The sequence below is a fragment of the Pseudomonas sp. NBRC 100443 genome (assembly GCF_030268185.1).
Lineage (GTDB): Bacteria > Pseudomonadota > Gammaproteobacteria > Pseudomonadales > Pseudomonadaceae > Pseudomonas > Pseudomonas citronellolis.
Genome location: NZ_BSQE01000002.1, coordinates 57,672 through 114,356, shown reverse-complemented (window position 1 = coordinate 114,356; position 56,685 = coordinate 57,672). Strand labels below are relative to the sequence as shown.

Here is a 56,685-nt window from a genome sequence, read left to right as displayed (position 1 = left end):
CCGTGCTGCCGGCCGGCTCGCCCCTGGCCGGGCAGCGCCGGCTGACCTGGGCGCAATTGCTGCAGCAGCCCTTCATCACCCTGCAGCGGCCCTCGGCGGTGCGCCTGCTGCTGGAAGACAGCGTGGCGGCCAGCCACGGCAAGCTGGCGGTGGCCTTCGAGAGCCACCAGTTGGTCACAGTGGGGCGCATGGTCGCCCAGGGGCTGGGAGTGAGCGCGGTGCCGCGCCTGTGCGTGAAGCAGATGGAAGAGCTGGGCGCGCGCTGCGTGGACCTCTACGAACCCACGGTGGAACGCCGCGTGGGCCTGTTCAGCCTGGCCGAGCACAAGCTCTCCAGCGCCGCCCAGGCGCTGAGCGACGTGCTCTTGCAGATAGCCGACTGGCCACGGTTGCAGAAGGAGGGTTGCGAGGAAGGTCGAGCAGAGTGAGGCAGAGTCGCGCGGCGCGGGCGGCGGAAGAACGCCGCCCGTTGCGCTGGGAGGGTCAGATGTCGCTGCACATCTCGGTCTGGCGCAGGTACTCGAGCACGTGGACCTGGCCCTTGGAGTCGGCGTAGGTCATTTTCGCCGGGGCAACTTCGCAACGGTCGTTGGCTTGCTCGATGCTGATCACCTTGGCCACGTCGAGCTGCATGCCGTAGTGGTAGACCACGGGCGCGGCGTCGGCGGCATTGGCGGCCAGGGCGGCGCCCATCAGGGGGATGGCGAACAGGCTGAACAGGGTGCGTTTCATGGTGGGATTCTCCGGTTTCCGGCGTGCTGGCCATTTGGCCTTGCCGTGTATACAAATTTAGTTGAACGGCCGTTCCGGACACAGAGGCAATACGACAAGGGATTACTGCGCAACACGTAACAATAAGGGCTTGCCAACCTGGCTGAATGGATTGACCGCCCTTTCACCTGCGGTAAAAAGCCCCTGGACTGGCAGGATTCGATTCATTTTCCGCTTTGCTGCCAGCCAATCACCGCGCCACAATGGCAAGCCCATTCGTCGCCAGGACTCCGCCATGAAACGCGTGGCCATGCTGCTGTTCCCCGGCGTGCAGGCGCTGGACGTCGCCGGCCCGCTGGACGTCTTCGCCGAAGCCAATGCCTTCGTCGCGGCGGGCAGCGGCTACCAGGTGCTGACGCTGGCCGAACGCAGCTTTCCCATCCCCGCCTCCAACGGCCAGTTGCTGGGCGCGCAGCACGAGCTGGACGGCGCCGTCGGCGGCTTCGACATCCTGCTGGTGCCCGGCGGCCCGCAACTGCCCGCCGAGACACCTTCCACCGCCCTCCTCGCCTGGCTGCGCCGGGCCTGCACCGAGACGCCGCGCTACGGCTCGATCTGCACCGGCGCCTTCCTCCTCGGCCATGCCGGGCTGCTGGACGGCAAGCGCGTCACCACCCACTGGAGCGACGCCGCGCGCCTGGCGCAGCTGTTCCCGCGGGCAAGGGTGGAGCCCGACAGCATCCACGTGCGCGACGGCGCGCTGGTGACCTCCGCAGGGGTGACCGCCGGCATCGACCTGGCCCTGGCGCTGCTGGCCGAGGACCACGGCCCGGCGGTGGCCTTGAGCGTGGCCAAGCGCCTGCTGGTGGTAGCCCAGCGCCAGGGCGGGCAATCGCAGTTCAGCCCTTATCTGCAGGCGCCAGCGGATGGCGACTCGCCCATCGCCCGGGTGCAGCGCCACGTGCAGGCCCATCTCACCGACGCGCTGTCGGTGGCGGAACTGGCGGCGGTGGCGACCATGAGCGAACGCACCTTCGCCCGGGTGTTCGTCCGCGAGGCGGGCATCACCCCGGCGGAGTTCGTCCAGCGCGCCCGGCTGGACGCGGCGCGGGGGTTGCTGGAGGGCAGCGGGCTGCCGCTGAAGGTGGTGGCCTGGCGCTGCGGCTTCGGCAGCGCGGCGCGGATGCGGCTGGTGTTCGTGCAGAGGTTGGGGGTGACGCCGACGGAGTATCGGGGGCGGTTCCGGGGGATGGGTAACGGGCTTGAGAGAATGGTGATAACCCCGAAGAGCTCCCTCTCCCTAACCCTCTCCCTGAAGGGAGAGGGGACCGTTCGGTGTGCTTGGATGTTCTGGAGTCAGCCGGCAACACCGGAGGCTTCCGACTGAACCATTCCTCCTCTCGGCACGGACTAGCCCCCTCTCCCTTCAGGGAGAGGGCTGGGGAGAGGGAAAGGAACCCACCTCCGCGCCGAGGGAACCGGCAAGCGCTCCTCACAAACTCCGAGCAATCACCAACCGCTGCACATCACTGGTGCCCTCATAGATCTGGCACACCCGCACATCCCGATAGATACGCTCCACCGGATAATCCTGCAGGTAACCATACCCCCCCAGCGTCTGGATCGCCGCCGAACACACCCGCTCGGCCATCTCCGAGGCGAACAGCTTGGCCATGGAGGCTTCCGTCAGGCACGGCAGGCCCGCTTCGCGCAGGCTCGCCGCGTGGTGGACCATCTGCCGGGCCACGGCTATCTCGGTGGCCATGTCGCTGAGGCGGAAGGCCACCGCCTGGTGCTGGATGATCGGCTTGCCGAAGGTTTCCCTTTCGTGGGCGTAGTCGCGGGCGTATTCGAAGGCGGCGCGGGCCATGCCCACCGCCTGGGAGGCGATGCCGATGCGCCCGCCTTCCAGGTTGGCCAGGGCGATGGCGTAGCCCTGGCCCTCCTCGCCCAGGCGGTAGCCAGCCGGGATGCGCAGGTCGTCGAAGGCGATCTGGCAGGTGTCCGAGGCGTGCTGGCCGAGCTTGTCTTCCACCCGCACCACACGGTAGCCGGGGGTGTCGGTGGGCACGATGAAGGCGCTGATGCCCTTCTTGCCGGCCGCCGCGTCGGTGACGGCGAAGACGATCACCAGTCCGGCGTGGCTGCCGGAGGTGATGAACTGCTTGCTGCCGTTCAGCACGTAGTGGTCGCCGTCGCGGCGCGCGCGGGTCTTCAGGAAGCTGGCGTCGGAGCCGGCCTGGGGCTCGGTGAGGGCGAAGGCGCCGATCATTTCGCCGCGGGCCAGGGGCACCAGGAACTGGCGCTTCTGTTCTTCGCTGCCGAACTTGGCGATGGGCATGCAGCCCACCGAGTTGTGCACGCTCATGATGGTGGAGCAGGCGCCGTCGCCGGCGGCGATCTCTTCCAGGGCCATGGCGTAGGCCAGGTGCCCGGTCTGCGCGCCGCCCCACTCCTCGGCCACCAGCATGCCGAGGAAGCCGAGATCGGCCATTTCCTTCAGCGCCTCGGCCGGGAAGCGGTGCTCGCGGTCCCACTCGGCGGCGAAGGGTTTCAGCCGCTCCTGGGCGAACTGGCGGGCGACGTCGCGGATCTGCAGGTCTTCTTCGCTGGGAATCATGCTTCGCTCCTCACAGGCGCTCGACGGCGATGGCCGTGGCTTCGCCGCCGCCGATGCACACCGAGGCGATGCCGCGTTTCAGGTCGTACTGCTGCAGCGCCGAGAGCAGAGTCACCAGGATGCGCGCCGCCGAGGCGCCGATCGGGTGGCCCAGGGCGCAGGCGCCGCCATGGACGTTGAGCTTGGCATGGGGGATGTCCAGTTCGCGCATGGCGGCCATGGCCACCACGGCGAAGGCTTCGTTGACCTCGAACAGGTCCACCTCGCCCAGGCCCCAGCCGCTGCGCTGCAGCAGGCGCTGGATGGCGCCCACCGGCGCGGTGGGGAACAGGTTCGGCGCGGCGGCGTAGGACGAATGCGCGCGGATCGCCGCCAGCGGCGCCAGGCCGCGTTTCTCGGCCTCGGACAGGCGCATCAGCACCAGCGCGGCGGCGCCGTCGGAGATGGAGCTGGAGTTGGCCGCGGTGACGGTGCCGCCCTCGCGGAACGCCGGTTTCAGCGTCGGGATCTTGTCCAGCCTGGCCTTCGGCGGCTGCTCGTCCTGAGCGATCTCGCGGGTTTCCTTGCCGGCCTTGACCGTCACCGGGACGATCTCGGCGGCGAAGCGGCCGTCGCGCATGGCCTGCTGGGCGCGGGTCAGCGAGGCGATGGCGTAGTCGTCCTGCTGCTGGCGGGTGAAGCCGTAGCCCTGCGCGCAGTCCTCGGCGAAGGTGCCCATCAGCCGGCCCCTGTCGTAGGCGTCTTCGAGGCCGTCGAGGAACATGTGGTCGAGCACCTTGCCGTGGCCCATGCGGTAGCCCGTGCGGGCGCGCTCCAGCAGGTAGGGCGCGTTGGACATGCTCTCCATGCCGCCGGCCAGCACCACGCCGGCGCTGCCGGCCAGTAGCGCGTCGTGGCCCTGCATCACGGCCTTCATGCCCGAGCCGCACATCTTGTTGATGGTGGTGCAGGGCGTGCCGCGGTCCAGCCCGGCGCCGAGCACCGCCTGGCGCGCCGGGGCCTGGCCCTGGCCGGCGGAAAGCACGCAGCCGAGGATGGCTTCGTCGATCTGGTCGGCGCCCAGCTGCGCGCGCTCGATGGCCGCGCGCACGGCGGCGGCGCCGAGGGTGGCGGCGCTGGCGTCCTTGAAGTCGCCGAGGAAGCCGCCCATGGGGGTGCGGACGGCGCTGACGATGACTACGGGATCGTTCATTTTCGTTACTCCTGTCACTTGGCGGCCATGCGGATGGCGCCGTCGAGGCGGATCACCTCGCCGTTGAGCATGCTGTTCTCGACGATGTGGCGGACCAGCGCGGCGAATTCGTCGGGGCGGCCCAGGCGCGGCGGGAAGGGCACGCTGGCGCCGAGGGAATCGCGGACTTCCTGGGGCATGCCGGCCATCATCGGCGTTTCGAAGATGCCGGGGGCGATGGTCATCACGCGGATGCCGTGGCGCGCCAGTTCGCGGGCGATGGGCAGGGTCATGCCGACCACCCCGGCCTTGGACGCCGAATACGCGGCCTGGCCGATCTGCCCGTCGAAGGCCGCCACCGAGGCGGTGTTGACGATGACGCCGCGCTCGCCGCCGGCATCCGGCGCGTTGCGGGCCATGGCCTCGGCGGCCAGGCGCAGCATGTTGAAGCTGCCCACCAGGTTGATGTTGATGGCCCGGGCGAAGCTGTCCAGGCCATGCGGGCCGTTGCGCCCGAGGACTTTTTCGGCCGGCGCCACGCCGGCGCAGTTGGCCAGCCCGTGCAGCGCGCCGAAGCTTTCCAGCGCGGCTTCCACCGCGGCGCGGCCGTCGGCCTCGCTGGTCACGTCGGTGCGCACGAAGCGCGCCCTGCCCTCGCCCAGCTCGGCCACGCGGGCGGCGCCGGCCTCGGCGTTGACGTCGGCCAGCAGCACGCGGGCGCCGGCCTCCACCAGAGTCTTCGCGGTGGCCGCGCCGAGCCCGGAGCCGCCGCCGGTGATGAGGAATACCTTGTCCTGGATGTGCATGGAATCTCTCCGAATCAGTGCTGCGCGGCCGCGCGTTCGGCCGCCTCTTGTTGCCGGGCTATCTCCTGGTTGCGCAGGAGGAAGCGCTGGATCTTGCCGCTGGGGGTCTTCGGCAGTTCGGCGATGAACTCCACTTCCCGCGGGTAGCTGTGGGCCGACAGGCGCTTGCGCACGTACTGTTGCAGCTCCTCGGCCAGCTCCGGGCTGGGCTGGTGCTGCGGGCAGAGCACCACGTAGGCCTTGACCAGTTCGGTGCGCTCCGGGTCGGGCTTGCCGATCACCGCCGCTTCCATCACCGTCGGGTGCTCGATCAGCGCGCTCTCCACGTCGAAGGGGCCGACGCGGTAGCCGGAGGTGGTGATGAGGTCGTCGGAGCGGCCGACGAAGCTGATGCTGCCGTCGGCGTTCAGCTCCACAGTGTCGCCACTGAGATAGTAGTCGCCGACGAAGGCCTTGGTTTCCATGCCCTGGTAGCCGACGAACCACATCAGCGGCGAGCGCTTGCGGTCCATGGCCAGGATGCCCGGCTGGCCAGCGGGCAGTTCCTCGCCGTTCTCGCCCAGCACCACCACGCGGTGGCCGGGGATGGAGTAGCCGGCCGCGCCCAGGTGCACCGGGTGCTGCAGCCCATGGTGGTTGGCCAGGACCATGCCCAGCTCGGTCTGCCCGTAGTGGTCGTGGATGGTCGCCCCCAGGCCCTCGGCGAACCAGCGGATCACCTCCGGGGTCAGCGCCTCGCCAGCGCTGCTCACCGCGCGCAGGCGGCCCTTGAGCTCGCGTTCCACCTCGGCGGCCGAAGCCTTGAGCATGCGGTAGGCGGTGGGCGAGCCGGCCAGGTTGGTGATGCCGTACTGGCGGATGATCCGGCAGGTGCTCTCCACCGTGAAGGCGCCTTCGTAGAAGGTGGTGGCGTGGCCCAGGGCCAGCGGGCCGGTGACGGCGTAGTAGAGGCCGTAGGCCCAGCCCGGGTCGGCCAGGTTCCAGAAACGGTCCTCGGGGCGCAGGTCGACGGCGTCGCGCAGGTAGCCGGTGAACGCCAGGATGGCCTTGAGCGGCACGGCCAGCGGCTTGGCCAGGCCGGTGGTGCCGGAGGTGAACATCAGCAGGAAGGGGTCTTCGCCCGTGCGCAGGACCGGTTCGAATTGCTCGGAGCGGCTTTCCAGGGCCTGCCGGAAGTCGAGGTCTCCGGCCGGGATCGCCTGGCCGCCGCTGACGGTGATGATCTGCGGGGCGTTGGGCACTTCGTCGAGCTTGGCGCGGTTGCCGGCGTCGGTGACCAGCACGCGGCTGCCGGCGATGCCCAGGCGGTGCTCGATGGCCTTGGGCCCGAAGGCGGTGAACAGCGGCTGGTAGACCGCGCCGAGGCGCCAGGTGCCGAGGATGGTGACCAGCAGTTCCGGGGTACGTGGCAGCATGCCGGAAACCCGGTCGCCGGGGCGCACGCCCAGGTCGTGGAGCAGGTTGGCGAACTGCGCGGACAGGGCCTGCAGCTGGGCGAAGCTGTATTCGGCGCGCTCGCCGTTGCGGCCTTCCCAGTACAGGGCGACGCACCCGGACGGGGCATGGCGGTCGCAGCATTCGACGCAGGCGTTGAGGGCGTCGAGGCTGCCGGCGAGGGTGTCTCGGGCGGTGGCCGCGTAATCGAATTCGGCAGCGGCGGCGGCATAGGGGCGCATCGCGGAACTCCTGGCTTGTTCTTGTAGGGAGTAGCGAGATGTTCGCGCCGGGCGGTTGCCGCGGCAATGTCGAAAGGGACTTATGTGGATGAGCGGATTGGACAGCGGGGAGTGGCTGGGGGTGGGGGTGCTTCGGGTTGGCGCTGGTCCCCTCACCCCAGCCCTCTCCCAGAGGGAGAGGGGGCCCGTTCGGCGCAAGCTGGGAGTTCCATGCTCGCCGACCACTCCGGTGCTGCCGGCGAACACCATTCTCTCCACAGGCACGGACGGCCCGTGTACACGAGCCTCGATACGGGGGCGCCGGTCCCATTCTCTCCACAGGCACGGACGGCCCCCTCTCCCTCTGGGAGAGGGCTGGGGTGAGGGAAAGGAATTCCCCCCGGCGCCGACGTAACCGACAAACACCAAAGCGTCGATGACCTCAACGCAACCCGGCAACAATCTCCAACGAACGCAAGCGCAGTGCATGGTCGTAGATATCACTGGTAAAGATGATCTCATCCGCCCCGGTCTGCTCGACAAGGATCTCCAGGCGGCTGCGCACCTTCTCCGGGCCGCCGATCACCGCCAGGCCGAAGAAGTTGCCCACCGCCTCCTGCTCGTGGGGCAGCCACAGGCCCGCCATGCGCTCCACCGGCGGCTTCTGCTTGAGGCTTTCGCCGCGGATCAGCGCCAGCACGCGCTGGAACGCGGTGGTCGCCAGGTACTCGGCCTCTTCGTCGGTGGGCGCGGCGATCAGCGGCACGCCGATCATCGCGTAGGGCTGTTCGAGAATGGCCGAAGGCTTGAAGTTCTGCCGGTAGATGCGCAGCGCGTCGTGCAGGTAGCGCGGCGCGAAGTGCGAGGCGAAGGCATAGGGCAGGCCCTTCTCCGCCGCCAGGCGGGCGCTGAACAGGCTGGAGCCGAGCAGCCAGATCGGCACCCGCGTGCCCTCGCCGGGGATGGCCAGCAGGCTCTGCTGCGGGCGGCGCGGGCCGAGCAGCATTTCCAGCTCGGCGACCTGCTCGGGGAAGTCTTCGCCGTCGCCGAGCATGCGGTCGCGGCGCAGGGCGCGCATGGTCGCCTGGTCGGCGCCGGGGGCGCGGCCCAGGCCCAGGTCGATGCGCCCCGGGTAAAGGCTGGCGAGGGTGCCGAACTGCTCGGCGATCACCAGCGGCGGGTGGTTGGGCAGCATCACCCCACCGGAGCCGACGCGGATGCGCGCGGTCTTGCCGGCGATGTGGCCGATCAGCACGGAAGTCGCCGAGCTGGCGATGCCGTCCATGTTGTGGTGCTCGGCCAGCCAGTAGCGGGTGAAACCAAGGCGCTCGACGTGGCGGGCCACCTCGACGGCGTTGTTCAGCGCCTCGCTGACGGTGCCCTGGTCGCGGATGGGCACCAGGTCGAGCATGGAAAAGGCGGTTTCGGACAGGGACTTCATGGAGGCTCCGGTCAGGGCCCGCGCGGCAGGCGCGCGGGCGTGGCTTTGAGTCGGACTCTAACCACATGCCTGGCGCATGACCACGCGTCGGCGTCGATAGTCATCATGCCGCGCAGTGATGAAAGCCCCCTGCCCCGCCCTTCAGGCCGCCGCCGACACGCCGTCCAGGCGGTGGAACAGGCGGTTGAAGTACACCAGGCTGTCGCCCTGCTCGCGCACCGCTGCGCGCTCCAGTTCGACGAACAGCACCGAGTGCGAGCCGACTTCCTTGCACTCGCTGATGCGCCCTTCCAGGGTGACCAGGGCGTCGCGCAGCACCGGCACGCCGGCGCAGCCCTCTTCCCACAGGGCCGAGGCGAAGCGTTCCGCCATCGGCACCTGTGTCATGCCGGCGAAGTGCCGGGCCAGTTCCTCCTGCTCGCCGCGCAGCACGTTGATGCACAGGTGGCCGTTGGTACGGAAGGGTTCGTGGCTGGCGCTGCCGCGGTTGATGCACACCAGCACCGTGGGCGGCGAGTCGGTGACCGAGCAGACCGCGCTGGCGGTGATGCCGCAGCGCCCGCCGGGGCCGTCGCTGGTGATGATGTTCACCGCGGCGGGCAGCCGCGCCATGGCGTTGCGGAAGTCGATCTGGGTCTGGCTCAGGTTGTTCATGGCGCGCCCTTGTGGCCGGTTGTCGATGCTTGCCAATCTACGGCCCCGCGGCCAGGCGCGGTATCCAGGCGAATCCCATGGCGGCGGTGGCTGGCCTTTAGTCGACTAGGGGGTTTCTTTATCGCCAGCCCGGCGCCGCCTGGGTATGCTGGTCCCTGGGCGCAAGCGCGCCCGCCGTGCGTGCCGCAGCGAAGACTGCGAGCCAGACCTAATAAGAAGAACCGTGGCAGTGCCCTGATGGATACCCGCAAACCCGTTGTTTACATCGTCGACGACGACAAGGACCTGCGCACCTCGCTGGCCTGGCTCCTGGAGTCGGTCAGCATCCAGGCGCAGTGCTTCGCCGGCGCCGAGGAATTCCTCGCCCACTACGACCCCGGCAGCCCCGCCTGCCTCGTGCTCGACGTGCGCATGCCGGAAACCAGCGGCTTCCAGCTGCAGGCCATGCTCAACGAGCGCGGCGCGGCGCTGCCGATCCTCTTCGTCTCGGCCCACGGCGACATCCCCATGTCGGTGCAGGCGATGAAGAACGGCGCGCTGGATTTCGTCGAGAAGCCCTACAACCCGCAGCAGATGCTGGAGCGCATCCAGGCCGCGCTGAAAGCCGCGGTGCAGGTGCACGCCGGCGCCGAGCAGAAGCGCCAGCTGCAGCAGCGCCTGGACCTGCTCACCGGGCGCGAGCGCGAGGTGCTGGGCATGGTGATCGACGGCAAGGCCAGCAAGGTGATCGCCCGCGAGCTGAACATCAGCGTGAAGACGGTGGATGTGCACCGCACCAAGATCAAGGAGAAGATGGGGGTTTCGAGCATTGCGCTGTTGGTGCGGGAGGTTTTGGACCTGGGGGTGCCGTAGGGGGCTTAGGGGCTTTTCCTGTAGGAGCGAGCTTGCTCGCGAACCGTATCTCCCTGGAACAACGGTGCTTTCGGCCTGCCTCGCTCCCTCTCCCTAACCCTCTCCCTGAAGGGAGAGGGGACCGTTGGGCAGGGTTTGATGTTTTGGCGTTAGCCGGCGACCTCGGCGGTTTCCGGCGGAAACCATCAGCTTTCTCGGCACGGACAAGCCCCCTCTCCCTTCAGGGAGAGGGCTGGGGAGAGGGGGCGGAGTCAACCCAAGGCACCAATGCCGCCGGCAGACTCCCGTTCGCGAGCAAGCTCGCTCCTACGAAGAGAAGAGCAGGTGTCAGAGGTCGAGCACCAACCGCGCCGACCTGGCCCGCGAAACACAGGCGCAAATCTGCCTGTTCGAGGCCTTCTCCTTGCTCGACAGGCAATTGTCCCGATGCTCCGGCTCGCCTTCCAGCACTTCCACTATGCAGGTGCCGCAGATGCCTTCGCGGCATTCGGTGTCGATGTCGCAGCCATGGGCCTGGAGCACGTCCACCAGGCTGGCGTCGGCCGGCACTTGCAGCACCACGCCGCTGCTGGCCAGTTCCACTTCGAAGCTGCCGGCCGGGGCGGCGTTGGCGGCCGGGTCGGCCTGGAAGTGTTCCAGGTGGATGGCGTCTTCGCTGCGGCTGCGCCTGGCGACGTCCACCACCTTGTTCATGAACGGCGCCGGGCCGCAGGTGTAGACGTGGGCCGCCGCCGGGGCGCGCGCCAGGCTGGCGGCTAGCTCGGCTTCGAGGTCGGCCGGCTCCACACCGTAGTGGAACTCCACCTTGCCGGCGAACACCGGGCCGGACAGCAGTTCGACGAAGGCCGCGTGCTCCGGCGAGCGGGCGAAATAGTGCAGCACGTAGGGCTCGCCCCGGGCGTTGAGCTTGTAGGCCATGCTCAGCAGCGGCGTCACGCCGATGCCGGCGGCGAACATCACGTGCTCGCGGGCTTCCGCGGCCAGGCGGAACAGGTTGCGCGGGGCGCCCATTTCCAGCTCCATGCCCTCTTCCACCTGCTCGTGCAGGGCCGCGGAGCCGCCGCGGGAGGCGGCTTCCTTCTTCACCGCCACCAGGTAGGCGGCGCGGTCTTCCGGCGGGCTGCACAGGGAATACTGGCGGGTCACCCCGGTGGGGCCGGTGACGTCGACGTGGGCGCCCGGCTCGTAGGCATCGAACAGCTGGCCGTCGCTGCGCACGAGGCGGAAGGAACGGATGTCCAGGGCTTCGTCGACGATCCTTTGGATTCTTACCTTCATCATTGTTGTTACCTGCAAGGCGTAGTGTATTGATGGGCTCGGTAACCCTCTCCCCGGCCCTCGCCTACGCGGCCCGCCCTGAAGGGAGAGGGGGTTGTACGGTGTCCTGCGTAAACCTCAGCGCATGAACAGGCCGCCGTTGATGTCCCAGCAGGCTCCGGTCACCGAACTGGCGTTGTCGGCGACCAGCAGCAGCACGCTGTCGGCCACGTAGTCCGGGTCGCCCAGGCGGCCCACCGGGATGGTCTTGAGGATCTGTTCCAGGCGCTCCGGGGCCACGGTCTCGCGCACCACCGGCAGGTCCAGCGGGCCCGGGGAGATGCTGTTGACGGTGACGCCGGCCGGTGCCAGTTCGCGGGCGAAGACCTTGGTCAGCGTCGCCACGCCGCCCTTGGCCGCGGCGTAGTGGCCGCCGGTGGCGGTGCCGCCGTTCTGCCCCGCCAGGGAGGCGATGTTGACGATGCGGCCGAAGCCGCGGCTGGCGAAGTGCGCGCCGAACACCTGGCAGGCGACGAAGGTGCCGCGCAGGTTCACCGCCAGCGAGGCGTCGAACTCCTCCGGGGTGATGTCCATCAGCGCGGCGACCCTGGACACCCCGGCGTTGTTCACCAGGATGTCGCAGCCTCCCCACCTGGCCTGCAGCAGGTCGCGGGCGCGCTCGAAGTCGGCCTTCTCGCGCACGTCCAGCTCCACCGCCAGCACGCTGGCGCCGCTGGGGTCGAGTTCATCGGCCAGGCGCTGGGCGTCGCCCAGGCGCACGTCGGCCAGGGCCACGCGGTAGCCGGCGCCCTGCAGGCGCCGGGCGATGCATTCGCCAAGGCCGCGCGAGGCCCCGGTGACGAGTGCGGTACGGGTCATGGCTGCATCCTCAGAGCAGGAAGCCGATGGCGCCCAGGGCGTCCTGGGCGTTGATCAGGCGCACCACCTTGCGCTCCAGGCGCGGGCCTTCGGCGGCGAAGCGGATACGGTGCTCCAGGTCGGCGACGAAGGGCGTGTGCACGCCGCGCTTGTAGGCGTAGAGGATCTGCGCCGAATGCACTTCGACGAGATCGCCGGCGGCTTCCACCAGGCGGAAGCGCGACACCGTGCGCACGGTCTTGGCCGAATCCACCGCCGAGGGCGAGAAGCCGGCGCTCAGGCGCTCGATGCGCAGGGCGCGCATGCGCGCGTCGTCGAAGGCGTAGTTGAGGCTGGCGGCGAAGTCGTCGCCCTCGGCGTCGATGGGCACCACGTAGATGCCCTCCTCGCTCCACAGTCCGCTCCACTGCGCGTAGTCCTTGCGGTCGAGCAGCTCGGCCTCGCGCCAGATGAATTCGATGGCCTTGGCCAGCGGGCCGGAGAAGCCGTTCAGGGTGTCGTTGCTCATTGGCTCATCATCCTCTTCCACATTTGGTAGGCCTCGCGCATGCCGCCTTCGTCGGTGGCATGGGAAACCTTGTCGCCGTTCTCGGCCACGACTTCGCGGTTCAGCCCGCGGTTGACCAGGATCGGCGCGTCGGGGCCGGCATAGGAGCCGCGCTGCACGCGGTCCCAGGCCTCGGCGTCGTCCGGGCTGCCGAAGCCGAACGGGCCCTGGAAGTGCTCGTGGATGCGCAGGCGCTCGCGGTTGGCGATCTCCGGGCCGCCGTCCATGCCCAGGGCCACGTGGCGGATTTCCGTCTCGGTGACCGACACCGGGCGCAACACGCGGAAGAACGACATGGACATGGCCACGTTGGGGAACAGGTTGAGGTTGAAGCCGGCGCCGTGCAGCGAGCGGACGATACGGCGCACCTGTGCAGGCTCCATGGTTTTCGACAGTTCCTCGGTGACGTGGGCGAAGCGCTCCTGCAGCTGCTCGGTGCCGTCGTCGTGGTCGAGGTCGACGTGCTCGGGCACCATCACCATCACGCTGTGGCCGTTGCCCAGGGCGTGGGTCACCGCCTGCGGGTCGGTCATGAACGAGAGCATCTCGCTGGTCTCGTCATCCACCGAGGACATCCACGACTTGTGCACGATGGGGAAGTGGTAGCCGTCGGTGGTGTTCTCCAGCTGGATCTTCCAGTTGCCCTTGAAGGTGAACTTGTGTTCGCCCTGGACCTTGATCGGGAAGCCGGCGCCCTGCTTCATGAACAGGTCCATCCAGTGCTTCGCCCCGCCGAGGAAGTCTTCCAGCGGTTCGATGTCGGCGTCGTAGCTGGCGAAGATCATGCCGGCGTAGCTTTCCACCCGCAGGCTGGTCAGCGGCAGCTCGGCCTTGTCGAGGATGTCCTCGTAGCCGTCCGGGTACGGCAGCGCGCGCAGCTTGCCGTCCAGCCCGTAGGACCAGCTGTGGTACGGGCAGGTGAAGCCGGTGGCGTTGCCCTTGTGCTTCTCGCAGACGGTGGCGCCGCGATGGCGGCAGCGGTTTTCCAGGACGTTGACCTGGCCCTTCTTGTCGCGCACCACGATGACCGGGCGGCGGCCGATCATCGTGGTCTTGAAGTCGCCGGGGTTGCGCACTTCGCTGTCGTGGGCGACCCACACCCAGGTGCGGTAGAAGATTTTCTCCAGCTCGGCCTCGAACAGCGCCGGGTCGTGGTACAGCGAAACGTCGACGCGGTCGCTCTGGACCAGTTGCTCGGGGCTGCCCGTCTTGGCGATCAGCCGGTACTCGGGGGCGCTCATGGGTGTCTCCTCATGCCATTTTCTTGTTCGTCGGCCGCTCGGCGGCCAGTGCCTGTTCCAGCTGCGCGCCAAAGGCGCAGACGCGTTCGTCGTCGCCCTTGCGACCGACGATCTGCAGGCCGACCTTGAGGCCGCCGTGCTCCAGCTCCACCGGCACGCTCAGCGCCGGGTGGCCGCTGAGGTTGAAGGGGCGGACCAGGGAGGTCAGCGCGGCCACGCTCTTGCCGCTGCGCGCATCGCTGAGCAGCGGCGGCAGGCTGGCCAGGGTCGGCAGCAGCAGGATTTCGTAATCGTCCAGGGCGGCGTCGATGGCGCGCGTGAAACTCGCGCGCACGCCTTCGGCCTCCGCCAGCTGGGCGGCGCTGGTGCGCCCGGCGGCAAGCAGGCGCTGCTCGACGTCGGCGCCCAGCAGGCCCTTGCCAGTGAATTGCCCCAGCGCCGCCCAGTTCTCGTGGTTGATGACCACCAGGCCGGCCTCGAAGGCCGCCTCGAACTCGCCCAGGTAGAGGCTCGCCCGGCGCCAGCCGGCGCGGTCGGCGGCGGCGCCCAGGCAGGCCTGGATGTGCGGGTCGGCGGGCACTTCGAGGAAGGCCACGCGGGCGTTGGCGCCCGGCGGGTTCACGGCGCCGAAGCCGGGGCAGAGCACCTGCATGGCGGCGACGAGGTCGGCCATGTTCGCGGCGAACGGGCCGACGCAATCCAGGCTGCTGTGTTCCGGATGTACGCCCATGCGGCTGACGCGGCCGAAGCTCGGCTTCAGCCCGGCCACGCCGCAGCAGGCCGCCGGCACCCGCACCGAGCCGCCGGTGTCGGTGCCCAGGGCGATATCCGCCAGGCCCGCGCCGACCGCCGCGGCGGAGCCGCTGGACGAGCCGCCGGGCACGCGCTCCGGCGCCTGCGGATTGCGCGGCGTGCCGCTCCAGTCGTTGATGCCGGTGACGCCGAAGGCCAGCTCGTGCAGGTTGGTCTTGCCGACGATGCGCCAGCCGGCGTCGAGCACCCGCTGCACCACTTCGGCGTGGTGTTGCGCGGGCGCGCTGTCGGCCAATGCGCGGCTGCCGCAGCGCGTCGGATGGCCGGCGATGTCGATGGTGTCCTTGACGGCGACGCGCTTGCCGGCGCCGCCAGGTTCCAATTCAATGACGAATTCGCTGACGAAGATGCTCATGCCTCGCCCTCCGCGAGTGCGCCCAGCGGCATGGCCAGCAGCCGCCGGGTACGGAAATGGGTGATCTGCCAGGCCCCGCCGACACGGCGGAAGTCCAGGTTCAGGCGGGTGCCGAACAGTTCGCTGCGGCCGTCGACGTAAGTCGACAGCTGCTGCATCAGCCACTGGCCGCGCGCGGTGTCGCCGCCCTCCCCGACCTCGATCGACTCGCTGCCGAGGAAGTGCAGGTTGAGCGCGAAGTGCTCGGCCGGCGGCAGGTAGCCGGCGACGAACGCCGCCACCGCCGCGCGCCCTTCATGGCGGCCGAAGCTCTGCCCGGCGCGGGAGCCCAGGCCTTCCCAGACGGCGTCCTCGGCGAACAGCCCGGCCAGCTCGGCTTGCAGCGCCAGGCTGTCGCGCGGGACGTCGCAGAGGTCCATGTAGCGGGCCATCAGGCGACGCACGGCGGCCTCGCCTTCAAGGCGCTCCAAGCGTGCTTGCAACTGCTCCAGGGCCTGGCCCATGGCTCAGCTCCGCGCCGCTTCGGGGATGGTCAGCGGGCGGCCGACGCGGGCCTCGATCCGGGCGTACTTCCACAGGCTGTACTGGCCGACCTGCACGGTGCGGAACAGGTTGCAGGCGTCGACCACGGTCTGGTGGCAGTCGACGTCGGCCATGATGTAGACGGTCCAGGGCGCGGTGTTGGAGGCGCCGACCATCAGGCGGTCGTCGTCGAGCACGCCGAGCACGTTCATGCCGGGCAGCGCGCCCAGTTCGCCCATCATCTGGCTGAAGCCCTTCCAGACGCTGATGCCTTCGCCGGTGGGCAGGTCGAAGAAGTTCTGCGTGATGCCGATGCAGAACAGCACGCGCATGGGTTCGGCGGTGGGTCGGGTCATGGTTTGTTGTCCTTGTGGTCGATCAGAGGTAGCCGGGGAACGGCGGCACATCGAGCAGCACGGAGCCTGCGCCGTCGTACATGCCGTCGCTGAGGAAGGCGTGCTGGGTCACCACCATGGCGTCGCGCAGGTAGCGCTGCAGCGGGTGGCGCAGGTAGATGGCGGTGGTGCCGGCCAGGGCGTAGGCGCGCTGCACCACCTCGGCGCCGGCGCGGGACACGTGCACGGCGGACAGGCGCAGCAGGCTGACCTGCTCGGGCGTCACGGCATTGCCGGCGAGGATGGATTCCCAGACCTGCCCGGTGGCGTCGTAGAAGAAGCCGCGCGCGGCGTGCAGCTGCGCCTCGGCCTTGCCCAGCTCGATGCGCACGTAGGCGCGGTCGGCCAGTCTGGGCGCGCCGGTCACGCCGCTGCCCGAGGCCATGCGGGCGATCTCGTCGAGGGCGGCGCGGGCCAGGCCGAGGTTGACCACCGCCAGCACCTGGGCGGCGTAGGCGATGGTCGGGTAGCGGTACAGCGGCTCGTCGATGCTGCTCTGGCCGCCTCGGATGAAGGTCCAGGCGTCGGGCACGAAGACCTTGTCCAGGCGCAGGTCGTGGCTGCCGGTGCCCTTCAGGCCGACCACTTCCCAGTTCTCGACGATCTCCACGTCGCGGGCCCGCAGCAGCGCGGTGCGCGGCTTGCCGCCGGGGCCGCCGAGGCCGATGCCGACGCCGAGCACGTCGGCGCCCTTGCAGCCGCTGGCGAACTTCCAGGTGCCGCTGACACGCCAGCCGCCTTCCACCTGCTCGGCCGGCTGAATGGGGAACAGGCCGCCGGCGAACACCAGGTCCGGGCCCTCGGCGTACAGCTCGGCCAGGGTCTCGCGCGGCAGCGCGGTGAGGTAGGTGCTGGCGCTGCCGAAGCTGGCCACCCAGCCGGCGGAGCCGTCGGCCTCGGCGATGCGCTCGACCAGGCGCAGGAACTCGGCCGGCGGCAGCGCGTCGCCGCCGAAGCAGCGCGGGGTGGCGGAGCGGTAGATGCCGGCCTCGATGAAGCGCTCGATCATGTCGCGCGGCACGTGGGAGCGGACATCGAACTCGTCGCGGCGCTGGCGGACCTCGTCGAGCACCTGCTCGAACAGGCTGGCACGGCTGGCGAGGGGCGAATCTGTGGCGGCGGCTGAACGCGGCATGGGCGTCTCCCTGTGTTCTTGTGGGCCGGCCGTCCGGTGGGAGCCGGCGGCCGTCGATGGGGCCCAGTGTAGGGAGCGTGCCGAGCGGGCCTCTATTGGGGCGTGCCGCCCGCGCGCTAAAGGAATCCCCTAGTGCCCGCCGGGTTGTTTCCTAGCGCCGACGCGCTAGGCTGCGCGCTATAAAAGCCGTGCCCCGCGTCCGGGAACGCGCATCGCCAAGAGTTGCCCGCCATGTTCCAGCCTGCCGAAACCGACTTCCACGCGCTCATCGAGGCCATGCCGCTGTGCATCCTGCTGCACGACGCGCAGACCAAGGAGATCCTCTGGGCCAACAGCGCCGCGCTGCAGGCCCTGGGCTTCAGCCTGGAGGAACTGGTGCCGCTGAAGGCCCCGGACATGACCAACCCGGCGCCCAAGTACCGCCGCTCCATCGGCCTGCGCTGGCTGGAGGGCGCGGCGCGCACCGGGCAGCGCGCCATCGAGTGGTGCTACCGCTCCAAGCAGGGCGTGGACATCCTTTCCGAGGCGACCGCCACCCTGGTCCACCTGGCCGAGCGCGACGTGCTGATGGTGCAGTTCCGCGACATTTCCAAGGAAGACAAGGTCAAGCGCGAGCTGAAGCGCACCGAGAGCCGCCTCAAGGCCTTCATGCAGGACCTGGCCGAAGGCGTGGCGGTGCTCGGCCCCGACGGCGACATCCGCTTCATCAGCGATTCCGCCCTGGCCCTGTTGGGCGCCGCGGACCGCCGTCACCTGGGGCGCAACTTCCTCGACGCCTGCGACGAGAAATCCCGCCAGCGCCTGCTCCAGCACCTCTCGCGCACGCCGCCGAGCCGCGAGCCCTACAGCGTCGGCTACCACCTGCGCCGTTGCGACGGCGACTGGCGCTGGCACCACGCCACCTGCCGCTACATCGAGATCGAGGACGACCTCAAGGGCCACCTGCTGCTGTTCCGCGACGTCAGCGAGCAGGTGCGCGCCGAGGAGGCCCGCCGGCAGAGCGAGCAGAAGCTGGAATACCTGGCGCGCTACAACGCCATGGGCGAGATGGCCGTGGCCATCGCCCACGAGCTGAGCCAGCCGCTGGCGGCCACGCGCAACTTCATCGAGGGCTCGGTGATCCGCCTCGGCCAGCAGGGCGCGGTCGAGCCGAACGTGGCCTGGGGCCTGGACAGCGCGGTGCGCCAGATCGAGCACGCCTCGGAGATCATCAAGAGCGTGCGCGAGTACGTGGTGCGCCTGGAGCAGGCCGAGCAGTGCGTCGACCTCAACGAGCTGCTGGCCGACGCCCGCTATTTCATCGACCTCAAGGGCCAGCCGGCCGGCGTGCGCCTGGAGCTGGCGCCCTGCGCCGAGGCGCTGCCGGTGAGCTGCGAGAAGGTGCTGATCGGCCAGGTGATCCTCAACCTGGCCTTCAACGCCATCGAGGAGATGGCCGAGCTGCCCGCCGAGCGCCGCCGGCTGCGCATCCACACCCGCCGCGAAGGCGACAGCGCCCTGCTCTGCGTCGAGGATCGCGGCCGCGGCATCGACGCCGGCGCGCGGGAGCGGCTGTTCGACGGCTTCTTCAGTTCCAAGGTCAGCGGCAACGGCATTGGCCTTGCGCTGTGCCGCAACATCGTCTCGCGCCACCGCGGCGACATCTGGGCGCAGAACGTCGAGCCCCATGGCGCCATGTTCTGCATCGCCCTGCCCTGCGTGAGGCCCGCCGACCAACGGTAGGGCACGCCGCGCAAACCCCGCCGATGCTTGCCCTGGCACGCCGGCACAAGCCCTGTCAGGGACAGACAAGGGCTTGGCACGCAGAACAAGGCAGCACCGGGCAACGCCGGGCAGACTAGGGCTGCAGTCTTCTGTCCACACCGGTCCGCGGTCCGACCATCCAATAAAATCGAGGGAGCCACCCCCCATGCGAATAACCAGGATCCTTGCTCGTACCACGCTGGCGCTAGGCGTCTCGCTGGCCGCCGTCGGCGGCGCATTCGCCGACCTGCCGCCGGAGACCGTCGGCCAGACCACCCTGCCGTTCCCGCCGGACCCGCACCGCGCCTACGTCGTCGACGTGGAGTTCGACAGCTTCGTGACCGGCCGCGTGACCGTGGTGGACCCGGCGCAGAAGAAGATGCTCGGCATGGTCAGCACCGGCTTCGCCGCGCCCTCGACCCTCAGCCACGACCAGCACACCCTGTACACCGCCGACCTGTACTACTCGCGCGGCACCCGCGGCACCCGCACCGACGTGCTGACCGCCTGGGACACCTCCACCCTGTCGCCGTCCTGGGAAGTGGTGATCCCCAGCAAGCGTTCCGAGTCCCTGACCCAGCGCTACGGCCTGGCGGTCAGCGGCGACGACCGCTTCGCCTACGTCTACAACTTCACCCCGTCCACCTCGGTGACCGTGGTCGACACCCAGGCCAAGGCGGTGACCGCCGAGATCGCCATCCCCGGCTGCGTGCTCAACTACCCGGTGGGCAAGCGCGCCTTCGCCTCGCTGTGCGGCGACGGCAGCGTGCAGCTGGTGACCCTCGGCGAGGACGGCAAGGAAACCGCCCGCAGCCGCACGCCGTTCTTCGACCCGAACAAGGAGAAGCTGGTGGAGCGCGCCATCAACAATGGCGAGACCTACTACTTCACCACCACCGAAGGCGTCATCCACGCCATCGACTTTTCCGGCAAGCAGCCCAAGGTGCTGCCGAGCTGGTCGCTGGTCACCGACGCCGAGCGCAAGGCCGGCTGGGCCCCGGGCGGCTGGCAGGAACTGGCCCTGGCGCCGAAGCTGAACCGCCTGTACGTGCTGATGCACGACAAGCACGAGCCGATGAAGTGGGAAGACCCGAGCACCGACATCTGGGTCTACGATCTGAAGACGCAGAAGAAGATCGGCACCCTCAGCGCCCCGGCCCCGGTCTGGAGCATGACCGCCACCAGCGACGACGCCCCGCTGCTGTACGGCGCCAACGTCGAGGGCGGCCTGGAGATCTTCGACCTGAAGGCCGGCAAGCACACCGGCACCGTGGAAAAGATCGCCAAGACCGCCACCCAGGTCCTGACCCACTGACAGAGGCACGACCATGCAAGCCGATCCCATCTACGTGATCGCCGGCGCCGTCTCGGTGGCGGTGATCCTGGCCAGCGCCGCCAGCCACAAGTGGCGCGCGCCGGGGCGCTTCGCGCGGCAGCTGGAGGACTACCAGCTGCTGCCGCAGGCCCTGCTCAAGCCCACCGCCCGCGTGTTGCCGCTGGTGGAGGGCGCCGTCGCCTTCGCCCTGCTGGTGCCGGCCAGCCGCTCGCTGGCGGCCCTGGCCGCCGCCGCGCTGCTGGCGCTGTACGCCGCGGCCATCGGCGTCAACCTGTGGCGCGGCCGCCGCGACATCGACTGCGGCTGCGCCGGGCCCGACCAGGCCCAGCCGCTGCGCCCGGTGCTGCTGGCGCGCAACGCCGTGCTCATCGCCCTGGCCCTGCTCGCCAGCCTGCCGCCGCAGGTCCGCGAGCTGGGCCTGTTCGACGGCTTCGTGACGCTGGCCGCCAGCGCCGTCGCCCTGCTCCTCTACGTCTCCGCCGACGGCCTGCTGGCCAACGGCCCCCGTCTGCTCAAACTCATTGGAAGGTGAACCATGGAAGCCATGATCGTTTCCAACATCCTGCTCTGGTGCCTGCTGCTGGCACTGGCATTCGTCGTCATGGGCCTGGTGCGCCAGATCGGCGTGCTGCACGGGCGCATCGCCCCGGCCGGCGCGCTGATGGTCGACAAGGGCGTCGCCGTGAATGAACCGGCCCCGCAGGTCACCGCCGCCGACCGCCATGGCCGCCCGGTGAACTTCGGCTACGCCGGCGAGAAGGCCCAGTTGCTGTTCTTCCTCTCGCCCACCTGCCCGATCTGCAAGTCGCTGCTGCCGGCGATCAAGTCCATCGCCAAGGAACAGGCGCAGCGCCTGGACGTGGTCTTCGTCAGCGACGGCGAGCCGGCCGCGCAGCAGGCGCTGATCGCCGAGCACAAGCTCGAAGGCGCCACCTACGTGGTCGGCCCGGAAGTGGGCATGACCTACCAGATCGGCAAGCTGCCCTACGCGGCGCTGATCGACCAGAACGGCATCCTCCGCGCCAAGGGCCTGGTCAACTCCCGCGAGCACCTGGACAGCCTGTTCGAGGCCGAGCACCTGGGCAGCGCCACCCTGCAGCAGTACCTGCAGGCCCAGCAGCCTCAGGTTCACAGCCACGAGCCCGGCCACGCGCACTCGCACAGCGCCCACTGAACAATAAAAAGGGATAACCGATGAAATTCCTCGACCAGCTCTTCGAGCGCTCCTCCCGTCGCATCGCCGACACCACTTCGCGGCGCAAGCTGCTCTCGCGCATGGGCTCGCTGCTGGTGGCCGGCGCCGCCCTGCCGGTGCTGCTGCCCATCGACCGCACCGGCAAGGCCCTGGCCGCCGACAAGCCGATGGCCGGCGACCCGGGCGACCCCAACAGCTGTGACTACTGGCGCTACTGCTCCATCGACGGCTTCCTCTGCTCCTGCTGCGGCGGCAGCGTGTCCAGCTGCCCGCCGGGCACCGAGGTGTCGCAAGTGGCCTGGGTCGGCACCTGCCACAACCCGGCCGACGGCAAGAACTACATCATTTCCTATAACGACTGCTGCGGTAAGCACAGCTGCAACCAGTGCGCCTGCACCCGCAACGACAGCGAGGAGCCGGCCTACCGTCCGTTCAACAACAACGACGTGAACTGGTGCCTGGCGGCCAAGTCGCACATCTACCACTGCACCGTCTCGGTCATCCGCGGCGTCGCGGTGTAGGGCAGATGAAGCGCTCGCTGCCGACCCTCGCGCTGCTGTGCCTGCTGGCCGCCTCGGCGGCCCAGGCCCGCAGCATCCCCGACCCGCACCAGAAACACGCGCCGGGCAACGAGGCGCCGCAGACGCCGATCGCCGAGGCCGGCTACAGCAACGCCACCAACTACCAGCTGCAGTGCGCGGGCTGCCACCTGTCCAACGGCGCCGGCTCCAAGGCCAACGACGTGCCGAGGATGCTCGGCTTCGTCGGCAACTTCCTCAAGGTCGAGGGCGGCCGCCAGTTCCTGGTGCGGGTGCCGGGCATGTCGATGTCGGCGCTCAACGATGCGCAACTGGCGGACATGCTCAACTGGCTGCTGCGCAAGGACGGCATGGCCGGCAACAGCATGCCGGCCAGCTACCAGCCGTACACCGCGGAGGAAGTGGCGGGGATTCGCCACGAAACCATGCTCAACCTGCCGGGAACCCGCGCCCAGCTGATCGCCGAGATGCGCAAGCAGGGCATCGCCATCGAGGATGGCATGGGCGACTGAAAGACTCCTTTGGTTCCGCTTCGGCCCGCCGTATGGCGGGCTTTTTCTGGGTTGGCTTTTCGTAGGAGCGAGGGGGACGCCTAGTTTTTGCTCGCGAACCGTGCTCGCCGGCGGCCATGGTGTTTCCGGTTGACTCCGAACCCTCTCCCCAGCCCTCTCCCTGAAGGGAGAGGGGGCCAGTCCGTGCCGAGATGAGGAATGGTTTCAGCTGGAAACCGCCGTGCTTGCCGGCTGACTCGGGAAAACCAGACTGCGCCGAACGGTCCCCTCTCCCTTCAGGGAGAGGGTTAGGGAGAGGGCGCTCTCAACCCCTGCACCAGCGCAACCGGCAAACTCCGTTCGCGAGCAAGCTCGCTCCTACAAAAAACCAGCCCCCTGCTCTACCGCAAGCCTTTACGCACCAAGCGTGAAACCTCCCCACCGGCGTGCGACAATGCCTACATTTTGCGGAACCCATGCTGCTGGAGAACCTATGCAGATCCTCGATAATCGGAACGACCTCGCGGGCTACCTCGGCCAACAGCGCGACAAGAAGATCACGGTCGTCACCGCCTTCGCCGCCGGCACCGAACCCCTGGTGGAAAGCCTGCGCGCCAACGGCAACCGTCTGGACATAGTGGTCGGGACCATCAACTCCTTCACCTCGCCGGACTTCATCGAGTACTGCATCGGCGAAGGCGGCGACGACCTGGCCCTGTCCGTCGACTTCCGCTACCAGAAGAGCATCCACTGGAAGCTCTACCTGATCGAGCCGGACGTGGTCATCCTCGGCAGCGCCAACTTCACCGAACTGGGCGTCGGCCTGTCCCGCGACAACGCCGTGGTCATCCAGGACGCCGCGCTCTACCAGCAGCACCTGGCCCGCGTCGAACAACTCAAGGCCACCGAAGGCGTGCTGCCCAGCACCCAGACCGAGGCCTTCGACGAGGCCCTGGAAACCTACCGCTGGAACCACCGCCGCATGCAGGCGGGCCTGGCGCGCACCGCGCAGTACCTGGACGGCGAGAGCTGGCTGGGCGAGGAGTCCAACCAGAGCATCCCGCTGTTCATCTGGTACAGCGACCACTCCGAGGACTCCGAGACCACCGCCGAGGGCTTCCTGCGCGCCAGCAGCGGCGTGGACTGGGACGACGTGCGCGAGTTCTTCACCTACGAATGCGCCGAGGGCGCCCTGCCCTACGAGGAAGGCGACGTGGTGCTGACCGCGCGCTGCAACGGCTCGCACATCGGCTTCTACACCTTCGACCGCATCCTCTACCGCGACGGCACCTACTACATCTATTCCTACCGCAAGAAGCGCTACCCGGCGCCGTTCAACCTGGACGACACCAAGGAAGGCCTGAAGGACGTCATCCCGCGCTGGTACGAGGAAGGCCGCACCGAGATGAACCGGGCGGACATCCTGCGCTTCATGATCTGAAGCCCCTCCCCGCGCCCTGCGAAAACGCCGCGAACGGTTCCCCGTCGCGGCGTTTTTCATTTGCGCGCCCGCATTCCGTGAAGCCGGGCGTAGGCGGCACCATCTTGAGGCCGCGGCGCCCGACTTCCGTGCACTTCTTCCCTCTGGCCACCTGGCTCCATGGCCGACGCAATGGCCATGCCCTCGCGCCACGCGGGCCGTGCCGACCAGCGACACTCCTGCATCCAAAATTCCTGACGACCTGGCCAGGTTCTTGCTTCGCTCCGGACGGCGTGCAGGCGGTCGCTTGCGCATTTCTCGGAAGATTATTTTCTCTTTCGAATCAGATAGTTCAGATTGTCGAACAAGATTTTGTATACAAGGTAGTAGCCAAACAGGAACAACCGTGTTTACAGTGCTCGGCACAACAAAAACAAGCGAGTCCTCCAGCCATGAATGACCGTTCAGCTGTAGCGTCTTCCAGCACCCGCCCGGAAGACGAGAACCTCGGTGTCGGCGCCAACCTGGCGTACGGCCTGCAACACGTTCTGACCATGTATGGCGGCATCGTCGCCGTGCCGCTGATCCTCGGCCAGGCCGCCGGCCTGTCGCCCGCCGAGATCGGCACCCTGATCGCCGCGTCGCTATTCGCCGGCGGCCTTGCCACGCTGCTGCAGACCCTCGGCCTGCCCTTCTTCGGCAGCCAGCTGCCGCTGGTGCAGGGCGTGTCCTTCGCCGGGGTGGCGACCATGCTCGCCATCCTCACCACCGGCTACGAGGGCGGCGGCATCCCCGCGGTGCTGGGGGCGGTAATGGCGGCCTCGGCCATCGGCCTGCTGATCACCCCGGTGTTCTCGCGCATCACCAAGTTCTTCCCGCCGCTGGTCACCGGCGTGGTCATCACCACCATCGGCCTGACGCTGATGCCGGTGGCCGCGCGCTGGGCCATGGGCGGCAACCCCAAGGCGGCGGAATTCGGCAGCACGGCGAACATCGGCCTGGCCGCGGTGACCCTGGTCATCGTGCTGTTGCTGAGCAAGCTGGGCAGCGCCGCCATCTCGCGCCTGTCGATCCTGCTGGCCATGGTGATCGGCACCGGCATCGCCTACGCCCTGGGCATGACCGACTTCTCCAAGGTCGCCGAAGGCCCGATGCTGGCCATGCCGGAGATCTTCCACTTCGGCATGCCGACCTTCCACCTGGCGGCGATCATCTCCATGAGCATCGTGATCCTGGTGACCCTGGTGGAAACCTCGGCGGACATCCTCGCCGTGGGCGAGATCATCGGCACCAAGGTGGACTCCAAGCGCCTGGGCAACGGCCTGCGCGCCGACATGCTGTCGAGCATCCTGGCGCCGATCTTCGGCTCCTTCACCCAGAGCGCTTTCGCCCAGAACGTCGGCCTGGTGGCGGTGACCGGCGTGAAGAGCCGCTACGTGGTGGCCACCGGCGGGCTGATCCTGGTGACCCTCGGCCTGCTGCCGGTGGTCGGCCGGGTGGTGGCCGCGGTGCCCCCGGCGGTGCTCGGCGGCGCCGGCCTGGTGCTGTTCGGCACCGTGGCGGCCAGCGGCATCCGCACCCTGTCGAAGGTGGACTACCACAACAACATGAACCTGGTGATAGTCGCCACCGCCCTGGGCTTCGGCATGCTGCCGATCGCGGCGCCGAACTTCTACCACAACTTCCCCGGCTGGGTGGAAACCATCTTCCACTCCGGCATCAGCTCCTCGGCCATCATGGCCATCGCCCTGAACCTGCTGTTCAACCACTTCAAGACCGGCAACTCGGACCAGCAGTCGGTGTTCGTCGCCGCCGAGGAGCGCACCCTGCGCTACCGCGACATCGCCGCGCTGAACGAGGGCGACTACTTCCTCAACGGCAGGCTGCACGACAAGGACGGCAACGAGGTGCCGGTGATCGACGAGGAGAACGAGCATGCAGAGCACGCGCCGCCAAGGACGGTGAAGGCTGCGGCGCATTGATGACGAAAAGCCCCTCTCCCGCAAGCGGGAGAGGGGGCTGTCCTGAGGGGCCGGGGAGTTCAGAGTCATCCTGATCCCTAACAGCACCGTAGGGCGTATAACCGTTCGCGGTTATACGCCCTACGCCGCCTCCCGCTGCTCCGGTTCCAGCAGGCCGATGAAGGCGCGCAATGCCGGGGTGTCGGTGCCGCGGCGCCAGAACAGCCAGGTGGTGGCTTCGGCGTGGCTGGGGGCCAGGTGGTGGATGGTCACGTTGCGCCCGCCGGCCAGGCTGTCGAACATCGCCTTGGGGATGATCGCCACCCCGCCGCCGGCGGCTATGCAGGCCAGCATGCCGTGGTAGGACTCCATCTCCATGATCTTGCCCGGCACCACGCGCTGCTCGGCGAACCAGCCTTCCAGGCGCTTGCGGTAGGAGCAGGTGTCGCGGAAGGCGAACACCGTCTCCCCCGCCACGTCGCGGGCGTCGCGCACCGGCGGGTGGCCCTGGGCGCTCATCAGCACCAGTTCCTCCTGGAACACCGGGCGGCCGTCCAGCTGCGGGTGGTTGGCCGGGCCGTCGGCGAAGGCGGCGATGAAACGCCCGGAGAGCACGCCGTCGATCATCTCGCCCGACGGACCGGTGGAGAGGTCCAGCTGCACCTTGGGGAAGCGCTGGTGGTAGCGCGCCAGCAGCTCGGGGATGCGCACCGCCGCGGTGCTTTCCATCGAACCCAGGGAGAAGCTGCCGTGGGGCTCGGCGCCGCTGGCCACCTGGCGCGCCTCTTCCACCAGGTCGAGGATGCGCTCGGCGTAGTCGAGGAAGCTGCGCCCGGTGGGCGACAGGCGCAGGCGCGACTTCTCGCGGATGAACAGCTCGGCGCCCAGCTCGCTTTCCAGCTGCTTGATGCGCGTGGTCAGGTTCGACGGCACGCGGTGCAGGCGGCCCGCGGCGGCGGTGATGCTGCCGTCCTGGGCGACGGCGCGGAAGAACTCCAGTTGGGTCAGGTCCACGTTTCTCTCCGGGAGAATGATCCTTTCTGAATTATTCATTTGTCATGAATGAAGCGCCACCTTACTTTCTTCCCCATGCCGGCGCCAGTGGCGCCGGCCGGACAACCGACGCCGCCGACCGACGGCGGCCAGCCCCACCTGCCGTGCAAGGACCTTCCATGAACCAGATCGCCGCCATCCCCGCTGCCATCTCGCGCAGCCCCGCCACCGGCCAGGAACTGGCCCGCTACCCCTTCGAGGACGCCGCCCAGCTGGAAAGCACCCTGGCCCGCAGCGACGCCGCCTTCCGCCAGTGGCGCGAAACCCCGGTGGCCGAGCGCGTCGCCGTGCTGCGCAGGATGGCCGAGGTGCTGCGCGCCGACGTCGAGCCCATGGCCCGCATGGAAGCCCGGGAAATGGGCATGCCGGTCACCCAGGCGCGCGGCGAGATCAACAAGTGCGCCAACCTCTGCGACTGGTACGCCGAGCACGGCCCGGCCATGCTGGAAGACGAGAAGACCAGCATCGAAGGCGCGTACATCTCCTACCTGCCGCTGGGCCCGGTGCTGGCCGTGATGCCGTGGAACTTTCCCACCTGGCAGGTCATGCGCGGCGCGGTGAGCATCATCCTCGGCGGCAACACCTACGTGCTCAAGCACGCGCCGAACGTCATGGGCTGCGCCTATCAGCTGCGCGATGCCTGGCTGCAGGCCGGCCTGCCCGAGGGCGTGTTCGAGGTGCTGAACGTGGAGCCGCCGCTGGTCTCCAAGGCCATCGCCGACGACCGCATCACCTCCATCGCCGTGACCGGCAGCGTGGGCGCCGGCGCGGCCATCGCCTCCCAGGCCGGCGCCGCGCTGAAGAAGTGCGTGCTGGAGCTGGGCGGTTCCGACGCCTTCATCGTGCTGGCCGACGCCGACCTGGACGCCGCCGTGAAGGCCGCCGTGGCCAGCCGCTTCGGCAACTGCGGCCAGGTGTGCATCGCCGCCAAGCGCATGATCGTCGAGGAATCCATCGCCCCGGCCTTCACCGAGAAGCTGCTGGCCGCGGTCAAGGCGCTGAAGATCGGCGACCCGCTGGCGGACGACACCTTCGTCGGCCCCATGGCCCGCTTCGACCTGCGCGACGAGCTGCACGGCCAGGTGCAACAGGCCATCGCCGACGGCGCCCGCCTGCTGCTGGGCGGCCACAAGCTGGAAGGCGAAGGCAACTACTACGCGCCGACCGTGCTGGCCGACGTGAAGCCGGGCAACACCGCCTTCGCCAAGGAAATCTTCGGCCCGGTGGCTTCGGTGATAGTCGCACGCGACGCCGAGCACGCCCTGGAACTGGCCAACGACAGCGAGTTCGGCCTGTCCGGCGCCATCTGGAGCGCCGACAAGGCCAAGGCCCAGCACATGGCGCGGCGCCTGGTCAGCGGCGGCGTGTTCATCAACGGCTTCTCCGCCTCCGACCCGCGCGTGCCGATCGGCGGCGTGAAGAAGAGCGGTTTCGGCCGCGAGCTGTCGCACTTCGGCCTGCGCGAGTTCCTCAACCCGCAGACCGTCTGGATCGACCGCAAGTAAAGCTATAGCCTTGGCTTTCAGCCCGCGCCGCTCTCCTGGGCGCGGGCGTTGCACGCCCCGGCATGGTGCCGGGGCGTCGCCATTTCAGGAGGTCCCATGATCGAGCTGTACTACTGGCCCACCCCCAACGGCCACAAGATCGCCCTGTTCCTCGAAGAGGCGGGGCTCGACTACCGCATCCACCCCGTCGATATCAGCGCCGGCGACCAGTTCAAGCCGGAGTTCCTCGCCTTCTCGCCGAACAACCGCATGCCCGCCATCATCGACAGCGCCCCGGCGGACGGCGGCGAGCCGATCAGCGTGTTCGAATCCGGCGCCATCCTCGTCTACCTCGCGGAAAAGACCGGCCAGTTCATGCCGGCCGACGTGCGCGGGCGCAAGACGGTGCTGGAATGGCTGTTCTGGCAGGTCGGCGGCCTGGGCCCGATGGCCGGGCAGAACCACCACTTCGTGCAATACGCGCCGGAAAAGCTGCCCTACGCCATGCAGCGCTACGTCAACGAGACCAACCGCCTGTACGGCGTGATGGACAAGCGCCTGGCGAAAGTGCCCTACCTCGCCGGCGAGCACTACAGCATCGCCGACATGGCCAGCTATCCCTGGGTGGTGCCGTGGCAGCGCCAGCAGCAGGACCTGGACGATTTCCCCCACCTCAAGCGCTGGTTCGAGGGGATAGCCGCCCGGCCGGCGACCGTGCGCGCCTATGAGAAGGGCCAGGCGTACTCGTCGCGGCCGTCGGTGACCGAGGAAGGCAAGAAGATCCTCTTCGGCCAGACCGCGGCCAGCGTGAGCAAGGGCTGACGCAGAGGTGCTTTCGTAGGATGGGTTGAGCTTGCGATACCCATGCGGCCGCGGTGATGGGTATCGCTTCGCTCAACGCCATCCTACGGGTGTGTGTGGACCGGGGCATCGGTGTACCGGCCAACGGCGGATAACCGCGAACGGTTATGCGCCCTACGCCCCTGCGCCGAGGCGCTCTTCGTAGGATGGGTTGAGCTTGCGAAACCCATGCGGCCGTGGCGATGGGTATCGCTTCGCTCAACGCCATCCTACGGGTGTGGACCTGGGCATTGGTGTTTCCGGCCAACGGCGCATAACCGCGAACGGTTATGCGCCCTACGTCCCTGCGCCGAGGCGCTCTTCGTAGGATGGGTTGAGCCTGCGAAACCCATGCGGCCGCGGCGATGGGTATCGCTTCGCTCAACGCCATCCTACGGGTGTATGGGAGCCCGCCGATCACACCCGAAACTGCCCCATCAGCCCCTGCTGGTGATTCGCCAGGTCGTTCAGCGACTGGCTGATCTGCGCCGACTCCTGCGCCTGGCCGGACAGCGATTCGGTCACGTCGCGGATGCCCGCCACGTTGCGGTTGATCTCCTCGGCCACCGCGCTCTGTTCCTCGGCGGCGCTGGCGATCTGCAGGTTCATGTCGTTGATCACCCCCACCGCCTCGCCGATGCGCTGCAGCGCGGCCACCGCCTGCTCGACCTGGCTGACACGGTGCACAACAGGCAGAGGCCGGCCAGCAGGGTGATCTTCCACTGGATCGAAAGGCGCGTCAGGAACATGGGCGGAGGTCCTTGGAACGTGGGAGTGCCCCAGGCTATCGGCCTGGCGGGGGATTTCTGCAGGCGTCGGGCCAGTCGTTTTCCTGCTGCATCAGCGCGCGGTACTGGCCGGGGGTGGAGCCGGTCCACTTGCGAAAGGCCTTGTAGAAGGCGCTGGTGTCGGCGAAGCCGAGTTCCTCGGCCAGTTCGGCGAAGTTGCCTTCGCCGGCGTCCAGCCGGGCGATGGCCAGGTCGCGGCGCAACTGGTCCTTCAGCGCCTGGTACGACTGGCCCTCGGCGGCGAGCTTGCGGCGCAGCGTCGAGGACGCCATGTAGAAGTGGCTGCCCAGCGCCTCCAGGTCCGGCCAGCGCTCGCAGCGCTGGCTGCGCAGGTAGGCCTTGATGCGCGCCGCCAGGCTTTGCGGGTCGCGGTAGCGCACCAGGATGTTGGCCGGGGCGCCGACCAGGAAGCGCCGCAGCTCGCGCTCGTCGCGGCGCACCGGCAGGGCCAGGGCCTCGGCGTTGAACAGCAGGCGCGTCTGCCGGCGGGCGAAGCGCAGGTTGTCGCTGAACATCACCCGGTAGTCCTCGATGTAGTCCGGCTGCGGGCTGCGCAGGTCGATGGCGAGGATGGGGATGCGCCGGCCCACCAGCCAGCAGGCCAGGCCGTGGACCATCAGGTACAGGGTGAAGTAGCAGAAGGCCCGTTGCGCCGGCGCCGCGCCCTCGTCGAGCTGGATGGCGGCCACCCCGTCCTGGCTCACCAGGCGCGGCTGCAGGCCGTCGAAGACCAGGCCGAGGAAGGCCAGGGCACGCTCCAGCGCAGCCTCCAGGGTCGCTTCGTGGATCGCCGTGCGGGCCATGAAGTTGAAGCTGCCGGACTTCATCCGCCGCGGGTTCATGGCGAAGAATTCGTCGTCCAGCGCCCGCGCCAAACGCAGCCAGAGCCGCGAATAGGCCTGGATCGGCACCCGCGCATAGGGCTTGCCGACGAGTTCGCCGGCGATGCCCGCCGCGGCCAGCAGCGCGGACGCGTCGAGGCCCTGGCGAACGGGTTCGGCCAGGGCCTCGTTGACCAGGCGGATGGAGATGGTGCCCTTCTCTACCGGCATGGCGCCTCGCGTCCGTCAGCCACGCAGTTCCTCGATGCTGATCTCGCGCATGCGGAACTTCTGGATCTTGCCGGTCACCGTCATCGGGAACTCGTCGCAGAAGCGGAAGTAGCGCGGCACCTTGAAGTGGGCGATGCGCGCCTTGCAGAAGGCCCGCAGTTCCTCCTCGTCGACGCCGTGGCCGGGATGGAACTTGACCCAGGCCACCAGCTCCTCGCCGTACTTGTCGTCGGGGATGCCGATCACCTGGGCGTCGGCCACGGCGTGGTGGGTGTAGAGGAATTCCTCGATCTCGCGCGGATAGATGTTCTCGCCGCCGCGGATGATCATGTCCTTGCTGCGCCCGACGATGCGCACGTTGCCCGCCTCGTCCATCACCGCCAGGTCGCCGGTGAGCATCCAGCGCGACGGGCTGATGGCCTCGGCCGTGGCCTGGGGGTTGTTCCAGTAGCCGAGCATCACGCTGTAGCCGCGGGTGCACAGCTCGCCGATGGTGCCGCGCGGGACGATGCGGCCGTCGCCGTCGATGATCTTGCTCTCCAGCTGCGGCTGGGTGCGGCCGACGGTGGTCACGCGGATTTCCAGCTCGTCGTCCGGGCCGGTCTGCAGCGACACCGGGCTGGTCTCGGTCATGCCGTAGGCGATCTGCACCTCGGCCATGTGCATTTCATTGATGACCCGCCGCATCACCTCGATCGGGCAGGTGGCGCCGGCCATGATCCCGGTGCGCAGGCTGGACAGGTCGAATTCGGCGCGGCGCGGGTGGTCCAGCTCGGCGATGAACATGGTGGGCACGCCGTACAGCGCGGTGGCGCGTTCCTCGGCCACGGCAGCGAGGGTCGCCTCCGGCTCGAAGCTGGGCGCCGGGTAGATCATGGTGGCGCCGTGGGTCATGCAGCCGAGGTTGCCCATCACCATGCCGAAGCAGTGGTACAGCGGCACCGGGATCACCAGGCGGTCGTGCTCGGTGAGGCCGATGCTCTCGCCGACCATGTAGCCGTTGTTGAGGATGTTGTAGTGGCTGAGGGTGGCGCCCTTGGGGAAGCCGGTGGTGCCGGAGGTGTACTGGATGTTGATCGGCTCGTCGAACTGCAGCAGCGCCTGGCGCTGCGCCAGCTCCTCGGCGGATACCGCGGCGCCTATGCCTTCCAGCTGGTCCCAGCGGAGGAACCCGGCCGGGACCTGGGCGGCCAGGCTGACCACCCCGCTCAGCTCCGGCAGGCGCGCGCTGTTCAGCTCGCCCGGGCGGCAGTCGCGCAGCTCCGGCAGCAGTTCGGCGAGCATGCCGTGGTAGTCGGAGGTCTTGAAGGCGTCGGCGCACACCAGCCAACGGCAGCCGGACTGCTTCAGCGCGTACTCCAGCTCGTTGGCGCGGTAGGCCGGGTTGATGTTGACCAGCACGGCGCCGATCTTGGCGCTGGCGAACTGGGTGATGCACCACTGCGCGCAGTTCGGCGCCCAGATGCCCAGGCGGTCGCCCTGGCGTAGACCCAGGGCGAGGAAGGCGCGGGCCGTGGCGCTCACCGCCTCGGCCAGCTGGGCCCAGGTGTAGCGCAGGTTCTGGTGCCGCACCACCAGCGCCTCGCGGTCGGCGAAGCGGCTGGCGGTGTCGTCGAAGGCAGCGCCTATGGTCATGGCCAGCAGCGGCTTGTCCTGGCGGCCACGGGTATAGCTCGGGTGGTTCATGGCGTTCCCTTGTTGTGCTTGTTCTGGGACTGGGCTCACGACCGGGCCCACAGGCATGGGCACGACCGGCCGGTCGGCGGCTCGCGGAGCATCTTTACGTTAACGTAAAGGTAAACGCAAGCCCGCGATCCGCCTCGCTCTCTACAGCTTAGCCAGTCAAGCTTCATGCCACAGAATCAGAACACCTTGAGAATCAGATACTTGGAATAATCCGACAGCCGACACCCAGGCGCGGGATTCGCATTTCGCAACACTTGGCGAGACACTTTCTCATTCCCGCCGCTGCGCTTTCAAAGTGATACACGCACTTGTGCCTGCAAGCCTTTGAAATTCTTTCCCCTGGCCCGCTGCCAGGCTGATGCACGCTCACCGGTCATGGATTAGAATTCTGGGAAATTGCCTACATGGATGTAGCCCCTCCCACTTGTGCGAATCACATCCATGAACACTCGTCGTTCGATCCTGGGCCTTTTCTTCACCTGTACCTTTGCCCTCGCCCTGCCCGCCCTCGCCGCCAGTAAGGCGGAAGTCACCCCCAGCCAGCTGGTCCTGGCCTCCGGCAGCGCCCTGGTGGTGGACCTGAACTCCGACAAGGTCGTGTATTCCAGCAACCCCGACGTGGTCCGCCCGATCGCCTCGGTGACCAAGCTGATGACCGCCATGGTGGTGCTCGACGCCAAGCTGCCGCTGGACGAGCAGATAGACGTGGACATCTCCGAGACCGCCGAGATGAAGGGCGTTTTCTCCCGCGTGCACCTGGGCAGCCGCATCGACCGCCGGCAGATGCTGCTGCTGGCGCTGATGTCCTCGGAAAACCGCGCCGCCGCCAGCCTGGCCCACCACTACCCGGGCGGCAGCGTGGCCTTCGTCAAGGCGATGAACGCCAAGGCGAAGTCCCTGGGCATGCTGCACACCCACTACGTCGAGCCCACCGGCCTGTCGATCGACAACACTTCCACCGCCCATGACCTGATCCGCCTGGTCAAGGCCGCCTACCAGTACCCGCTGATCCGCGAGCTGAGCACCACCGCGACCAAGGATGCGCGCTTCAGCCACCCGAACTACGCGCTGAGCTTCTTCAACACCAACCCGCTGGTGCGCGCCGGCAAGTGGGACATCCGCCTGACCAAGACCGGCTTCACCAACCAGGCCGGGCATTGCCTGGTGATGGTCACGGTGATGAACGGCCGCCCGGTGGCCCTGGCCCTGCTCGACGCCTTCGGCAAGCGCACCCACGTGGCCGACGCCGCGCGCATCCGCCGCTGGGTGGAAACCGGCAAGGCCTCGCCGGTGCCGGCGGTGGCGCTGCGTTACAAGCAGGCGAAGCAGACGCAGGGGATGCAGGCGGCGGAGTGATGGTGTTTCCCGGGGACTTGGGTGTTCGGGGTTGAGAGCGCCCTCTCCCTAACCCTCTCCCTGAAGGGAGAGGGGACCGTTGGGCAGGGTTTGCTGTCATGGCGTTAGCCGGCAACGCCGGAGGTTTCCGGCTGGAACCATTCCTTCTCTCGGCACGGACTAGCCCCCTCTCCCTTCAGGGCGGGGCGCGCAGCCGAGGGCTGGGGAGAGGGTTGCGGACTCCCCCGCCACACCAGAACCCACCCCATACTCCACTCCCGCTTTCTCCCCCGTCCCTACTGACCCACCTCCCACATCCCGGTACAGTGCCCGCTCAAAGCCCCCCAAGCACCAGGCCGCCCATGCACGACAACTCCCCTCTCACGGACTACCAGAGCGTCCGCCAGCTGGCGATCCGCTCGCTGTTCGAGATCTTCGAGCAGTTCAGCGAGGGCACCGTGATCGTCGACCGCGACGCCAACATCGTCTGGATCAACCAGCGCTACGCCCAGCGCTTCGGCCTGGACGAGGCCGAGCAGGCCGTCGGCCGGCCGGTGGAGAGCGTGATCCCCGGCAGCCTGATGCGCGAGGTGGTGCGCAGCGGCCGGCCGATGCTGCTGGACATCCTCGACATGCCGCGCGACCCGCTGGTGGTGATGCGCATGCCGATCCGCGACGACGCCGGGCAGGTCATCGGCGCCATCGGCTTTGCCCTGTTCGACGAGCTGCGCTCGCTGTCGCCGCTGCTCAGCCGCTACCAGCGCATGCGCCAGGAGCTGGCCTCCACCCGCTCGCTGCTGCAGGCGCGCCAGGCCAAATACAGCCTGGCGCACTTCATCGGCAACGGCAGCGCCAGCCTGGAGGTCAAGCGCCGCGCCCGCCGCGCCGCCACCAGCGAGGCGCCGGTGCTGCTGCTGGGCGAGACCGGCACCGGCAAGGAGCTGCTCGCCCACGCCATCCACAGCGCCTCGGCGCGGGCCGGCAAGGCCTTCGTCAGCATCAACGCCGCGGCCATTCCGGAAACCCTGCTGGAGGCGGAGTTCTTCGGCACCGCGCCGGGCGCCTTCACCGGCGCCGACCGCAAGGGCCGCCCGGGCAAGCTGCAGATCGCCCAGGGCGGCACCCTGTTCCTCGACGAGATCGGCGACATGCCCCTGCCGCTGCAGAGCAAGCTGCTGCGCGTGCTGCAGGAGAAGGAATTCGAGCCGGTAGGCTCCAACGAAGTGCTGCGCAGCGACGTGCGGCTGATCGCGGCCACCTCTATCGACCTGGACAAGGCCGTGCGCGAGGGCCGCTTCCGCGCCGACCTGTACTACCGCATCAACGTGGTGCCCATCGGGATACCGCCGCTGCGCGAGCGCCTGGAGGACCTGCCGGCGCTGTGCGAGGCGATCCTCGACGACCTGCGCGAGGACAACCACGCCCTCTACGAGCTGGACGCCGACGCCCTCGCCCTGCTGCGCCGCCACGCCTGGCCGGGCAACGTGCGCGAGCTGCGCAACCTGCTGGAGCGCACCGTGCTGCTCAACGACCGGGCGCAACTGGACGCCCAGGCCCTGCGCGCCGCCCTCGGCCCGCTGCAGGCGCCGCCGGCACAGGCGGACGGCAACCGCGCCAGCCTGGCCGAGGGCCAGGACTTCTACGCCGCCCGCGAGGCCTTCGAACGCGAGCTGATCGGCAACGTGCTGGCCGAACAGGCCGGCAACGTCGAGGCGGCCGCGCGGCGCCTGGGGCTGGGCCGCTCGACGCTGTACAAGAAGATGGCCGCCCTGGGCCTTTCGTCCTGAAACAGAGACTTTTCTACATTCAGAGACAACCCGAATTCCAGGTGTCTTCAGGCATATGGAATGCGTCTTTGTCCACGAATGGAGACAAAGCCCGGCGCGCGACCCCCGCAAACCCAAATAAATCCCTTTAAAATCAGATAGTTACTCATCTGGCACGGTTCTCGCTATCCGGCCCGGGCGGCCATCCGCCGCACGCCGACATAACAACAACCAACGCCGTCCGCGCACGAACGTTACCCACGGGGCCCACGGCCCGCCCCGGTTCGCCGCCGCGCCGCGCCAGGAGTACTAGCAAACATGAGCAGAACCCCGCTCAACCATGCCGTCGCCCTCGCCACCCTGGGCTCCACCCTCGGCATCGCGCTCCCCGTCCAGGCCGATTTCCTCGCCGACAGCAAGGCCAGCCTCGAACTGCGCAACTTCTACTTCAACCGTGACTTCCGCCAGGACGCCGCGCCCCAGTCGAAACAGGAGGAATGGGCGCAGGGCTTCCTGCTGCGCTACGAATCCGGCTTCACCGAGGGCACCATCGGCGTGGGCGTCGACGCCATCGGCCTGCTGGGCGTGAAGCTCGACTCCAGCCCCGACCGCGCCGGCTCCGGCCTGCTGCCGCGCGATCGCGAGAAGGTCCACGGCGCCCAGGACGACTACAGCGAACTGGGCCTGACCGCCAAGCTGCGCGCCTCCCACAGCGTGCTCAAGGTCGGCACCCTGCTGCCCAAGCTACCCAGCGTGCTGGCCAACGACTCGCGCCTGCTGCCGCAGACCTTCCAGGGCGCGCACCTGAACTCCGCCGAGTTCGCCGGCCTGACCTTCGACGCCGGCCGCCTGCGCCAGGTCAGCCAGCGCGATTCCTCCGACAGCGAGGACATGACGCTCACCACCGGCAACGCCCGCGGCATCGTCGCCAGCGCCGACAGCGACCGCTTCGACTTCGCCGGCCTGAGCTACAAATGGACGCCGCAGCTGACCACCGGCTACAACTACGCCAAGCTCGACGGCCTGTACGACCAGCACATCGTCAACCTGCTGCACGTGCTGCCCATCGCCGACGGCCAATCGCTGAAGACCGACCTGCGCTTCGCCCGCTCCAAGGACGACGGCCACAGCAACGTCGACAACCGCGCCTTCGGCGCCATGCTCACCTACAGCCTCGGCGGCCATGCCTTCGGCGCCGGCTACCAGGTCATGAACGGCGACACCGGCTTCGCCTACATCGGCGGCACCGACGCCTTCCTGGTCAACTTCGTGCAGATCGGCGACTTCGCCAACCGCGACGAGAAGTCCTGGCAGCTACGCTACGACTACGACTTCGCCGCCCTGGGCGTGCCCGGCCTGACCTTCATGACGCGCTACCTGTCCGGCGACGACATCGAGCTGGGCGCCGGCAAGCCGGAGGGCAAGGAGTGGGAGCGCAACACGGACATCGGCTACGTGGTGCAGAGCGGGCCGCTGAAGAACTTCGGCGTCAAATGGCGCAACGCTAGCGTGCGTTCCAGCCACTTCGGCAACGACCTGGACGAGAACCGGCTGATCCTCAGCTACGTGCTGCCGCTCTGGTAACCGCCGGCGTTCCCGCCACCATCACAATAATCATGCGCGGCCGCCGTGCCGCGCAGTTCCAGGAGAACTGCCCATGAGCGTGGTCATCGCCCTCGCCGCCCTCGCCCTGCTGATGCTGGCCGCCTACCGCGGCTACAGCGTCATCCTCTTCGCCCCCATCGCGGCGCTGCTCGCCGTGCTCCTCACCGACCCGTCGGCGGTGGCGCCGGCCTTCACCGGCGTGTTCATGGAGAAGATGGTCGGCTTCGTCAAACTGTACTTCCCGGTGTTCCTGCTCGGCGCCGTGTTCGGCAAGCTCATCGAGCTGTCGGGCTTCTCGCGTTCCATAGTCGCGGCGGCCATCCGCCTGCTCGGCACCAGCCAGGCCATGCTGGTGATAGTGCTGGTGTGCGCCCTGCTCACCTACGGCGGCGTGTCGCTGTTCGTGGTGGTGTTCGCGGTGTACCCCTTCGCCGCCGAGATGTTCCGCCAGAGCGACATCCCCAAGCGGCTGATCCCGGCGACCATCGCCCTGGGCGCCTTCAGCTTCACCATGGACGCCCTGCCCGGCACCCCGCAGATCCAGAACATCATCCCCACCGCCTTCTTCGGCACCAACGGCTGGGCCGCGCCCTGGCTGGGGCTGATCGGCAGCCTGTTCGTGTTCTTCGTCGGCATGCTGTTCCTGCGCCGCCAGGCCGGGCGCGCCCGCGCCGCCGGCGAGGGCTACGGCCGCGAGTTGCGCAACGAGCCGGAAACCGCCAGCGACATCGCCCTGCCGAACCCGCTGCTGGCGCTGTCTCCGCTGGTGCTGGTGGGCGTGGCCAACCTGCTGTTCACCCACTGGATCCCGCAGCTCTACGGCAAAACCCATAGCCTGCAACTGGCCGGCATGGCCGCGCCGGTGGCCAGCGACGTGAGCAAGCTCACCGGCATCTGGGCGGTGCAGGCGGCGCTGCTGCTGGGCATCCTGCTGGTGCTGGCCAGCAGCTACCGGGCGATCCGCAGCCGCCTCGCCGAGGGCAGCAAGACCGCGGTGTCCGGCGCCCTGCTGGCGGCCATGAACACCGCCTCGGAATACGGCTTCGGCGCGGTCATCGCCTCGCTGCCGGGCTTCCTGGTGCTGGCCGATGCGCTCAAGAGCATCCCCAACCCGCTGGTCAACGAGGCCATCACCGTCACCACCCTGGCCGGCATCACCGGCTCGGCGTCCGGCGGCATGAGCATCGCCCTGGCGACCATGTCCGAGCAGTTCATCGCCGCCGCCCACGCCGCCAACATCCCCCTGGAGGTGCTGCACCGCGTCGCCGCCATGGCCAGCGGCGGGATGGACACGCTGCCGCACAACGGCGCGGTCATCACCCTGCTGGCGGTCACCGGGCTGACCCACCGCGAGGCCTACAAGGACATCTTCGCCATCACCCTGATCAAGACCCTGGCGGTCTTCGTGGTGATCGCTACCTTCTACGCAACCGGCATCGTTTGATGCCGTGTACCACCCGGCGGCCCGCTGAGGGCCGCCACAGGCAGGAGAAACGACCATGAACCTCAAAGGCAAGATCGCGCTGGTCACCGGCGCCACCAGCGGCATCGGCCTGGGCATCGCCCACAGCCTGGCCGCGGCCGGCGCCCAGGTGGTGATCAACGGCTTCGGCGATGTCGAGGGCGCCCTGACCGAGTTGGGCCGCCACGGCACGCGGATCGGCCACCACCCGGCGGACATGGCCGAGCCGGCGCAGATCGCCGAGATGATCGCCTATGTCGAGCGCGAGTTCGGCGCGCTGGACATCCTGGTCAACAACGCCGGCATCCAGCACGTGGACGCCGTGGAAAACTTCCCGGTGGAGCGCTGGAACGCGATCATCGCCATCAACCTCTCCGCGGTGTTCCACAGCACGCGCCTGGCGCTGCCGGGCATGCGCCGGCGCAACTGGGGGCGCATCGTCAACGTCGCCTCCACCCACGGCCTGGTGGCCTCCGCCGGCAAGAGCGCCTACGTGGCCGCCAAGCACGGGGTGATCGGCCTGACCAAGAGCGTCGCCCTGGAAACCGCCACCACGCCCATCACCTGCAACGCCATCTGCCCCGGCTGGGTGCTGACGCCGCTGGTGCAGAAGCAGATAGACGCGCGCATAGCCGAAGGCGCCAGCCCCGAGCAGGCGCGCCACGACCTGCTGGCGGAAAAGCAGCCGTCCCTGGAGTTCGTCACCCCCGAACAACTGGGCGAGCTGGCGCTGTTCCTCTGCAGCGAGGCCGCCGCCCAGGTGCGCGGCGCCGCCTGGAACATGGACGGCGGCTGGGTCGCCCAGTGAGCGTCCGCCCCCGCCGCCAGCCGGCGGGGGCCAGCGCCGGATCGTCGCCGGGCGGAAGACGTCGCAATCCCGTGCCACACTGACAGGACAAGCAGTGGATGGACGGACGCCCCTATGAAGCCCTTGTGGACCCCTTCCGCCGAACGCATCGCCGCCAGCCGGATGGACGCCTTCCGCCGGCAGGTCAACCAGCGCCATGGCCTGGCGCTAGCCGACTACCCCGCCCTGCACGCCTGGAGCATCGAACACCGCGAGGCCTTCTGGCAGGCCATCGTCGACAGCTTCGACGTGCGCTTCCACAGCCCGCCGCGCACGGTGCTGGAGGAAGGCCCGCGGATGCCCGACGCGCGCTGGTTCCCCGGCGCCACCCTGAACTTCGCCGAACACCTGCTGCGCCGCCGCGACGAAGCCACGGCAGTGGTGGCCATAGGCGAAGACGGCAGCCGCGAAAGCCTCAGCCATGCCGAGCTGGCCGCCCAGGTCGCCGGCCTGCAACGCAGCCTGCGCGCTGCCGGGGTGGGCGTGGGCGACCGCGTGGCGGCTTTCATGCCCAATACCTGGCAGACTCTGGTGGGCATGCTCGCCGCCACCAGCCTGGGCGCCACCTGGTCGAGCTGCTCGCCGGACTTCGGCACCCAGGGGGTGATCGACCGCTTCGGCCAGATCGAGCCCAAGGTGCTGATCGCCTGCGCCGGCTACCGCTACGCCGGCAAGGTGCTGGACCTGACCGGCAAGCTCAACGAGATACTGGAAAAGCTGCCATCGCTGCAGCAACTGGTGGTGGTGCCCTACGCGCGGCCAGAGGCTCGCCCAACTGATTACAAGTCAGTTGCTCTAACTACCCTGTGGAACGACTTCTACCAGAGCGGCGGCGAGCCCGAATTCACCCCGGTGCCCTTCGCCCATCCGCTGTACATCCTCTATTCCAGCGGCACCACCGGCGTGCCCAAGTGCATCGTCCACTCCACCGGCGGCGTGCTGCTGCAGCACCTCAAGGAGCACGCGCTGCACACCGACCTGCACTCCGGCGACGTGCTGTTCTACTACACCACCTGCGGCTGGATGATGTGGAACTGGCTGGTCTCGGGCCTGGCGGTGGGCGCCAGCCTGGTGCTCTACGACGGCTCGCCCTTCCACCCCGGCCCGGAACGGCTGATGGACCTGGTCGACGCCGAGGCCATCAAGGTGTTCGGCACCAGCGCCAAGTACATCGCCGCGCTGGAAAAGGCCGGCGTGAAGCCAGCGCAGACGCATAGCCTGGACAGCCTGCAGACGCTGCTCTCCACCGGCTCGCCGCTGGCCCACGAGAGCTTCGACTACGTCTACCGCGACATCAAGGCCGACCTGTGCCTGTCGTCCATCTCCGGCGGCACCGACATCGTCTCCTGCTTCGCCCTGGGCAACCCCACGGCGCCGGTGTGGCGCGGCGAGCTGCAATGCAAGGGCCTGGGCATGGCGGTGGAGGTCTGGGACGACGAGGGCAGGCGCCTGCGCAGCGGCAAGGGCGAGCTGGTCTGCACCCGGCACTTCCCGTCGATCCCGGTGGGCTTCTGGAACGACCCGCGGGGCGAGAAATTCCACGACGCCTACTTCGCCACCTTCCCCGGCATCTGGGCCCACGGCGACTACGCCGAGGAAACCGCCCACGGCGGCCTGGTGATCCACGGCCGCTCCGACGCCGTGCTCAACCCCGGCGGCGTGCGCATCGGCACGGCAGAAATCTACCGCCAGGTGGAGAAGGTCGACGAGGTGCTGGAATCCATCGCCATCGGCCAGGACTGGCAAGGCGACGTGCGCGTGGTGCTGTTCGTGCGCCTGCGCGAAGGCGTGCAGTTGGACGAGTCGCTAGAGGAGAAAATCCGCCGGACCATCCGCGCCAACACCACCCCGCGCCACGTACCGGCGAAGATCATCGCGGTGGCCGACATCCCTCGCACGCTCAGCGGCAAGATAGTCGAGCTGGCGGTACGCAACGTGGTGCACGGCAGGCCGGTGAAGAACACCGACGCCCTGGCCAACCCGCAGGCGCTGGAGTTGTATCGGGAGCTGGAGGAGTTGAAATCCTGATGCGGGCAATCGACGGTGTTGGCCGGGACCGCTGGGGCTCGGGGTGATTCCGTTCCCTCACCCCAGCCCTCTCCCAGAGGGAGAGGGAGCCGTTCGGCGTGAGCCTGTAGGAGCGGGCCCTGCCCGCGATTCGCGCGCAGGGCGCGCTCCTACATGGACACACCGCGGCTGGCACCCCGTAGGATGGGTTGAGCGAAGCGATACCCATCACCATGGCAGCATGGGTTTCGCAAGCTCAACCCATCCTACGAAAGCACCTCGGTGCAGTCGGCAAGACAGGCGCCTCAAGCGCGGAGGAAGGCCAGCACCTTGTCGCTGAAGGCCTCGCCAGCCTGGACGTTGGACAGGTGCGCGGCGTGGAATTCCACCAGCTCGGCGCCCTGGATGCGTTCCTGCATGAAGCGGCCGTGCTCGGTGGTGGTCACCGGGTCGCCGCTGCCGCAGACGACCAGGGTCGGCGCGCGGATGGCGCCCAGCTGTTCGCGGAAGTCGGCGTCGCGCACCGCGGCGCAGTTGGCCGCGTAGCCTTCCGGCGAGGTCTGCGCCAGCATGGCCACGATGGGCTCGACCTTGCCCGGCTGGGCCTCGGCGAAGTCGGCGGTGAACCAGCGCGAGATGGAGGCGTCGCGCAGGTCGCGCATGGCCTGGGCGCCACCGGAAAGCACGGTGTCGATGCGCGGGTTCCAGACTTCCGGGGTGCCGATCTTCGCGGCAGTGTTGCACAGCACCAGGCGCTCGATGCGCTCAGGAGCGTTGATCGCCAGCCACTGGCCGATCAGGCCGCCCATGGACAGGCCGCAGAAGCTGGCCTTGGCGATGTTCAGCGCGTCCAGCAGGGCCAGCACGTCGCGGCCGAGCTGCTCGATGCTGTAGGGGCCCGCGCTGACCAGCGAGGCGCCGTGGCCGCGGGTGTCGTAGCGCAGCACCTGGAAGTGTTGGGTGAAGGCAGGGATTTGCGCGTCCCACATGTGCAGGTCGGTGCCCAGGGAGTTGGACAGCACCAGCACCGGCGCGCCGGCCGGGCCTTCGAGGAGGTAGTTCAGTTCGCCGTCGGCGAGCTTGACGGTAGGCATCGGGGACTCCGTTGAATCAGGAACCACGCCCGCTCGGGGCGGGCGTCGGGGATTTTGCCAGGAAGATGGGTATCGCTGCGCTCCACCCATCCTACCGGGAGTGACGACCGTTCAGACGCGCTCGACAGCCAGCGCAACGCCCTGCCCCACGCCCACGCACATGGTGCACAGGCCGCGCTTGCCGCCGCTCTTCTCCAACTGGTGCACGGCGGTCAGGACCAGACGGGCGCCGCTGGCGCCCAGCGGGTGGCCGAGGGCGATGGCGCCGCCGTTGGGGTTGACCCGCGCGTCGTCGTCGGCGATGCCCAGCTCGCGGGTGACCGCCAGGCCCTGGGCGGCGAAGGCCTCGTTCAGTTCGATGACGTCGAAGTCGCCCACCGCCAGGTTCAGGCGCTCCAGCAGCTTGCGCACCGCCGGCACCGGGCCGATGCCCATCACCCGCGGGGCGACGCCGGCGCTGGCCATGCCCAGCACCTTGGCGCGGGGTTTCAGGCCATGTTTCTTCACCGCCTCGGCGGAAGCCAGGATCAGCGCCACCGAGCCGTCGTTGACGCCCGAGGCGTTGCCGGCGGTGACGGTCTTGTCCGGGCCGTTGACCGGTTTGAGCTTGGCCAGGGCCTCCAGGGTGGTATCCGGGCGCGGGTGCTCGTCGGTGTCGACGACGGTCTCGCCCTTGCGGCCCTTGATCACCACCGGGACGATTTCCTCGGCGAAGTAGCCGGCGGCCTGGGCGCGCCCGGCCAGTTGCTGGCTGCGCAGGGCGAAGGCGTCCTGGTCGGCGCGGCTGACCTTGTAGTCGTCGGCGACGTTGTCGGCAGTCTGCGGCATCGCATCGACGCCGTACTGGGCCTTCATCAGCGGGTTGATGAAGCGCCAGCCGATGGTGGTGTCCTCGATCTTCTGGCCGCGGCCGAAGGCGCTGTCCGCCTTGCCCATCACGTAGGGCGCGCGAGACATGGACTCCACGCCGCCGGCGATGGCCAGCTCGATCTCGCCGCTGGCGATGGCGCGGAAGGCGGTGCCCACCGCGTCCATGCCCGAGGCGCAGAGGCGGTTGAGGGTCACGCCGGGGATGCTCTCCGGCAGGCCGGCCAGCAGCAGCGCCATGCGCGCGACGTTGCGGTTGTCCTCGCCGGCCTGGTTGGCGCAGCCGAGGTAGACCTCGTCCAGCTGCGCCCAGTCGACCTGCGGGTTGCGCTCGACCAGGGCCTTGATCGGGGTGGCCGCCAGGTCGTCGGCGCGCACCGCCGAGAGCGCGCCGCCGAAGCGGCCGATGGGCGTGCGCACGGCGTCGCAGATGTAGACCTCGCGGCTCATTCCTCACCTCCTTGCTGGCCGTGGGCGGCCGCGGTGCGGGCTTCCAGGGCGCGCAGGGCTTGCAGCTCGACCTCGGTGGGCGCCACGGTCTCGGCGACCTGCTCGGCGAAGCGGATGGCCCAGCCGGTGTTCTCGATCACCTGCTCGCGGCTCACGCCCGGGTGCAGCGAGGTGACGATGAATTCGTTGCTGCCGACCTCCGGCTCCATGATGCACAGGTCGGTGATGATCGCCACCGGGCCCTTGCCGGGCAGGCCGAGCTGCTGGCGGTGGTCGCCGCCCTCGCCATGGCCGACCGAGGTGATGAAGGCCAGCTTGTCGACGAAGGTGCGGTGCGACTGCTTGAGGATGATCAGCACTTCCTTGGCCGAACCGGCGATCTCCGGGGCGCCGCCGGCGCCGGGCAGACGCACTTTCGGCTTGTCGTAGTCGCCGATGACGGTGGTGTTGATGTTACCGAAGCGGTCGACCTGGGCGGCGCCGAGGAAGCCGACGTCGATGCGCCCGCCCTGCAGCCAGTAGCGGAAGATTTCGCCGGTGGGCACCACGGTGTCGGCGGTTTCGGCCAGCTCGCCGTCGCCGATGGACAGCGGCAGTACGCTGGGCTTGGCGCCGATGGGGCCGGATTCGTAGATCAGGACCACGTCCGGCGAGGAAGTCAGGCGCGCCAGGTTGGCGGCCTTGGACGGCAGGCCGATGCCGACGAAGCAGACCGCGCCGTTCTTCAGGCGACGGGCGGCGGCCACGGTCATCATTTCATTGGTGCTGTAGGCGCTCATCATTTGCCCTCCGCGATTTTCTTCTGGAACTCGGCGAAATCTTTAGTGCCGCGGATGTAGGTGTCGATCCAGGCGGTGAAGGTCTCGCGGTCGCGGGCGATGGGGTCCCAGGCCTGGTAGAAGCGGTTGTCGCGCTCGTAGTAGCCGTGGGCGTAGGACGGGTGCGCGCCGCCGGGCACGTGGCAGACGGCGGACAGCGCCCAGGTCGGCAGCACGCAGGCGTTCATCGGCGCATTGAGGTCGTCGACGATCTCTTCCACGGTGACGATGCAGCGCTTGGCGGCCAGGGCGGCTTCCTTCTGCACGCCGAGGATGCCCCACAGCAGCACGTTGCCCTTGCGGTCGGCCTTCTGCGCGTGGATCACGGTGACGTCCGGGCGCACCGAGGGCACGGCGGCCAGTTGCTCGCCGGTGAACGGGCAGTTGATGAACTTGATGTTCGGGTTGACCTTCGGCAGATCGGAGCCGGCATAGGCGCGCAGCACCGCGAACGGCAGGCCCGAGGCGCCGGCCACGTAGGAGTTGGCCAGGTCGGCGTGGCTGTGCTCGTCGATTTCCAGCGGCTGCGGCCAGCCCTTCTCCACCGCGTCGCGCAGACGGTGCAGCGAGCCCACGCCGGGGTTGCCGCCCCAGGAGAAGGTCAGCTTGCGGGCGCAGCCGGCGCCGATCAGCAGGTCGTAGACCAGGTCGGGAGTCATGCGCACCAGGTGCAGGTCTTTCTTGCCCTGGCGGATGAGTTCGTGGGAAGCGGCGGTGGGGATCAGGTGGGTGAAGCCTTCGAGGGCGACGGTATCGCCGTCGTTCACGAAACGCTCGACCGCTTCGCGCAGGGTCAGGAGTTCAGCCATTGTCGGTCTCGTCTTGGGGTCCAGGGCATCCGTGGATGCCGATGGGCAAGACAGTAGCGCCGGGGCCGGGGGCCAAACAATGCGATTATCGACTATCGGTGCGGTTATCGAACAATTCCAATCTACAGGCCCCTACCCGCCCAAACCACGAAAATGACCAGGGACCCGCAGGAGAAACTGTCTTGCAGGCCGCGCCGAGGCGCTCTTCGTAGGATGGGTTGAGCTTGCGAAACCCATGCGGTTGCGCTGATGGGTATCGCTTCGCTCAACACCATCCTACGAAAAGCCATGATCGTTCGTGCGCTAGCGGGCCATGCCCGCGATCGCGCATGGCGCGCTCCTACGGTGGAGGCATATGCCTATCAGCGGTCCTGCTCGCAGTTGATCATCCAGGGCACCCCGAAGCGGTCGGTGAACATGGCGAAGGCGGCGGCCCAGAAGGTCTGCTGCAGTTCCATGGTGACCTGGCCGCCTTCGCTCAGGGCCTCGTAGATGCGCCGGGCTTCGGCCTTGCTGTCCACCTGCAGGGAGACGGACACGCCCTTGGTGCCCTCGTAGGGCATCGGCGGGCAGTTGTCCGAGCCCATCAGCACCTGGTCGCCCACCTCCAGGCGCACGTGCATCACGCGGTCGGCGGCGTCGGGTGGAATCTGCCCCATGTCCGGGGCGTCCTTGAAGCGCATGAGCATCGGCAGCTTGCCGCCGAGCACCTCGGCGTAGCGGGTGAAGGCTTGCTCGCAGTTGCCGTCGAAGATCAGGTAGGCCTGGATTTTCATCTGGAGTCTCCTGCCGGCTCAGTCCTGGCCGGCGATGCGGGCGCGCAGGCGTTCTTCCTGCTCGCGCAGTTCCTCGGTGAATTCGGCGCCGAAGTCCTCGGCCTCGAAGACCTGGCGGATCTCGATCTCCGACGGGCCGTCGAAGGGGCTGGGGCAGCGCTTGATCCAGTCGATGCATTCCTGCAGCGAATCGCACTGCAGCAGCCAGAAGCCGGCGATCAGCTCGCGGGTCTCGGCGAAGGGGCCGTCGACGACCGTGCGCGAGGCGCCGTCGAAACGCACCCGGGCGCCCTTCGAACTGGGCTGCAGGCCTTCGCCGGCGAGCATCACCCCGGCGGCGACCAACTCCTCGTTGAACTTGCCCATGGCCGTCAGCAGTTCTTCCGAGGGCATGACGCCGGCCTCCGAATCCGCGGTGGCCTTGACTATCGCCATGAAGCGCATGGTGGTTCTCCTCTTCTCGTGAAGTCGAGTGGGCCCACTGCCCCGCTCTGCCTGGTAGTCGATGCGCGCGGGGCGCGATCGACAACAGCGCAGACCGTTCGTCGGCAGCGCCCGGGCGTCGATGGCGGCAAACAGGAAGAACGATAGACAGGCCCGGCGACCGGGCAAGCCGGCGCGACGAACGCACCCGCCAGGCTGGACGCCCGCCGCCCGAGGCCCTAGATTGGCCGGTTCCCGAGAAATCCCGAGCAAGGAGCCCCAGCATGAGCCTGGAATCGGTCCGCGCCTTCTTCGCCGAGAAGGCCCCCGACATCGCCATCATCGAACTGGACACCAGCACCGCCACCGTCGCCCTGGCCGCCGAGGCCCACGGCGTGGAGCCGGGGCGCATCGCCAAGACGCTGTCGCTACGGGTGGGCGAGCGCACCGTGCTGGTGGTCGCCCGCGGCGACGCCCGCCTGGACAACCGCAAGCTCAAGGAAGCCCTGGGCGGCAAGGCGAAGATGCTCGGCGCCGAGGAAGTGGTGGAACTCACCGGCCACCCGGTGGGCGGCGTCTGCCCCTTCGGCCTGGCCAGCCCGCTGCCGGTGTACTGCGACGTGTCGCTGCGCGCCTTCGACGAAGTGCTACCGGCGGCCGGCGCCCTGCACAGCGCCGTGCGCATCGCCCCGGAACGCCTGGCGAGCCTGGTCGAGGCTGATTGGGTGGATGTTTGCCAGGAGCCGGTCTGAGGTCATGTGGGGGTTGAAGGGCGGGAGGAATTCGAAGAGCACGAAGAGCGCCCTCTCCCTAGCCCTCTCCCTGAAGGGAGAGGGGACCGTTGGGCAGATGCTGATGTTCTGGAGTCAGCCGGCTGGCACCGTGGCTGCCGGCTGAAACCAGGCCACCTCTCGGCACGGACCAGCCCTCTCTCCCTGAAGGAAGAGAGGACCGTTGGGCAGACGCTAATGTTCTGGAGTCAGCCGGCTAGCACCGTAATTGCCGGCTGAAACCAGGCCTCCTCTCGGCACGGACTAGCCCCCTCTCCCTTCAGGGAGAGGGTTGGGGAGAGGGAACAGGGTCAACCCAATACACCGCAGCCACCGGGGAACTCCGTTCGCGAGCAAGCTCGCTCCTACGAAAACGGCGACGTCGTCAGCGGTAGGTCTCAACGCTCCCGCAAAGCCTCCGCCCGCGCCCGCAGGATGGGCTTGAGCAGGTAGCTGAGGATGCTCTTCTTGCCGGTCATGATGTCCACGCTGGCGACCATCCCGGGGATGATCAGCAGCGGTTTCTCGTCGCTGCCCAGGTGGCTTTTGCGGGTGCGCAGCTTGATCAGGTAGAAGCTGTTGCCGTCCTCGTCGGTGACGGTGTCGGCGCCTATCTGCTCCAGTTCCGCCGGCAGGCCGCCGTAGATGGTGTAGTCGTAGGCGGTGAACTTGACCATGGCCTTCTGCCCGGGGTGCAGGAAGGCGATGTCCTGCGGGCGGATGCGCGCTTCCACCAGCAGGGTGTCGTCCAGCGGGACGATTTCCACCAGGTCGCTGCCCGGCTGGATCACCCCGCCGATGGTGTTCACCAGCAGTTGCTTGACGATGCCGCGCACCGGCGAGGTGACCAGGGTGCGGTTGACCCTGTCCTCCAGGGCCTTGCCGGTGGCTTCGGCCTTGCTCAGGTCGGTGCGCGCCTCGTTGAGTTCCTTGAGCGCGTCGCTGCGGAAGCGCGCGCGGGTCTCGGCGACCTTGCGCTCGACTTCCTTGATCGCCGCCTCGGCGCGGGGGATGGCCAGGCTGGTGGCGTCCAGCTGGCCGCGGTTCTCCACCTCGGCGCGCTTGAGGCGCAGCAGCTCCACCTGGGACATGGCGCCCTGCCCCACCAGCGGCGCGGACATGGCGATCTCCTGGCGCAGCAGCTCCAGGCTGTTGCGGTACTGCGCCTGCTTGGAGGCGAACTCGCGCAGCTCCTGCTGCTTCTGCACCAGTTGCTGCTCCAGGCCGGCGACCTCGTCCTTGAGCTGCTGTTGGCGGCTCTGGAACAGCGCCTCCTCGCTGCCGGCCTGGCCCGGGACCTTGGCGCGGACGTCGTCGGGGATGCGCAGCTCGCGGTCCTCCACCTCGGCGGAAAGGCGCTCCACGCGCAGGAACATGGCCAGGCGGTCGGCCTCGGTCTCGCCGACGTTGGACTGGAAGCGCGTCGGGTCCAGGCGCATCAGCGATTCGCCGGCCTGCACCACCTGGCCTTCGTGGACGAATATCTGCGAAACGATGCCGCCCTCCAGGTTCTGGATCTTCTGCACCTTGGACGAGGGAATCGCCTTGCCTTCGCCGCGGGTCACCTCGTCGATCTCGGCGAAGTGCGCCCACAGGCCGAGGAACAGGGCGAAGCCGACCAGCGCCCAGATGGTCAGGCGCACCACCCGCGGGGCGTCCTCCACCAGGGCCTTGCTGACTTCCGGCAGCGGCTGCCCGGAAAGGTCCTCGCTGCCGCGGAAATAGCCGCGGATGGACTGGCCGAAGAGGCCGAACGGATTAAGCGACACTGATCTGCCCCTTCTTCAATGCGTCCAGCACCACGTCCTTCGGCCCGTCGGCGATGATCCGCCCGCGGTCGACGATCACCAGGCGCTCCACCAGGCTGAGCATGGAGGCGCGGTGGGTGACCAGCAGCAGCGTCTTGTCGGCGATGAGCGGCTGCAGGCGCTGCTTCAGGAGTTCTTCGCCGGCGTTGTCCATGGAGCTGGTCGGCTCGTCCAGCAGCAGGATCGGCGGGTCCAGCAGCAGCGCGCGGGCCAGGGCGACGTTCTGCCGCTGGCCGCCGGAGAGGTTCAGGCCGCGCTCGCCCACCTGCAGTTCGTAGCCCTGCGGGTGCAGCCGGGCGAACTCGTGCACCCCGGCCAGCTCGGCGGCGCGCAGCGCCGTCTCGTCGTCGACGTAGCGCGCGCCGGCCACCAGGTTGTCGCGCAGGCTGCCGCTGAACAGGTTGATGTCCTGGGGCAGGTAGCCGATGTTGTGGCGCAGGTCGCTGACGTCCAGTTGGCGGGTGTCGACGCCATCCACCAAGAGGCTGCCGCTGTCGGCACGGTGCAGGCCGACGATCAGCTTGGCCAGGGAGCTCTTGCCCGAGCCGCTGCGGCCGATGATGCCGACCTTCTCGCCGGGGCGGATCACCAGGTTGATGTCGTGCAGCGCCTCGACCTGCTGGTTCGGGTAGGCGAAGTTCAGCTGGCGCAGCTCGATGCCGCCGCGCAGTTGCTGGCGGCTCAGCGGGCGCTCGCTGCTGTTGCGCTCCTGCTCCAGGGCCATCATCTGGTCGGTGCTGTGCATGGTCAGGCGCGCCTGCTGGTAGCGCTGGATCAGCCCGGAAAGCTGGGTCAGCGGGCCGAGGGCGCGGCCGTTGAGCATGTAGCAGGCGATCAGGCCGCCCATGCTGAGATCGCCGGCGATGATCAGGTAGACGCCGCCGATGATCATCACCACCCCGGCCAGGGCCTGGATCAGCAGCGTCAGGTTCATCGCCAGGCTGGACAGCAGCTTGACGCGCAGCTCCAGGCGGCCGAGGGTGCCGATGGTCTGCTCCCACAGGTACTGGCGCTCGCTCTCGGCGTTGTTGACCTTGACCGCGTCGAGCCCGGCGAGGGTCTCGATCAGGCTCGACTGGCGCTCGGCGGCCAGGGCCATGGTGCGGTTCATGGTTTCCACCAGCGGCTTCTGCAGCAGCCAGCCGATGCCGGCGGCCAGCGGGAAAGCCAGCAGCGGGACGAACACCAGCGGCCCGCCGATGATGCCAATCACCAGCAGGATCAGCAGGGTGAACGGCAGGTCGATCAGACTGGTCAGCGTCAGCGAGGCGAGGAAGTCGCGCAGCGTCTGGAACTCGTGGATGTTCTGGGCGAAGCTGCCGACCCGCGCCGGGCGCTGCCTCAGGTCCATGCCGACGATGCGCTCGAAGAGCGTCGCGCTGATGATCAGGTCGGTCTTCTTGCCGGCCAGGTCCAGGCATAGCCCGCGCAGGGTCTTGAGCAGCAGGTCGAACAGGTAGGCGCCGCTGATGCCGACGGCCAGCACCCACAGGGTGGCGGCGGCCTGGTTGGGCACCACGCGGTCGTAGACGTTCATCACGAACAGCGGCGCGGCCAGGGCGATGAGGTTGATCAGCAGGCTCGCCGCCACCGCATCGACGTACAGCCAGCGCGAGCGCAGCAGCGTGTCGCGGAACCAGCGCCGCGCGCGGGGGATCATCTCGCCGTGCTGCAGGTCGTGCTGGTGCTGCGGCTGGGCGAAGAAGGCCTGGCCGGCGTAGTCCTCGGCCAGCAGCTCGCGGGCTACCCGCACCTCGCCGCCGTCGCTCTCGCTGAGCAGCAGACGCGCCTCGCCGCCGGCCTCCCAGCCCAGCAGCACGGCGCAGCGGCCGTCGCGCAGCAGCAGCATGGCCGGCAGCGCGATGGCCGGGATCCGCTCCAGCGGCCGCTGCAGCAGGCGCCCCTGCAAGCCGGCGCGGGCCGCCGCGCGCGGCAGCAGCTCAGCGGACAGGCGCTGCCCGGGCAGCGGCAGGCCGCTGGTGAGCATGGCCCGGCTGGCCGGCTTGCGGTGCAGCGCGCAGAGGCTCAGCAGGCTGTCCAGCAGGGGGTCGTCCAGCAGGACGCGCGGATCACGACTCAAGGGGACTTGGCTGGTTTCCTGATCCACGCGGGGCTACTCCGGGGGTTGGGCGCACGGCCGGCTCAGTTGAGGCCGGGCAGCTGCACCTGGGGTTTGACGTCTTCGCTGGCGACGCTGGCCAGGGGCGCGACCACGCCCTGGCTCTTGAGCAGTTCGCCCAGGGTGGCCTTCACCCGGTACTGGGTGAACAGCTCGGTGTAGCGCAGGTCGACCAGGCGGCGCGAGGCGTTGAACAGTTCGTTCTCGCTGTCCAGCAGGTCCAGCAGGGTGCGTTCGCCGATGCTGAACTGCTTCTGGTAGGCCTCGCGCACGCGGCTGCTGTAGTCCACGTACTGGCGGGCGATGGGCAGCTGATCGCGGGCGTTGGCCAGGGCGTTCCAGGCCAGGCCGAGTTCCTCGTTGAGCTGGCGCAGGGCGTTGTTGCGGACGTCCAGGGCCTGGTTGGCCAGGTACGACTTGGACTGCAGCTCGGCCTTGTTGCTGCCGCCGGCGAACAGGTTGTAGCGCATGCGCAGCATGGCCTGCCAATCGTTGTTGTGGCCCGGGTCGCCGGAAAGGTTGTTGTCGGCATTGCGCGACAGCTCGGCGTCGAAGCGCGGGTAGAACGGCGCCTTGGCCGCTTCGTACTGCTTCTCGGCGGCGGCCACGTCGGACTCGGCCGAACGCAGGATCGGGCTGTTCTCCAGCAGCTGCCGGCGCGCGTCCTGCAGGTCTTGCGGCAGCAGGCCCGGCAGGCCGGCCGGCTCGCTCAGCTCCAGCGGCTCGGCGCCGACCACGCTCAGGTAGTTGGTGCGCGCATCGGCCAGGTTGGTCTGCTCGGTGAGCAGGTTGTTGCGCGCCTGGGCCAGGCGCGCCTCGGCCTGGTCCTGGTCGGCCAGGCGGCCGACGCCGCGGGCGCTGCGCAGGCTGATCTGGTCGTAGATGCGCTGGTGGCTCTTCAGGTTCTCCTCGGCCAGGCGGACCATCTCCTGGCGACGCAGCACGTCGGTATAGACCTGCGCCACTTCCAGCCCGGTGCGCTCGGCGGTGCCCAGCAGCGCATAGGCGCGGGAGTTCACCGTGGCCTTCTGGCGGCCCACCTCGCTGGAGGTGGCGAAGCCGTCGAACACCATCTGCTGCAGGCTCAGCGCCGACTCGCCGCGGTTCATGGTCCGCCAGTGGTCGCCCTCGCCGCGGGTGGTGGGGTTGTCGGCGCCCTCGCGGCCATAGCCGGCAGTGAGGTCGACCGAAGGCAGGTAGCCGCCCTGGGCGGCGCGCAGCTGCTGGTCGGCGGCCAGGCGGCTGTTCACCCCGGCCTGGATTTCCGGGTGCACGTCCATGGCGCGCTGCATGGCTTCGTTCAGGGTGGTGGCATGGGCCGGGGCCGCGCAGTAGAGCGCAAGGGGCAACAGGGGCACGAAACGCAAACGCATGGTTTGAACATCCTTATCGCAGGGATATGGACAGCGATTCGTGTACCCAGGGGTGGCATCGAAGGACCGGCGAATGCGCTGCACGTGAGGAGGTCATTGGCGCCCGGAGCCCCGTTGGAAATTTTTTCGCGGGGCTCTTTGACATCACAGTGACATCGTTTTGCCAATTGTTTAGGATGCCTCGGAAATGGTCAATAGATTGGCATAAACCTAATCGCGAAAACTCATTAAGCCAATTAGTTGACGCCTGTTTTCCAGCTCCAACAGACAAGGGAATGCCACCTGGCGCGCCGCAATCAGGGCCGCGACCCGGCCGGCACGCCAGCATCCGCCTCAGGGGAGAAGTGCAATGAGCAGCGTCGTCGCAGTGGTGAAAAGCGTCATCGGGCAAGTGCTGGCGGTATCCGCCGAGGGGCAGCGGCGGGTGCTGGTCGAGGGCGACCGCCTCTTCCTCGGCGACCTGGTGCAGACCGGCGACGCTGGCGCGGTGGCCCTGCAATTGCCCGACGGCCGCGTGCTCGACCTGGGCCGCGACAGCCAGCTGAGCGCCAGCGAACTGGCACCCCATGCGCCGGCCCAGCCCGCCGTCACGGCCAGCGCCGAGGAACTGCAGAAAGCCATCGCCGCCGGCGCCGACCCGACCCAGACCCTCGCCCCCACCGCGGCCGGCCCGGGCGCCAGCGCCGCTGGCAGCGGCCCGGCCGGTGGCGGCCACAGCTTCGTGCTGCTGGAGGAAACCGGCGGCCACGTCGACCCGAGCATCGGCTACACCACCAGCGGCCCGGGCGCTGCCGGCCAGGGCGACGGCGAGCGCCAGCAGGAGCAGGCGCCGAACCTCGCGCCCAGCTTCGTCGACGACCAGGGCAACGCCCTCGCCGGCCTGCAGCTGAGCACCGCCGAGGACACCCTGCTGCAAGGCGCCTTCCAGGCCCGCGACCCGAACGGCGACAGCCTCACCTACTCCCTCGCCCGGGGCCCGGCCAACGGCAGCCTGATCGTCAATGCCGACGGCACCTGGCAGTACCTGCCCAACCCCGACTACAACGGCGCCGACAGCTTCGTGGTGACGGTCACCGACAACCGCGGCGCGTCCAGCAGCCTGACCGTCGACATCGGCGTGAGCGCAGTCAACGACGCCCCGGTGGCCAGCGGCAGCTACGGCGCCACCCTGGTCGACACAGCGGCCAACGACAGCTTCGCCGACATCAAGGGCCAGCTGCAGGCCAGCGACGTCGACGGCGACCAGTTGACCTGGAGCGGCAGCGCCAAGGGCGCCTTCGGCCAGCTCACGGTCAGTCCTGACGGCAGCTACGTCTACGTGGTCGACGCCGCCGCGGTGAACGCCCTGCCGGCCGGCCAGCACCCGCAGGACAGCTTCACCGTCACCGTCCGCGACCCGTCCGGGGCCAGCGACACCCGGGTGATCGACATCGACATCCAGGGCGCCAACGACACGCCGCAAGCCACCAGCGCCCAGGCCCAGGTCACCGAGGACGGGCAACTCACCGGCCAGATCGCCGCCAGCGACCCCGACACCGGCAGCAGCCTGACCTTCAGCGTCGACGGCAAGGCCCCCGCCGGCTTCACCCTGCAGCCCGACGGCAACTGGAGCTTCGACGGCAAGGACCCGGCCTATCAGCACCTGGGCGAAGGCCAGACCCAGGTGATCGTCGTCCCGGTGGTGGTGACCGACGACCAGGGCGCCAGCAGCTCCAGCACCCTGACCATTACCGTCACCGGCACCAATGACGCGCCAGTTGCCCAGGCGGGCAGCGCGACTACCGCCGAGAACGATGTGCTGAATGGCCAGGTTCCGGCGGCCAACGATGTTGATGGCAGCATCGCCGGTTACCAGTTGGCCAGCGGTGTCGGTACTGGCAACGGCACGCTGACCTTCAACAGCGACGGTAGCTATAGCTTCGATCCGGGCCAGGATTTCGACAGCCTGCCGGCTGGTGTCAGCCGTGACATCACCTTCACCTACCAGGCCAAGGATGACAGCGGTGCGCTGAGCGATCCGCAGACCATCACCATTACCGTCACCGGCAGCAACGATGCGCCGGTCGCCCAAGCTGCCAGTGCCACGGTCAATGAAGACAGCCAGATCAGTGGCCAGCTGCAGGCCAGCGATGCCGACCAAGGGGCGCAACTGCAATTCGGTTCCGACAATCCTCTGCCCGCCGGCTTCACCCTGGGCCAGGACGGCAAGTGGAGCTTCGACGCCAGCAATGCTGCCTATCAGCACCTTGCCGAAGGCCAGACGCAGGTCATCAGCATTCCGGTGATCGTCACCGATGACCAGGGCGCTACCAGTGGCAGCCCCCTGACCATCACCGTCACCGGTACCAACGATGTGCCGATAGCGCAGGCATCCAGCGCAGCGGCCGACGAAGATCAGGTGAGCACCGGCCAACTGAGGGCCACCGACGCCGATGACGGCGCGGTCCTGACCTTCAGCGTCGACGGCAACGCACCGGCCGGCTTCACCCTGAAAGCCGACGGCAGCTGGACGTTCGATGGCAAGGACCCGGCGTACCAGCATCTGGCCAATGGCGAAACCCAGGTCATCAGCATTCCGGTAATCGTCACTGACGACCAGGGAGCCAATACCACCAGCACTCTGACTCTGACCATCACTGGTACCAACGACGCACCGGTAGCCCAGGCGGACAGTGCCGCCGTCAACGAAGACAGCCAGATCAATGGCCAGTTGCAGGCCTCCGACGCAGACCAAGGGGCGCAGCTGCAGTTCGGCTCCGACAGCCCCCTCCCCGCCGGCTTCACGCTGGATCAGGACGGCAAGTGGAGCTTCGACGCCAGCGATGCCGCCTATCAGCACCTGGCTGCCGGTCAGACGCAGATCATCAGCGTTCCGGTGGTCGTCACCGATGATCAGGGGGCTACCAGTGGCAGCACCCTGACCATCACCGTCACTGGCACCAATGACGTACCAGTGGCCCAGGCTGCGAGCGCTGCAGTCGATGAAGACCAGGTGAGCACCGGGCAACTGACGGCCTGCGACGCCGACGACGGCGCGGTCCTGACCTTCAGCATCGACGGCAATGCACCGGCCGGCTTCACCCTGAAAACCGATGGCAATTGGTCGTTCGACGGCAAGAACCCGGCGTACCAGCATCTGGCCGATGGAGAGGCCCAAGTCATCAGCATTCCGGTGATCGTTACCGACGAGCATGGCGCCACCAACACCAGCACTCTGACGCTGACCATTACCGGCACCAACGACGCACCGGTGGCCCAGGCCGCCAGGGCCGCGGTCAACGAAGACAGCCAGATCGATGGCCAACTGCAGGCCACTGATGCCGACCAGGGGGCCCAGTTGCAATTCGGCTCGGACAGCCCCCTACCCGCCGGCTTCACCCTGGGCCAGGATGGCAAGTGGAGCTTTGACGCCAGCGATGCCGCCTATCAGCACCTGGCTGCGGGACAAACCCAGGTCATCAGCATCCCGGTGGTCGTCACCGATGACCAGGGGGCTACCAGTGGCAGCACCCTGACCATCACCGTCACCGGAACCAACGATGTCCCCGTCGCCCAAGCTGCCAGCGCAGCAGCCGACGAAGACCAGGTGAGTACAGGCCAACTGGTAGCCACTGACGCCGATGATGGCACCGTCCTGACTTTCAGCATCAACGGCAATACACCCGCCGGCCTCACCCTGAAAACCGATGGCAGCTGGACCTTCGATGGCAAGGA

The 56,685-nt window shown here is 68.5% G+C and carries 48 protein-coding genes and 1 pseudogene (2 of these 49 running past the window's edge); 21 read left to right on the top strand and 28 right to left on the bottom strand.

Annotation, left to right across the window (positions count from 1 at the left end):
• On the top strand, positions 1–428 hold the 3' portion of the coding sequence (locus QSJ95_RS02735; RefSeq protein WP_253390296.1) for a LysR family transcriptional regulator. 499 nt of this gene lie to the left of the window's left edge; 428 of the gene's 927 nt are visible here — the last part of the coding sequence; its start codon lies beyond the left edge, outside the window; its stop codon occupies positions 426–428.
• A 55-nt stretch (positions 429–483) separates the two neighbouring features.
• Here the strand turns inward: QSJ95_RS02735 and QSJ95_RS02730 are convergent, their stop codons facing one another.
• On the bottom strand, positions 484–732 hold the full coding sequence (locus QSJ95_RS02730) for a DUF2790 domain-containing protein (RefSeq protein WP_009622183.1): 249 nt from the start codon (positions 730–732) through the stop codon (positions 484–486).
• Positions 733–1,006: 274 nt separating this feature from the next.
• On the opposite strand from QSJ95_RS02730, the gene QSJ95_RS02725 reads away from it, so the two are divergent.
• Entirely contained in the window at positions 1,007–2,098 is a 1,092-nt protein-coding gene (locus QSJ95_RS02725) for a GlxA family transcriptional regulator (RefSeq protein WP_285639860.1), read from the top strand.
• A 105-nt stretch (positions 2,099–2,203) separates the two neighbouring features.
• On the opposite strand, the gene QSJ95_RS02720 is transcribed toward QSJ95_RS02725, so the two are convergent.
• From QSJ95_RS02720 to hpaC, 6 genes are all read right to left on the bottom strand, one after another.
• A complete protein-coding gene (locus QSJ95_RS02720; RefSeq protein WP_009622187.1) occupies positions 2,204–3,331 on the bottom strand; it encodes an acyl-CoA dehydrogenase family protein in 1,128 nt (375 codons plus the stop codon).
• A gap of 10 nt (positions 3,332–3,341) precedes the next feature.
• Positions 3,342–4,523, bottom strand: a complete 1,182-nt coding sequence (locus QSJ95_RS02715; RefSeq protein ID WP_285639857.1) for an acetyl-CoA C-acyltransferase — start codon at positions 4,521–4,523, stop codon at positions 3,342–3,344.
• Between the two features lie 14 nt (positions 4,524–4,537).
• Entirely contained in the window at positions 4,538–5,308 is a 771-nt protein-coding gene (locus tag QSJ95_RS02710; protein WP_285639855.1) for a 3-hydroxyacyl-CoA dehydrogenase, read from the bottom strand.
• Positions 5,309–5,322: 14 nt separating this feature from the next.
• On the bottom strand, positions 5,323–6,984 hold the full coding sequence (locus tag QSJ95_RS02705; RefSeq protein ID WP_285639853.1) for an acyl-CoA synthetase: 1,662 nt from the start codon (positions 6,982–6,984) through the stop codon (positions 5,323–5,325).
• A 421-nt stretch (positions 6,985–7,405) separates the two neighbouring features.
• Positions 7,406–8,404 carry an LLM class flavin-dependent oxidoreductase gene (locus tag QSJ95_RS02700; protein ID WP_009622195.1) on the bottom strand — a complete coding sequence of 333 codons (999 nt, stop codon included), beginning with the start codon at positions 8,402–8,404 and terminating at the stop codon, positions 7,406–7,408.
• A gap of 141 nt (positions 8,405–8,545) precedes the next feature.
• Positions 8,546–9,058, bottom strand: a complete 513-nt coding sequence (gene hpaC / locus QSJ95_RS02695; RefSeq protein ID WP_069865158.1) for a 4-hydroxyphenylacetate 3-monooxygenase, reductase component — start codon at positions 9,056–9,058, stop codon at positions 8,546–8,548.
• 237 nt (positions 9,059–9,295) lie between these two features.
• Between hpaC and QSJ95_RS02690 the strand changes: the two genes are divergently transcribed.
• Entirely contained in the window at positions 9,296–9,910 is a 615-nt protein-coding gene (locus QSJ95_RS02690; protein ID WP_064583283.1) for a response regulator transcription factor, read from the top strand.
• Positions 9,911–10,237: 327 nt separating this feature from the next.
• Here QSJ95_RS02690 and QSJ95_RS02685 read toward each other — a convergent pair whose 3' ends face one another.
• From QSJ95_RS02685 to QSJ95_RS02650, 8 genes are all read right to left on the bottom strand, one after another.
• Positions 10,238–11,191, bottom strand: coding sequence for a PDR/VanB family oxidoreductase (locus QSJ95_RS02685; RefSeq protein WP_285639848.1), 954 nt, complete (start codon positions 11,189–11,191; stop codon positions 10,238–10,240).
• Positions 11,192–11,305: 114 nt separating this feature from the next.
• Positions 11,306–12,046, bottom strand: a complete 741-nt coding sequence (locus QSJ95_RS02680; RefSeq protein WP_285639847.1) for an SDR family NAD(P)-dependent oxidoreductase — start codon at positions 12,044–12,046, stop codon at positions 11,306–11,308.
• Between the two features lie 10 nt (positions 12,047–12,056).
• On the bottom strand, positions 12,057–12,554 hold the full coding sequence (locus QSJ95_RS02675; protein ID WP_043272669.1) for an aromatic-ring-hydroxylating dioxygenase subunit beta: 498 nt from the start codon (positions 12,552–12,554) through the stop codon (positions 12,057–12,059).
• On the bottom strand, positions 12,551–13,834 hold the full coding sequence (locus QSJ95_RS02670; RefSeq protein ID WP_074979277.1) for an aromatic ring-hydroxylating oxygenase subunit alpha: 1,284 nt from the start codon (positions 13,832–13,834) through the stop codon (positions 12,551–12,553). The genes QSJ95_RS02675 and QSJ95_RS02670 overlap by 4 nt, the downstream gene beginning before the upstream one ends.
• 10 nt (positions 13,835–13,844) lie before the next feature.
• Complete coding sequence (locus tag QSJ95_RS02665; RefSeq protein ID WP_285639838.1) at positions 13,845–15,002, bottom strand: amidase; 1,158 nt, start codon at positions 15,000–15,002, stop codon at positions 13,845–13,847.
• On the bottom strand, positions 14,999–15,505 hold the full coding sequence (locus tag QSJ95_RS02660; RefSeq protein ID WP_285639836.1) for a nuclear transport factor 2 family protein: 507 nt from the start codon (positions 15,503–15,505) through the stop codon (positions 14,999–15,001). Before QSJ95_RS02660 ends, QSJ95_RS02665 begins: the two co-directional genes overlap by 4 nt.
• A 3-nt stretch (positions 15,506–15,508) precedes the next feature.
• A complete protein-coding gene (locus tag QSJ95_RS02655; RefSeq protein WP_285639834.1) occupies positions 15,509–15,880 on the bottom strand; it encodes a hypothetical protein in 372 nt (123 codons plus the stop codon).
• A 22-nt stretch (positions 15,881–15,902) separates the two neighbouring features.
• On the bottom strand, positions 15,903–17,054 hold the full coding sequence (locus QSJ95_RS02650) for an acyl-CoA dehydrogenase family protein (RefSeq protein WP_061561686.1): 1,152 nt from the start codon (positions 17,052–17,054) through the stop codon (positions 15,903–15,905).
• Between the two features lie 231 nt (positions 17,055–17,285).
• On the opposite strand from QSJ95_RS02650, the gene QSJ95_RS02645 reads away from it, so the two are divergent.
• The 8 genes from QSJ95_RS02645 to QSJ95_RS02610 all read left to right on the top strand — a co-directional run bounded on the left by QSJ95_RS02645 (position 17,286) and on the right by QSJ95_RS02610 (position 25,760).
• Positions 17,286–18,776, top strand: a complete 1,491-nt coding sequence (locus tag QSJ95_RS02645) for a sensor histidine kinase (RefSeq protein WP_285639833.1) — start codon at positions 17,286–17,288, stop codon at positions 18,774–18,776.
• Positions 18,777–18,963: 187 nt separating this feature from the next.
• Positions 18,964–20,112 carry an amine dehydrogenase large subunit gene (locus QSJ95_RS02640; RefSeq protein ID WP_285639832.1) on the top strand — a complete coding sequence of 383 codons (1,149 nt, stop codon included), beginning with the start codon at positions 18,964–18,966 and terminating at the stop codon, positions 20,110–20,112.
• A gap of 13 nt (positions 20,113–20,125) precedes the next feature.
• Complete coding sequence (locus tag QSJ95_RS02635; protein WP_285639831.1) at positions 20,126–20,665, top strand: MauE/DoxX family redox-associated membrane protein; 540 nt, start codon at positions 20,126–20,128, stop codon at positions 20,663–20,665.
• A 3-nt stretch (positions 20,666–20,668) separates the two neighbouring features.
• Positions 20,669–21,307, top strand: a complete 639-nt coding sequence (mauD, locus tag QSJ95_RS02630; RefSeq protein WP_058072468.1) for a methylamine dehydrogenase accessory protein MauD — start codon at positions 20,669–20,671, stop codon at positions 21,305–21,307.
• 20 nt (positions 21,308–21,327) lie between these two features.
• A complete protein-coding gene (locus tag QSJ95_RS02625; protein WP_009622218.1) occupies positions 21,328–21,849 on the top strand; it encodes a methylamine dehydrogenase light chain in 522 nt (173 codons plus the stop codon).
• Between the two features lie 5 nt (positions 21,850–21,854).
• Positions 21,855–22,379 (top strand): cytochrome c family protein, encoded by a 525-nt coding sequence (locus tag QSJ95_RS02620; protein WP_285639821.1) that lies wholly within the window; start codon positions 21,855–21,857, stop codon positions 22,377–22,379.
• A 472-nt stretch (positions 22,380–22,851) separates the two neighbouring features.
• Positions 22,852–23,799, top strand: coding sequence for a phospholipase D family protein (locus QSJ95_RS02615; RefSeq protein WP_043272659.1), 948 nt, complete (start codon positions 22,852–22,854; stop codon positions 23,797–23,799).
• Between the two features lie 431 nt (positions 23,800–24,230).
• A complete protein-coding gene (locus QSJ95_RS02610; RefSeq protein ID WP_285639817.1) occupies positions 24,231–25,760 on the top strand; it encodes a nucleobase:cation symporter-2 family protein in 1,530 nt (509 codons plus the stop codon).
• Positions 25,761–25,880: 120 nt separating this feature from the next.
• Here QSJ95_RS02610 and ptrR read toward each other — a convergent pair whose 3' ends face one another.
• Positions 25,881–26,753, bottom strand: a complete 873-nt coding sequence (gene ptrR, locus QSJ95_RS02605) for a putrescine utilization regulator PtrR (protein WP_009622223.1) — start codon at positions 26,751–26,753, stop codon at positions 25,881–25,883.
• Positions 26,754–26,911: 158 nt separating this feature from the next.
• On the opposite strand from ptrR, the gene QSJ95_RS02600 reads away from it, so the two are divergent.
• Both QSJ95_RS02600 and QSJ95_RS02595 read left to right on the top strand, forming a co-directional pair.
• Positions 26,912–28,297 (top strand): NAD-dependent succinate-semialdehyde dehydrogenase, encoded by a 1,386-nt coding sequence (locus tag QSJ95_RS02600; protein ID WP_285639775.1) that lies wholly within the window; start codon positions 26,912–26,914, stop codon positions 28,295–28,297.
• 96 nt (positions 28,298–28,393) lie between these two features.
• A complete protein-coding gene (locus QSJ95_RS02595; protein WP_285639773.1) occupies positions 28,394–29,098 on the top strand; it encodes a glutathione binding-like protein in 705 nt (234 codons plus the stop codon).
• Positions 29,099–29,533: 435 nt separating this feature from the next.
• Here the strand turns inward: QSJ95_RS02595 and QSJ95_RS02590 are convergent.
• From QSJ95_RS02590 to QSJ95_RS02580, 3 genes and pseudogenes are all read right to left on the bottom strand, one after another.
• Positions 29,534–29,794 (bottom strand): annotated as a pseudogene (locus QSJ95_RS02590) (chemotaxis protein); the annotation flags it as partial.
• 106 nt (positions 29,795–29,900) lie between these two features.
• Positions 29,901–30,956 (bottom strand): AraC family transcriptional regulator, encoded by a 1,056-nt coding sequence (locus QSJ95_RS02585; RefSeq protein ID WP_285639771.1) that lies wholly within the window; start codon positions 30,954–30,956, stop codon positions 29,901–29,903.
• A 15-nt stretch (positions 30,957–30,971) separates the two neighbouring features.
• Positions 30,972–32,642 (bottom strand): AMP-binding protein, encoded by a 1,671-nt coding sequence (locus QSJ95_RS02580; RefSeq protein WP_285639769.1) that lies wholly within the window; start codon positions 32,640–32,642, stop codon positions 30,972–30,974.
• 441 nt (positions 32,643–33,083) lie between these two features.
• Between QSJ95_RS02580 and pbpG the strand changes: the two genes are divergently transcribed.
• From pbpG to QSJ95_RS02550, 6 genes are all read left to right on the top strand, one after another.
• Complete coding sequence (pbpG, locus tag QSJ95_RS02575) at positions 33,084–33,998, top strand: D-alanyl-D-alanine endopeptidase (protein WP_197887857.1); 915 nt, start codon at positions 33,084–33,086, stop codon at positions 33,996–33,998.
• Between the two features lie 341 nt (positions 33,999–34,339).
• The gene (locus QSJ95_RS02570; RefSeq protein ID WP_043272651.1) at positions 34,340–35,764 is read left to right on the top strand and encodes a sigma-54 interaction domain-containing protein; all 1,425 of its coding nucleotides are present in this window, start codon (positions 34,340–34,342) and stop codon (positions 35,762–35,764) included.
• Positions 35,765–36,061: 297 nt separating this feature from the next.
• Entirely contained in the window at positions 36,062–37,327 is a 1,266-nt protein-coding gene (locus QSJ95_RS02565; RefSeq protein WP_285639766.1) for an OprD family porin, read from the top strand.
• A 73-nt stretch (positions 37,328–37,400) separates the two neighbouring features.
• Positions 37,401–38,792: a GntP family permease gene (locus QSJ95_RS02560; protein ID WP_285639764.1), complete on the top strand. Its 1,392-nt coding sequence runs from the start codon at positions 37,401–37,403 to the stop codon at positions 38,790–38,792.
• A gap of 55 nt (positions 38,793–38,847) precedes the next feature.
• Positions 38,848–39,618, top strand: coding sequence for a 3-hydroxybutyrate dehydrogenase (locus QSJ95_RS02555; protein WP_285639762.1), 771 nt, complete (start codon positions 38,848–38,850; stop codon positions 39,616–39,618).
• Between the two features lie 114 nt (positions 39,619–39,732).
• Positions 39,733–41,685, top strand: coding sequence for an acetoacetate--CoA ligase (locus QSJ95_RS02550; RefSeq protein ID WP_061561674.1), 1,953 nt, complete (start codon positions 39,733–39,735; stop codon positions 41,683–41,685).
• Between the two features lie 284 nt (positions 41,686–41,969).
• On the opposite strand, the gene pcaD is transcribed toward QSJ95_RS02550, so the two are convergent.
• The 6 genes from pcaD to QSJ95_RS02520 form a co-directional block, all read right to left on the bottom strand.
• On the bottom strand, positions 41,970–42,758 hold the full coding sequence (gene pcaD / locus QSJ95_RS02545; protein ID WP_285639759.1) for a 3-oxoadipate enol-lactonase: 789 nt from the start codon (positions 42,756–42,758) through the stop codon (positions 41,970–41,972).
• Positions 42,759–42,869: 111 nt separating this feature from the next.
• The gene (gene pcaF / locus QSJ95_RS02540; protein ID WP_256511433.1) at positions 42,870–44,075 is read right to left on the bottom strand and encodes a 3-oxoadipyl-CoA thiolase; all 1,206 of its coding nucleotides are present in this window, start codon (positions 44,073–44,075) and stop codon (positions 42,870–42,872) included.
• A complete protein-coding gene (locus QSJ95_RS02535; protein WP_285639753.1) occupies positions 44,072–44,854 on the bottom strand; it encodes a CoA-transferase subunit beta in 783 nt (260 codons plus the stop codon). Before QSJ95_RS02535 ends, pcaF begins: the two co-directional genes overlap by 4 nt.
• On the bottom strand, positions 44,854–45,702 hold the full coding sequence (locus QSJ95_RS02530) for a CoA transferase subunit A (protein WP_009622241.1): 849 nt from the start codon (positions 45,700–45,702) through the stop codon (positions 44,854–44,856). The genes QSJ95_RS02535 and QSJ95_RS02530 overlap by 1 nt, the downstream gene beginning before the upstream one ends.
• Before the next feature lie 362 nt (positions 45,703–46,064).
• Positions 46,065–46,478 carry a VOC family protein gene (locus QSJ95_RS02525; protein WP_043315507.1) on the bottom strand — a complete coding sequence of 138 codons (414 nt, stop codon included), beginning with the start codon at positions 46,476–46,478 and terminating at the stop codon, positions 46,065–46,067.
• Between the two features lie 18 nt (positions 46,479–46,496).
• Entirely contained in the window at positions 46,497–46,922 is a 426-nt protein-coding gene (locus QSJ95_RS02520) for a YciI family protein (protein WP_043272923.1), read from the bottom strand.
• Positions 46,923–47,185: 263 nt separating this feature from the next.
• Here QSJ95_RS02520 and QSJ95_RS02515 point away from each other — a divergent pair, with 263 nt between their 5' ends.
• Positions 47,186–47,653: a YbaK/EbsC family protein gene (locus tag QSJ95_RS02515; protein WP_009622248.1), complete on the top strand. Its 468-nt coding sequence runs from the start codon at positions 47,186–47,188 to the stop codon at positions 47,651–47,653.
• 416 nt (positions 47,654–48,069) lie between these two features.
• On the opposite strand, the gene QSJ95_RS02510 is transcribed toward QSJ95_RS02515, so the two are convergent.
• Genes QSJ95_RS02510 through QSJ95_RS02500 form a run of 3 tightly spaced genes read right to left on the bottom strand, consistent with a single transcriptional unit; the run spans position 48,070 to position 52,971 of the window.
• Positions 48,070–49,440: an HlyD family type I secretion periplasmic adaptor subunit gene (locus QSJ95_RS02510; protein ID WP_009622249.1), complete on the bottom strand. Its 1,371-nt coding sequence runs from the start codon at positions 49,438–49,440 to the stop codon at positions 48,070–48,072.
• Complete coding sequence (locus QSJ95_RS02505) at positions 49,430–51,586, bottom strand: type I secretion system permease/ATPase (RefSeq protein ID WP_285639737.1); 2,157 nt, start codon at positions 51,584–51,586, stop codon at positions 49,430–49,432. Before QSJ95_RS02505 ends, QSJ95_RS02510 begins: the two co-directional genes overlap by 11 nt.
• A gap of 35 nt (positions 51,587–51,621) precedes the next feature.
• Positions 51,622–52,971 carry a TolC family outer membrane protein gene (locus QSJ95_RS02500; protein WP_285639735.1) on the bottom strand — a complete coding sequence of 450 codons (1,350 nt, stop codon included), beginning with the start codon at positions 52,969–52,971 and terminating at the stop codon, positions 51,622–51,624.
• 349 nt (positions 52,972–53,320) lie between these two features.
• On the opposite strand from QSJ95_RS02500, the gene QSJ95_RS02495 reads away from it, so the two are divergent.
• Positions 53,321–56,685, top strand: partial view of a retention module-containing protein gene (locus tag QSJ95_RS02495; protein ID WP_285639733.1) — the beginning only. Its footprint extends 8,464 nt past the window's final position; the window shows 3,365 of its 11,829 coding nt (coding positions 1–3,365); it begins with the start codon at positions 53,321–53,323; its stop codon lies beyond the right edge, outside the window.

Bases quoted from the DNA above. Each gene is read 5' to 3' on its own strand.
- QSJ95_RS02730 (WP_009622183.1), bottom strand. From the start codon at position 732: ATGAAACGCACCCTGTTCAGCCTGTTCGCCATCCCCCTGATGGGCGCC.
- QSJ95_RS02725 (WP_285639860.1), top strand. From the start codon at position 1,007: ATGAAACGCGTGGCCATGCTGCTGTTCCCCGGCGTGCAGGCGCTGGAC.
- QSJ95_RS02720 (WP_009622187.1), bottom strand. From the start codon at position 3,331: ATGATTCCCAGCGAAGAAGACCTGCAGATCCGCGACGTCGCCCGCCAG.
- QSJ95_RS02715 (WP_285639857.1), bottom strand. From the start codon at position 4,523: ATGAACGATCCCGTAGTCATCGTCAGCGCCGTCCGCACCCCCATGGGC.
- QSJ95_RS02710 (WP_285639855.1), bottom strand. From the start codon at position 5,308: ATGCACATCCAGGACAAGGTATTCCTCATCACCGGCGGCGGCTCCGGG.
- QSJ95_RS02705 (WP_285639853.1), bottom strand. From the start codon at position 6,984: ATGCGCCCCTATGCCGCCGCCGCTGCCGAATTCGATTACGCGGCCACC.
- QSJ95_RS02700 (WP_009622195.1), bottom strand. From the start codon at position 8,404: ATGAAGTCCCTGTCCGAAACCGCCTTTTCCATGCTCGACCTGGTGCCC.
- hpaC (WP_069865158.1), bottom strand. From the start codon at position 9,058: ATGAACAACCTGAGCCAGACCCAGATCGACTTCCGCAACGCCATGGCG.
- QSJ95_RS02690 (WP_064583283.1), top strand. From the start codon at position 9,296: ATGGATACCCGCAAACCCGTTGTTTACATCGTCGACGACGACAAGGAC.
- QSJ95_RS02685 (WP_285639848.1), bottom strand. From the start codon at position 11,191: ATGATGAAGGTAAGAATCCAAAGGATCGTCGACGAAGCCCTGGACATC.
- QSJ95_RS02680 (WP_285639847.1), bottom strand. From the start codon at position 12,046: ATGACCCGTACCGCACTCGTCACCGGGGCCTCGCGCGGCCTTGGCGAA.
- QSJ95_RS02675 (WP_043272669.1), bottom strand. From the start codon at position 12,554: ATGAGCAACGACACCCTGAACGGCTTCTCCGGCCCGCTGGCCAAGGCC.
- QSJ95_RS02670 (WP_074979277.1), bottom strand. From the start codon at position 13,834: ATGAGCGCCCCCGAGTACCGGCTGATCGCCAAGACGGGCAGCCCCGAG.
- QSJ95_RS02665 (WP_285639838.1), bottom strand. From the start codon at position 15,002: ATGAGCATCTTCGTCAGCGAATTCGTCATTGAATTGGAACCTGGCGGC.
- QSJ95_RS02660 (WP_285639836.1), bottom strand. From the start codon at position 15,505: ATGGGCCAGGCCCTGGAGCAGTTGCAAGCACGCTTGGAGCGCCTTGAA.
- QSJ95_RS02655 (WP_285639834.1), bottom strand. From the start codon at position 15,880: ATGACCCGACCCACCGCCGAACCCATGCGCGTGCTGTTCTGCATCGGC.
- QSJ95_RS02650 (WP_061561686.1), bottom strand. From the start codon at position 17,054: ATGCCGCGTTCAGCCGCCGCCACAGATTCGCCCCTCGCCAGCCGTGCC.
- QSJ95_RS02645 (WP_285639833.1), top strand. From the start codon at position 17,286: ATGTTCCAGCCTGCCGAAACCGACTTCCACGCGCTCATCGAGGCCATG.
- QSJ95_RS02640 (WP_285639832.1), top strand. From the start codon at position 18,964: ATGCGAATAACCAGGATCCTTGCTCGTACCACGCTGGCGCTAGGCGTC.
- QSJ95_RS02635 (WP_285639831.1), top strand. From the start codon at position 20,126: ATGCAAGCCGATCCCATCTACGTGATCGCCGGCGCCGTCTCGGTGGCG.
- mauD (WP_058072468.1), top strand. From the start codon at position 20,669: ATGGAAGCCATGATCGTTTCCAACATCCTGCTCTGGTGCCTGCTGCTG.
- QSJ95_RS02625 (WP_009622218.1), top strand. From the start codon at position 21,328: ATGAAATTCCTCGACCAGCTCTTCGAGCGCTCCTCCCGTCGCATCGCC.
- QSJ95_RS02620 (WP_285639821.1), top strand. From the start codon at position 21,855: ATGAAGCGCTCGCTGCCGACCCTCGCGCTGCTGTGCCTGCTGGCCGCC.
- QSJ95_RS02615 (WP_043272659.1), top strand. From the start codon at position 22,852: ATGCAGATCCTCGATAATCGGAACGACCTCGCGGGCTACCTCGGCCAA.
- QSJ95_RS02610 (WP_285639817.1), top strand. From the start codon at position 24,231: ATGAATGACCGTTCAGCTGTAGCGTCTTCCAGCACCCGCCCGGAAGAC.
- QSJ95_RS02600 (WP_285639775.1), top strand. From the start codon at position 26,912: ATGAACCAGATCGCCGCCATCCCCGCTGCCATCTCGCGCAGCCCCGCC.
- QSJ95_RS02595 (WP_285639773.1), top strand. From the start codon at position 28,394: ATGATCGAGCTGTACTACTGGCCCACCCCCAACGGCCACAAGATCGCC.
- QSJ95_RS02585 (WP_285639771.1), bottom strand. From the start codon at position 30,956: ATGCCGGTAGAGAAGGGCACCATCTCCATCCGCCTGGTCAACGAGGCC.
- QSJ95_RS02580 (WP_285639769.1), bottom strand. From the start codon at position 32,642: ATGAACCACCCGAGCTATACCCGTGGCCGCCAGGACAAGCCGCTGCTG.
- pbpG (WP_197887857.1), top strand. From the start codon at position 33,084: ATGAACACTCGTCGTTCGATCCTGGGCCTTTTCTTCACCTGTACCTTT.
- QSJ95_RS02570 (WP_043272651.1), top strand. From the start codon at position 34,340: ATGCACGACAACTCCCCTCTCACGGACTACCAGAGCGTCCGCCAGCTG.
- QSJ95_RS02565 (WP_285639766.1), top strand. From the start codon at position 36,062: ATGAGCAGAACCCCGCTCAACCATGCCGTCGCCCTCGCCACCCTGGGC.
- QSJ95_RS02560 (WP_285639764.1), top strand. From the start codon at position 37,401: ATGAGCGTGGTCATCGCCCTCGCCGCCCTCGCCCTGCTGATGCTGGCC.
- QSJ95_RS02555 (WP_285639762.1), top strand. From the start codon at position 38,848: ATGAACCTCAAAGGCAAGATCGCGCTGGTCACCGGCGCCACCAGCGGC.
- QSJ95_RS02550 (WP_061561674.1), top strand. From the start codon at position 39,733: ATGAAGCCCTTGTGGACCCCTTCCGCCGAACGCATCGCCGCCAGCCGG.
- pcaD (WP_285639759.1), bottom strand. From the start codon at position 42,758: ATGCCTACCGTCAAGCTCGCCGACGGCGAACTGAACTACCTCCTCGAA.
- pcaF (WP_256511433.1), bottom strand. From the start codon at position 44,075: ATGAGCCGCGAGGTCTACATCTGCGACGCCGTGCGCACGCCCATCGGC.
- QSJ95_RS02535 (WP_285639753.1), bottom strand. From the start codon at position 44,854: ATGAGCGCCTACAGCACCAATGAAATGATGACCGTGGCCGCCGCCCGT.
- QSJ95_RS02530 (WP_009622241.1), bottom strand. From the start codon at position 45,702: ATGGCTGAACTCCTGACCCTGCGCGAAGCGGTCGAGCGTTTCGTGAAC.
- QSJ95_RS02525 (WP_043315507.1), bottom strand. From the start codon at position 46,478: ATGAAAATCCAGGCCTACCTGATCTTCGACGGCAACTGCGAGCAAGCC.
- QSJ95_RS02520 (WP_043272923.1), bottom strand. From the start codon at position 46,922: ATGCGCTTCATGGCGATAGTCAAGGCCACCGCGGATTCGGAGGCCGGC.
- QSJ95_RS02515 (WP_009622248.1), top strand. From the start codon at position 47,186: ATGAGCCTGGAATCGGTCCGCGCCTTCTTCGCCGAGAAGGCCCCCGAC.
- QSJ95_RS02500 (WP_285639735.1), bottom strand. From the start codon at position 52,971: ATGCGTTTGCGTTTCGTGCCCCTGTTGCCCCTTGCGCTCTACTGCGCG.